At 73.0% G+C, this 55,394-nt stretch carries 55 protein-coding genes and 6 tRNA genes (1 of these 61 running past the window's edge); 39 read left to right on the top strand and 22 right to left on the bottom strand.

Annotation, left to right across the window (positions count from 1 at the left end; genetic code table 11):
- From pheT to ACFV9J_RS16210, 3 genes are all read left to right on the top strand, one after another.
- Positions 1-1,102 carry the 3' portion of a phenylalanine--tRNA ligase subunit beta gene (gene pheT / locus ACFV9J_RS16220; RefSeq protein ID WP_385354612.1) on the top strand. Its footprint begins 1,412 nt before the window's first position, so the window shows 1,102 of its 2,514 coding nt (coding positions 1,413-2,514); its start codon lies off the left edge, out of view; its stop codon occupies positions 1,100-1,102.
- Positions 1,103-1,542: 440 nt separating this feature from the next.
- A complete protein-coding gene (locus ACFV9J_RS16215) occupies positions 1,543-2,883 on the top strand; it encodes a transcriptional regulator (protein WP_356866067.1) in 1,341 nt (446 codons plus the stop codon).
- 118 nt (positions 2,884-3,001) lie between these two features.
- Positions 3,002-3,550 (top strand): NUDIX hydrolase, encoded by a 549-nt coding sequence (locus tag ACFV9J_RS16210; protein WP_385354610.1) that lies wholly within the window; start codon positions 3,002-3,004, stop codon positions 3,548-3,550.
- On the opposite strand, the gene ACFV9J_RS16205 is transcribed toward ACFV9J_RS16210, so the two are convergent.
- Positions 3,535-4,407 (bottom strand): 3-hydroxybutyryl-CoA dehydrogenase, encoded by an 873-nt coding sequence (locus tag ACFV9J_RS16205; RefSeq protein ID WP_161379628.1) that lies wholly within the window; start codon positions 4,405-4,407, stop codon positions 3,535-3,537. The two genes, ACFV9J_RS16210 and ACFV9J_RS16205, sit on opposite strands and share 16 nt — an antisense overlap.
- A gap of 176 nt (positions 4,408-4,583) precedes the next feature.
- Here ACFV9J_RS16205 and ACFV9J_RS16200 point away from each other — a divergent pair, with 176 nt between their 5' ends.
- A complete protein-coding gene (locus ACFV9J_RS16200) occupies positions 4,584-5,828 on the top strand; it encodes a glycoside hydrolase family 10 protein (RefSeq protein ID WP_385354608.1) in 1,245 nt (414 codons plus the stop codon).
- A 30-nt stretch (positions 5,829-5,858) separates the two neighbouring features.
- Here ACFV9J_RS16200 and ACFV9J_RS16195 read toward each other — a convergent pair whose 3' ends face one another.
- Together ACFV9J_RS16195 and ACFV9J_RS16190 are read right to left on the bottom strand one after the other, a co-directional pair.
- Positions 5,859-6,053 (bottom strand): DUF1918 domain-containing protein, encoded by a 195-nt coding sequence (locus tag ACFV9J_RS16195; RefSeq protein ID WP_003977235.1) that lies wholly within the window; start codon positions 6,051-6,053, stop codon positions 5,859-5,861.
- 41 nt (positions 6,054-6,094) lie between these two features.
- Positions 6,095-7,057, bottom strand: coding sequence for a DMT family transporter (locus tag ACFV9J_RS16190; protein WP_385354606.1), 963 nt, complete (start codon positions 7,055-7,057; stop codon positions 6,095-6,097).
- Between ACFV9J_RS16190 and ACFV9J_RS16185 the strand changes: the two genes are divergently transcribed.
- Entirely contained in the window at positions 7,056-8,495 is a 1,440-nt protein-coding gene (locus tag ACFV9J_RS16185) for a PLP-dependent aminotransferase family protein (RefSeq protein ID WP_385354604.1), read from the top strand. The genes ACFV9J_RS16190 and ACFV9J_RS16185 overlap by 2 nt on opposite strands.
- Before the next feature lie 120 nt (positions 8,496-8,615).
- Positions 8,616-9,236 (top strand): histidine phosphatase family protein, encoded by a 621-nt coding sequence (locus ACFV9J_RS16180; RefSeq protein ID WP_385354602.1) that lies wholly within the window; start codon positions 8,616-8,618, stop codon positions 9,234-9,236.
- On the opposite strand, the gene ACFV9J_RS16175 is transcribed toward ACFV9J_RS16180, so the two are convergent.
- Entirely contained in the window at positions 9,199-9,651 is a 453-nt protein-coding gene (locus ACFV9J_RS16175; RefSeq protein ID WP_385354600.1) for a DUF6314 family protein, read from the bottom strand. The genes ACFV9J_RS16180 and ACFV9J_RS16175 overlap by 38 nt on opposite strands.
- A 142-nt stretch (positions 9,652-9,793) precedes the next feature.
- Here ACFV9J_RS16175 and ACFV9J_RS16170 point away from each other — a divergent pair, with 142 nt between their 5' ends.
- Positions 9,794-12,268 (top strand): alpha-L-arabinofuranosidase C-terminal domain-containing protein, encoded by a 2,475-nt coding sequence (locus tag ACFV9J_RS16170; RefSeq protein WP_385354598.1) that lies wholly within the window; start codon positions 9,794-9,796, stop codon positions 12,266-12,268.
- 62 nt (positions 12,269-12,330) lie between these two features.
- Entirely contained in the window at positions 12,331-12,855 is a 525-nt protein-coding gene (locus ACFV9J_RS16165) for an AAA family ATPase (RefSeq protein ID WP_385354596.1), read from the top strand.
- Here the strand turns inward: ACFV9J_RS16165 and ACFV9J_RS16160 are convergent.
- Positions 12,845-13,309, bottom strand: coding sequence for a hypothetical protein (locus ACFV9J_RS16160; RefSeq protein WP_385354594.1), 465 nt, complete (start codon positions 13,307-13,309; stop codon positions 12,845-12,847). The genes ACFV9J_RS16165 and ACFV9J_RS16160 overlap by 11 nt on opposite strands.
- A 132-nt stretch (positions 13,310-13,441) precedes the next feature.
- On the opposite strand from ACFV9J_RS16160, the gene argC reads away from it, so the two are divergent.
- The 5 genes from argC to ACFV9J_RS16135 all read left to right on the top strand — a co-directional run bounded on the left by argC (position 13,442) and on the right by ACFV9J_RS16135 (position 18,520).
- Positions 13,442-14,470: an N-acetyl-gamma-glutamyl-phosphate reductase gene (gene argC, locus ACFV9J_RS16155; protein ID WP_385354592.1), complete on the top strand. Its 1,029-nt coding sequence runs from the start codon at positions 13,442-13,444 to the stop codon at positions 14,468-14,470.
- Positions 14,467-15,645, top strand: coding sequence for a bifunctional glutamate N-acetyltransferase/amino-acid acetyltransferase ArgJ (gene argJ / locus ACFV9J_RS16150; RefSeq protein WP_385354590.1), 1,179 nt, complete (start codon positions 14,467-14,469; stop codon positions 15,643-15,645). Before argC ends, argJ begins: the two co-directional genes overlap by 4 nt.
- Before the next feature lie 163 nt (positions 15,646-15,808).
- Positions 15,809-16,738 carry an acetylglutamate kinase gene (argB, locus tag ACFV9J_RS16145; RefSeq protein WP_385354947.1) on the top strand — a complete coding sequence of 310 codons (930 nt, stop codon included), beginning with the start codon at positions 15,809-15,811 and terminating at the stop codon, positions 16,736-16,738.
- Positions 16,735-17,973 carry an acetylornithine transaminase gene (locus ACFV9J_RS16140; RefSeq protein ID WP_385354588.1) on the top strand — a complete coding sequence of 413 codons (1,239 nt, stop codon included), beginning with the start codon at positions 16,735-16,737 and terminating at the stop codon, positions 17,971-17,973. Before argB ends, ACFV9J_RS16140 begins: the two co-directional genes overlap by 4 nt.
- 7 nt (positions 17,974-17,980) lie before the next feature.
- On the top strand, positions 17,981-18,520 hold the full coding sequence (locus ACFV9J_RS16135) for an arginine repressor (protein ID WP_059299601.1): 540 nt from the start codon (positions 17,981-17,983) through the stop codon (positions 18,518-18,520).
- A gap of 204 nt (positions 18,521-18,724) precedes the next feature.
- On the opposite strand, the gene ACFV9J_RS16130 is transcribed toward ACFV9J_RS16135, so the two are convergent.
- The 5 genes from ACFV9J_RS16130 to ACFV9J_RS16110 form a co-directional block, all read right to left on the bottom strand.
- Positions 18,725-19,465 carry an FAD:protein FMN transferase gene (locus ACFV9J_RS16130; RefSeq protein ID WP_385354945.1) on the bottom strand — a complete coding sequence of 247 codons (741 nt, stop codon included), beginning with the start codon at positions 19,463-19,465 and terminating at the stop codon, positions 18,725-18,727.
- A 55-nt stretch (positions 19,466-19,520) separates the two neighbouring features.
- Positions 19,521-19,967: an FMN-binding protein gene (locus ACFV9J_RS16125; RefSeq protein WP_385354585.1), complete on the bottom strand. Its 447-nt coding sequence runs from the start codon at positions 19,965-19,967 to the stop codon at positions 19,521-19,523.
- A gap of 27 nt (positions 19,968-19,994) precedes the next feature.
- Entirely contained in the window at positions 19,995-21,377 is a 1,383-nt protein-coding gene (locus ACFV9J_RS16120) for a ferric reductase-like transmembrane domain-containing protein (RefSeq protein WP_385354583.1), read from the bottom strand.
- Between the two features lie 88 nt (positions 21,378-21,465).
- Complete coding sequence (locus ACFV9J_RS16115) at positions 21,466-22,185, bottom strand: L,D-transpeptidase (protein WP_385354581.1); 720 nt, start codon at positions 22,183-22,185, stop codon at positions 21,466-21,468.
- A 3-nt stretch (positions 22,186-22,188) separates the two neighbouring features.
- Positions 22,189-22,776: a pyridoxamine 5'-phosphate oxidase family protein gene (locus tag ACFV9J_RS16110; protein ID WP_385354579.1), complete on the bottom strand. Its 588-nt coding sequence runs from the start codon at positions 22,774-22,776 to the stop codon at positions 22,189-22,191.
- Positions 22,777-22,895: 119 nt separating this feature from the next.
- On the opposite strand from ACFV9J_RS16110, the gene argH reads away from it, so the two are divergent.
- The 4 genes from argH (at position 22,896) to ACFV9J_RS16090 (ending at position 27,652) form a co-directional block, all read left to right on the top strand.
- Positions 22,896-24,323: an argininosuccinate lyase gene (argH, locus tag ACFV9J_RS16105; RefSeq protein ID WP_385354577.1), complete on the top strand. Its 1,428-nt coding sequence runs from the start codon at positions 22,896-22,898 to the stop codon at positions 24,321-24,323.
- A gap of 142 nt (positions 24,324-24,465) precedes the next feature.
- Complete coding sequence (locus ACFV9J_RS16100) at positions 24,466-25,437, top strand: aldo/keto reductase (protein ID WP_385354575.1); 972 nt, start codon at positions 24,466-24,468, stop codon at positions 25,435-25,437.
- Positions 25,438-25,571: 134 nt separating this feature from the next.
- Positions 25,572-26,123, top strand: coding sequence for a TetR/AcrR family transcriptional regulator (locus tag ACFV9J_RS16095; RefSeq protein ID WP_385354573.1), 552 nt, complete (start codon positions 25,572-25,574; stop codon positions 26,121-26,123).
- Positions 26,120-27,652, top strand: coding sequence for an MFS transporter (locus ACFV9J_RS16090; RefSeq protein WP_385354571.1), 1,533 nt, complete (start codon positions 26,120-26,122; stop codon positions 27,650-27,652). Before ACFV9J_RS16095 ends, ACFV9J_RS16090 begins: the two co-directional genes overlap by 4 nt.
- Before the next feature lie 76 nt (positions 27,653-27,728).
- Here the strand turns inward: ACFV9J_RS16090 and ACFV9J_RS16085 are convergent, their stop codons facing one another.
- A complete protein-coding gene (locus ACFV9J_RS16085) occupies positions 27,729-28,400 on the bottom strand; it encodes a lysophospholipid acyltransferase family protein (protein ID WP_385354569.1) in 672 nt (223 codons plus the stop codon).
- 372 nt (positions 28,401-28,772) lie between these two features.
- Here ACFV9J_RS16085 and ACFV9J_RS16080 point away from each other — a divergent pair, with 372 nt between their 5' ends.
- The 3 genes from ACFV9J_RS16080 (at position 28,773) to ACFV9J_RS16070 (ending at position 31,078) form a co-directional block, all read left to right on the top strand.
- Positions 28,773-29,948 carry a glycerophosphodiester phosphodiesterase gene (locus tag ACFV9J_RS16080; protein WP_385354567.1) on the top strand — a complete coding sequence of 392 codons (1,176 nt, stop codon included), beginning with the start codon at positions 28,773-28,775 and terminating at the stop codon, positions 29,946-29,948.
- A 74-nt stretch (positions 29,949-30,022) separates the two neighbouring features.
- Positions 30,023-30,523 carry a sigma-70 family RNA polymerase sigma factor gene (locus tag ACFV9J_RS16075; protein WP_385354565.1) on the top strand — a complete coding sequence of 167 codons (501 nt, stop codon included), beginning with the start codon at positions 30,023-30,025 and terminating at the stop codon, positions 30,521-30,523.
- A gap of 57 nt (positions 30,524-30,580) precedes the next feature.
- Positions 30,581-31,078, top strand: coding sequence for a GNAT family N-acetyltransferase (locus ACFV9J_RS16070; RefSeq protein WP_109033718.1), 498 nt, complete (start codon positions 30,581-30,583; stop codon positions 31,076-31,078).
- Between the two features lie 77 nt (positions 31,079-31,155).
- Here the strand turns inward: ACFV9J_RS16070 and ACFV9J_RS16065 are convergent, their stop codons facing one another.
- Positions 31,156-31,572: a hypothetical protein gene (locus ACFV9J_RS16065; protein ID WP_385354563.1), complete on the bottom strand. Its 417-nt coding sequence runs from the start codon at positions 31,570-31,572 to the stop codon at positions 31,156-31,158.
- Between the two features lies 1 nt (position 31,573).
- Positions 31,574-31,933, bottom strand: a complete 360-nt coding sequence (locus ACFV9J_RS16060) for a hypothetical protein (RefSeq protein WP_385354561.1) — start codon at positions 31,931-31,933, stop codon at positions 31,574-31,576.
- 60 nt (positions 31,934-31,993) lie between these two features.
- Here ACFV9J_RS16060 and ACFV9J_RS16055 point away from each other — a divergent pair, with 60 nt between their 5' ends.
- The 9 genes from ACFV9J_RS16055 (at position 31,994) to ACFV9J_RS16015 (ending at position 44,175) form a co-directional block, all read left to right on the top strand.
- Positions 31,994-32,644 (top strand): HAD family hydrolase, encoded by a 651-nt coding sequence (locus tag ACFV9J_RS16055; RefSeq protein WP_385354559.1) that lies wholly within the window; start codon positions 31,994-31,996, stop codon positions 32,642-32,644.
- A 424-nt stretch (positions 32,645-33,068) separates the two neighbouring features.
- Positions 33,069-34,169, top strand: coding sequence for a methionine ABC transporter ATP-binding protein (locus ACFV9J_RS16050; RefSeq protein ID WP_385354557.1), 1,101 nt, complete (start codon positions 33,069-33,071; stop codon positions 34,167-34,169).
- On the top strand, positions 34,166-34,903 hold the full coding sequence (locus ACFV9J_RS16045; protein WP_385354554.1) for a methionine ABC transporter permease: 738 nt from the start codon (positions 34,166-34,168) through the stop codon (positions 34,901-34,903). The genes ACFV9J_RS16050 and ACFV9J_RS16045 overlap by 4 nt, the downstream gene beginning before the upstream one ends.
- Positions 34,904-34,987: 84 nt before the next feature.
- Positions 34,988-35,815, top strand: coding sequence for a MetQ/NlpA family ABC transporter substrate-binding protein (locus ACFV9J_RS16040; RefSeq protein ID WP_385354552.1), 828 nt, complete (start codon positions 34,988-34,990; stop codon positions 35,813-35,815).
- A gap of 137 nt (positions 35,816-35,952) precedes the next feature.
- Positions 35,953-36,591 carry a GNAT family N-acetyltransferase gene (locus tag ACFV9J_RS16035; protein WP_385354550.1) on the top strand — a complete coding sequence of 213 codons (639 nt, stop codon included), beginning with the start codon at positions 35,953-35,955 and terminating at the stop codon, positions 36,589-36,591.
- A gap of 116 nt (positions 36,592-36,707) precedes the next feature.
- The gene (gene cbiE / locus ACFV9J_RS16030; RefSeq protein WP_385354548.1) at positions 36,708-37,934 is read left to right on the top strand and encodes a precorrin-6y C5,15-methyltransferase (decarboxylating) subunit CbiE; all 1,227 of its coding nucleotides are present in this window, start codon (positions 36,708-36,710) and stop codon (positions 37,932-37,934) included.
- 373 nt (positions 37,935-38,307) lie between these two features.
- A complete protein-coding gene (gene cobT / locus ACFV9J_RS16025) occupies positions 38,308-41,907 on the top strand; it encodes a nicotinate-nucleotide--dimethylbenzimidazole phosphoribosyltransferase (RefSeq protein WP_385354546.1) in 3,600 nt (1,199 codons plus the stop codon).
- A gap of 215 nt (positions 41,908-42,122) precedes the next feature.
- Positions 42,123-43,355, top strand: coding sequence for a uroporphyrinogen-III C-methyltransferase (gene cobA / locus ACFV9J_RS16020; protein ID WP_385354544.1), 1,233 nt, complete (start codon positions 42,123-42,125; stop codon positions 43,353-43,355).
- 1 nt (position 43,356) lies between these two features.
- Positions 43,357-44,175 (top strand): TrmH family RNA methyltransferase, encoded by an 819-nt coding sequence (locus tag ACFV9J_RS16015; protein ID WP_385354542.1) that lies wholly within the window; start codon positions 43,357-43,359, stop codon positions 44,173-44,175.
- Between the two features lie 20 nt (positions 44,176-44,195).
- Here the strand turns inward: ACFV9J_RS16015 and ACFV9J_RS16010 are convergent, their stop codons facing one another.
- Positions 44,196-45,650 carry a protein kinase gene (locus ACFV9J_RS16010; RefSeq protein WP_385354942.1) on the bottom strand — a complete coding sequence of 485 codons (1,455 nt, stop codon included), beginning with the start codon at positions 45,648-45,650 and terminating at the stop codon, positions 44,196-44,198.
- 602 nt (positions 45,651-46,252) lie between these two features.
- Here ACFV9J_RS16010 and ACFV9J_RS16005 point away from each other — a divergent pair.
- From ACFV9J_RS16005 to ACFV9J_RS15995, 3 genes are all read left to right on the top strand, one after another.
- Entirely contained in the window at positions 46,253-46,435 is a 183-nt protein-coding gene (locus ACFV9J_RS16005; RefSeq protein ID WP_003977275.1) for a membrane protein, read from the top strand.
- 191 nt (positions 46,436-46,626) lie between these two features.
- Entirely contained in the window at positions 46,627-47,562 is a 936-nt protein-coding gene (locus tag ACFV9J_RS16000) for a phosphotransferase (protein WP_385354539.1), read from the top strand.
- A gap of 101 nt (positions 47,563-47,663) precedes the next feature.
- Positions 47,664-47,951 carry a zf-TFIIB domain-containing protein gene (locus ACFV9J_RS15995; protein WP_109033875.1) on the top strand — a complete coding sequence of 96 codons (288 nt, stop codon included), beginning with the start codon at positions 47,664-47,666 and terminating at the stop codon, positions 47,949-47,951.
- 55 nt (positions 47,952-48,006) lie between these two features.
- Here ACFV9J_RS15995 and ACFV9J_RS15990 read toward each other — a convergent pair.
- The 5 genes from ACFV9J_RS15990 to ACFV9J_RS15970 form a co-directional block, all read right to left on the bottom strand.
- Positions 48,007-48,078: transfer RNA gene (locus ACFV9J_RS15990), tRNA-Val, on the bottom strand.
- A gap of 25 nt (positions 48,079-48,103) precedes the next feature.
- Positions 48,104-48,175, bottom strand: a tRNA-Val gene (locus ACFV9J_RS15985).
- Positions 48,176-48,211: 36 nt separating this feature from the next.
- Positions 48,212-48,283 (bottom strand) — tRNA-Val (locus ACFV9J_RS15980).
- A gap of 1 nt (position 48,284) precedes the next feature.
- A tRNA-Cys gene (locus ACFV9J_RS15975) sits at positions 48,285-48,358 on the bottom strand.
- Between the two features lie 37 nt (positions 48,359-48,395).
- Positions 48,396-48,468: transfer RNA gene (locus tag ACFV9J_RS15970), tRNA-Gly, on the bottom strand.
- 177 nt (positions 48,469-48,645) lie between these two features.
- Between ACFV9J_RS15970 and ACFV9J_RS15965 the strand changes: the two genes are divergently transcribed.
- From ACFV9J_RS15965 to ACFV9J_RS15955, 3 genes are all read left to right on the top strand, one after another.
- Positions 48,646-49,707, top strand: a complete 1,062-nt coding sequence (locus ACFV9J_RS15965; protein WP_385354537.1) for a chorismate-binding protein — start codon at positions 48,646-48,648, stop codon at positions 49,705-49,707.
- Complete coding sequence (locus ACFV9J_RS15960) at positions 49,704-50,525, top strand: aminotransferase class IV (RefSeq protein WP_385354535.1); 822 nt, start codon at positions 49,704-49,706, stop codon at positions 50,523-50,525. Before ACFV9J_RS15965 ends, ACFV9J_RS15960 begins: the two co-directional genes overlap by 4 nt.
- A gap of 144 nt (positions 50,526-50,669) precedes the next feature.
- Entirely contained in the window at positions 50,670-51,494 is an 825-nt protein-coding gene (locus ACFV9J_RS15955; RefSeq protein WP_385354533.1) for a GNAT family N-acetyltransferase, read from the top strand.
- A 112-nt stretch (positions 51,495-51,606) separates the two neighbouring features.
- Here ACFV9J_RS15955 and ACFV9J_RS15950 read toward each other — a convergent pair whose 3' ends face one another.
- Entirely contained in the window at positions 51,607-52,131 is a 525-nt protein-coding gene (locus ACFV9J_RS15950) for a DsbA family protein (protein WP_385354531.1), read from the bottom strand.
- A 191-nt stretch (positions 52,132-52,322) separates the two neighbouring features.
- Between ACFV9J_RS15950 and ACFV9J_RS15945 the strand changes: the two genes are divergently transcribed.
- Both ACFV9J_RS15945 and ACFV9J_RS15940 read left to right on the top strand, forming a co-directional pair.
- Entirely contained in the window at positions 52,323-52,778 is a 456-nt protein-coding gene (locus ACFV9J_RS15945) for a hypothetical protein (RefSeq protein ID WP_385354529.1), read from the top strand.
- Positions 52,779-52,986: 208 nt separating this feature from the next.
- Complete coding sequence (locus ACFV9J_RS15940) at positions 52,987-53,166, top strand: hypothetical protein (protein ID WP_385354527.1); 180 nt, start codon at positions 52,987-52,989, stop codon at positions 53,164-53,166.
- A gap of 86 nt (positions 53,167-53,252) precedes the next feature.
- Here ACFV9J_RS15940 and ACFV9J_RS15935 read toward each other — a convergent pair whose 3' ends face one another.
- Positions 53,253-53,813 (bottom strand): CGNR zinc finger domain-containing protein, encoded by a 561-nt coding sequence (locus ACFV9J_RS15935; RefSeq protein WP_385354526.1) that lies wholly within the window; start codon positions 53,811-53,813, stop codon positions 53,253-53,255.
- A gap of 279 nt (positions 53,814-54,092) precedes the next feature.
- On the bottom strand, positions 54,093-54,506 hold the full coding sequence (locus ACFV9J_RS15930) for an SsgA family sporulation/cell division regulator (RefSeq protein ID WP_004002642.1): 414 nt from the start codon (positions 54,504-54,506) through the stop codon (positions 54,093-54,095).
- A 191-nt stretch (positions 54,507-54,697) separates the two neighbouring features.
- On the opposite strand from ACFV9J_RS15930, the gene ACFV9J_RS15925 reads away from it, so the two are divergent.
- The gene (locus ACFV9J_RS15925) at positions 54,698-55,150 is read left to right on the top strand and encodes a TIGR02611 family protein (protein ID WP_385354524.1); all 453 of its coding nucleotides are present in this window, start codon (positions 54,698-54,700) and stop codon (positions 55,148-55,150) included.
- A 100-nt stretch (positions 55,151-55,250) separates the two neighbouring features.
- Positions 55,251-55,322, top strand: a tRNA-Val gene (locus ACFV9J_RS15920).
- The last annotated feature ends 72 nt before the right edge of the window (positions 55,323-55,394 follow it).

Here is a 55,394-nt window from a genome sequence, read left to right as displayed (position 1 = left end):
CGACCTGGCCGAAGAGGTCATCCGCCTGGAGGGCTACGAGAACCTGCCCTCCACGCTGCCCCGGCCCCCGGCGGGCCGCGGCCTCACCTCCCGGCAGCGGCTGCACCGCCGCGTCGGGCGGGCCCTGGCCGGTGCCGGCTACGTCGAGGCGCTGAACTACCCGTTCATCGGCGAGCAGGTCTTCGACCAGCTCGGTCTCGACGCCGACGACCCGGTCCGCCGCGTCGTCAGGCTGGTCAACCCGCTCAGCGACGAGGAGCCCGCGCTGCGGACCTCGCTGCTGCCGGGCCTGCTCGCTGCGCTGCGGCGCAACGACGGCCGGGGCGCGCACGACCTGGCGCTCTTCGAGACCGGCCTGGTCTTCCACCCGCGCGACGAGCAGCGGGTCGCCGGCAACCTGCCCGTGGACCGGCGTCCCAGCGGACGGGAACTCACCGCGCTGAACGCCGCGCTGCCCGACCAGCCCCGGCACGTCGCCGTGGTCCTGGCCGGCGCCCGCGAGCAGTCCGGCTGGTGGGGCAAGGGCCGTCCGGCCGACTGGGCCGACGCGGTCGAGTCCGCCCGCACCGTCGCCCGTGAGGCCGGCGCCGAACTGGGCGTCCGCAAGGGCCAGTACGGGCCGTGGCACCCGGGCCGCTGCGCCGAGCTGCTCCTCACCGTGGACGGCGAGGACCGCGTCGTCGGACACGCGGGTGAGCTGCACCCGCGGGTCCTGAAGACGCTGGGCCTGCCCGCGCGCACCAGTGCGATGGAGCTGGACCTCGACGCGGTGGAGCGGGTCGGCGACGACACCCCGCAGGCGCCGGGCATCTCCACGTTCCCGGTCGCGACGCAGGATGTGGCCCTGGTCGTCGAGGAGTTCGTCCCGGCGTCGGAGGTCGAGGCGGCGCTGCGCGAGGGCGCGGGCGAACTGCTGGAGTCCATCCGGCTGTTCGACGTCTACGACAACGCGGAGCAGCTCGGTGAGGGGCGCAAGTCCCTGGCGTACGCGTTGCGCTTCCGCGCGGGGGACCGGACGCTGACGGTCGACGAGGCCTCCGCTGCCCGCGACGCCGCGGTTGCCCTCGCGGGCGAGCGGGTGGGAGCAGTGCTCCGGAGCTGACGGTGCGCCCAAGGGGCGTGGGGTTCCTGCCGGTTCGGCGGCTGCGGGCAGTCGGTGGCTGGTCGCGCAGTTCCCCGCGCCCCTGAAGGGGCGTCAGCGCAACCTGCCCTTTTTTAGGGGCGCGGGGAACTGCGCGAGCAACCACGATGCACCCGCAGTCGACAACGCACCGCAAGCCTCTACGCACCCGGCGGAGCCGGCTTGCCGTCCGCCCCGCCACGGAGTGTCGGGCAGGCGGCCGGGCGGACGGCGTGGATACGGGCCGCCGCACTGTACGAGGGGGAGCCGGCGGCCCGGCCGGCCTCTTTCGAGGCCCTTCAGTCAACCGGCCCGGCACTCTCCGCGACAGCGCGCACACGCTGCGGATGCGCGTACTCCGTTCACACCCCGTGTGAAGACCGACGCACTACGCTGTCGGCACCGATTCACCGGGGGCACCCATGCAGCCCAACACCCTGCTCGACGCGATCCTCGACGAGGCCGGGATCTCGCACGCGGGACTGGCCGCGCACGTCAACCAGGCGGGGCGGGCGCGCGGGCTCGCACTGAGGTACGAACACACGGCCGTCGCGCGGTGGTTGAAGGGCCAGCGCCCGCGCGGCCAGGTGCCCGACCTGATCTGCGAGGTCCTCGCGTCCCGGCTGCACCGACCCGTCACCCTCGACGACATCGGCCTCGGTGTGCCCGGCGAACCGGCCGCCCCGCACACCGGATCGCTGTCCGGGTTCGTGGAGCGGGCGACCGCCCTGTGGCGCTCCGACCAGCAGCAGCGCCCGCACATCCTCGGCGCCCCCGCGCTCACCGGCACACCGGCCGTGATGCCCGTGTGGGAGTGGGAGAACCCGCCCGAGGACACGGACGTCTCCCGCGGCGGACGGCACCGGGTCACCGCGGCCGACCTGGAGACGGTGCGCTGCGCCCGCACGCACTACGAGCAGATGTACCGCAAGGCCGGCGGCATCGCGACTCGCGCCCGCATCGTCGGCTTCCTCAACTCCGAGGCCGCGCCGCTGCTGCGCGGCAGCTACACCGATGCCACCGGACGGCAGTTGCACCGGGCCACCGGGGGACTGGTGGCCGTCGCCGGGATCTGCGCGTACGACTCCGACGCGCACGGCCTCGCCCAGCGCTACTTCCACCAGGCGCTGCGGCTCGCCAAGGCCAGCGGCGACCGGGGGCTCGGCGCGTACGTCATCGCGCTGCTGGTCAACCAGGCGCTGTTCATGCGGGAGTACCGCCAGGCCGTCGCCTTCGCCGAGGCCGCGCTGCGCGCCGCCGGCCGGCACATCACCCCGGCGCTCGCCTCCGACCTGTACGCGATGCAGGCGAAGGCGTACGCGCACCTGGGCGACGGCAGCGGCGCGCTGGCCTGCATCCGCCGGGCCGAGCAGGCCGCCGAGCGCATCCGGCGGGGGTACGAGCCCGACGAGACCGGCTACGTCCAGCCCGGGCTGGTCAACGTCCAGGTGGCGGAGGCGCTGCTGAGCCTCGGTGAACTCGCGGCGGCCGGGGAGCACGCGGCGGCGGCCGTCGACACCCCCGCGCACGACCGGGGCCGCGTGCACCGGCTCGCCATGCTCAGCACGATCGAACTGCGCCAGGGCCACGCCGACAAGGCGGTGGCGACGGCCGTGCGGATGGCCGAACAGGCCCGTGGAATGGAGTCCCATCGGCTGCGCGACAGACTGCGCGCGGTGCGCGAGCACCTGGTGAGCAGCGGTTGCGCGGGGACGGCCGAGGCCGCCGAACTCATCGACGGGGCACTGCGCGTACCGCTGTAGGCGTCCCGTCCGCCCCGCCCCTGCGCCCACCCCTGCGCCGTGAGCGGCCCCCGTACGCCTGCTGCCGGAACGCTGCTGCTGCGATATTGCCACCTACTCAAAGAAAGGTGGCAGAACAGTGCAGTGGGCGAAACAGAGCGAACAAAACGTGTACTCAAATCGATGGTTCAGCGTCAATCTCGCCGATGTCGTCCTGCCGGACGGCCGGCACCTCGACCACTTCCTGATACGGATGCGCCCGGTGGCCGCCGCAACGGTCGTGAACGAGGCGGGCGAGGTCCTCCTGCTGTGGCGGCACCGCTTCATCACCGACAGCTGGGGCTGGGAACTGGCGGCCGGAGTCGTCGAGGACGGCGAGGACGTCGCGGTGGCGGCGGCCAGGGAACTGGAGGAGGAGACCGGCTGGCGACCCGGACCACTGCACCACCTGATGAGCGTGGAGCCCTCCAACGGCCTCACCGACGCCCGGCACCACGTCTACTGGGCCGAGGAGGGCACGTACGTCGGACACCCCGTGGACGACTTCGAGTCGGAGCGCCGGGAATGGGTCCCCCTCAAGCTCGTCCCCGACCTCGTCGCCCGAGGGGAGGTCCCGGCCGCCAACATGGCGGCCGCGTTACTCCTGCTGCACCACCTCAGGCTCGGGCGCGATCAGCCGTACGCGTAGAAGCCCGAGCCGCTCTTGCGGCCGAGGCGGCCCGCGTCGACCATGCGCTGGAGCAGCGGGGGAGCGGCGTACAGCGGTTCCTTGTACTCCTCGTACATCGAATAGGCCACCGAGGCGACCGTGTCCAGGCCGATCAGGTCGGCCAGCTTCAGCGGGCCCATCGGGTGGGCGCAGCCCATCTCCATGCCGTTGTCGATGTCCTCGCGACTGGCGATGCCCGACTCGAACATCCGGATCGCGGAGAGCAGGTAGGGGATCAGCAGCGCGTTGACCACGAAGCCGGAGCGGTCCTGGGCGCGGATCGCGTGCTTGCCCAGCACCTTCTCGGTGAACAGCTGGGCCCGGCTGAGCGTGCCCTCGGAGGTGGTGAGCGCCGGGATCAGCTCGACGAGCTGCTGCACCGGGGCCGGGTTGAAGAAGTGGATGCCGATGACGTGGTCGGGCCGCGAGGTGGCGACCGCCAGCTTCACCAGCGGGATGGAGGAGGTGTTGGAGGCCAGGATCGCGTCCGGCCGGGTCACGACCTGGTCGAGCACCTGGAAGATCTCGGTCTTGACCTGCTCGTTCTCGACGACCGCCTCGATCACCAGATCGCGGTCGGCGAACTCGCCGAGGTCGGTGGTGAAGCTGAGGCGCGCCTGCGTCGCGTCCCGCTCCTCCTCGGTGATCTTGCCGCGCTCGGCCGCCTTGGCCAGCGAGTTGTACAGCCGGGTACGGCCGATCTCCAGAGCCTCGCCGGTGGTCTCGGCGACCATCACCTCCAGACCCGAGCGGGCGCACACCTCGGCGATGCCCGCCCCCATCTGACCGCAGCCGACCACGCCGACGCGTGCGATATCTCCCGAGATGCCGGTCACATCGTCCCTTTCGCTGACTCCACGGCTGGCAGCAGGCAGACCGGGGTCCCCGGCGTCTGCTCCGATCGAGCACGTTACCCCCGAATGGTCACGGTTCCGTCTCCCGGGTCGGGCATGCTGAGGCCCCGTACACGATCCGTGACCGTACGGATCCCATGCGTTCAGGAGGTCTTCCCATGGGCGGTGTCTCGCGCCGTGCCTTCACGGTGGCGGCGTTGTCGGCGTTCACGCTCGTGCCCGGGGCGTCGGCGGCGGCCCCGGGTCCGGCGAAGCCGGCGCCCCCGCGCAGCGCCGCCGCCGGGATGCGGGGGATGTGGCTGGCGACCGTGGCCAACCGCGACTGGCCCACCCGGGCGGGGCTGCGCGCCGCCGAGCAGCGCGCGGAGCTGGTCGAGCACTTCGACAACGCGGTCCGGCACCGCCTCAACACGGTGATCCTCCAGGTGCGGCCGACGGCCGACGCGCTGTGGCCCTCGGCACACGAGCCGTGGTCGCAGTACCTGTCCGGCAGCCAGGGCCGCGACCCGGGCTGGGACCCGCTGGGCACCGCGGTCAAGGAGGCCCACGCCCGCGGCCTGCACCTGCACGCCTGGTTCAACCCGTACCGCGTCGCCACCCACGACGACCCGGCCCGCCTCGTCTCCTCCCACCCCGCGCGGAAGAACCCCGGGTGGGTGGTGCCGTACGGCGGGCAGCTCTACTACAACCCCGGGCTGCCCGAGGTCCGGGCGTTCGTGCAGGACGCGATCATGGACGCGGTGGCGAAGTACGAGGTGGACGGGGTCCACTTCGACGACTACTTCTACCCCTATCCGGTGGCGGGCCAGAGCTTCGACGACGGCGCGACCTTCGGCACGTTCGGCACCGGCTTCGCCACGAAGGCCGACTGGCGCCGCGACAACATCGACCGGCTGGTGCGCGAGACCGCGCAGCGCGTCAAGGACGTCCGCCCGGCCGCCCGCTTCGGCGTCAGCCCCTTCGGCGTGTGGCGCAATGCCGCCACCGACGAGCGCGGCTCCGACACCCGGGCGGGCGTGCAGACGTACGACGACCTGTACGCGGACACCCGCAAGTGGGTGCGCGAGGGCTGGATCGACTACGTGGTGCCGCAGTTGTACTGGCACATCGGGAGGGACGGTGCCGACTACGCGAAGCTGCTGCCCTGGTGGGCCGAGACCGCCCGGGGCAGCCGCACCCAGCTGTACGTGGGCGAGGCGCTGTACAAGTCCGGGGACCCGGCCCAGCCCGCCGCCTGGCAGGATCCGGCCGAACTCTCCAGCCACCTGACGCTGGCCGCGCGGTACCCGGAGGTCCGCGGGCACGTCTACTTCTCGGCCAAGGACGTCGCCGACGACCGCGGCGGCGCGATGGCGCGGGTGGCCGCCGACCACTACACGCAGCCGGCCGCCGCCCCGCGCTGAACCGCCTCCGCGTGGGGTGCGGGCACTGAGCTACAGCTGGGTCTCCCGGTGCCGGATCTCCGAGTCGGGGCCGGGCGAGCACACGGCCTCGTGCCCGTCCTCGAACCGGACCCGGTACGGGGGAGTGCCCTTGTCGCCCATCACTTCGACGATCTCCGCGACCTTGTCGTGCTCACCGACCACCCGGCCGTGCTGGACCAGCTGGTCACCCTTGGTTGCGTGCATCCGTGAGGCCTCCTCACCTGTGTGCGGCCCGAGGGCGGGCGCTAACCCCTGGCCCGCTGGGTGACCGCGATGCACAGCAGTACGGCCGCGGCCGTCAGCGGAGCGGCCACCGGCAGGTGCTCGCCCAGGAGAAGTACCGACCACACCAGTGTGAGCAGCGGCTGGGCCAGCTGCAACTGGCTGGCCTTCGGGATGCCGATCGCCGCCATGCCCCGGTACCAGACGACCAGGCCGAGGAACTGCGAACCGATCGCCACCCACAGCAGCCCGGTCACGGCGTGCGCCGTCAGATGCACCGACTCGAAGGACAGTGCGACCGCCGCCATCGGCACCGTCAGCGGCAGACACAGCACCAGCGCCCAGCCGATGACCTGCCACCCCGGCATCACCCGGGCCAGCCGGCCGCCCTCCGTGTAGCCGGCGGCGCACACCAGCAGGGCCGCGAAGAGATAGGCGTCGGCCGAGGTCAGCGCTCCGCCGCTCTGCTGCACCGTGAAGGCGATCACGGCCGCCGCACCCGCCAGGGCCGCGATCCAGAAGGTGCGCGAGGGGCGGGTGCCGACGCGCAGGGCGGACAGCAGCGCGGTGGTCAGCGGCAGCAGGCCCACCACGACGGCGGCGTGCGCCGTGGTCGACGTCTGCAGGGCGAGCGTGGTGAGCAGGGGGAAGCCGAGGACCACCCCGGCGCCCACCACCGCGAGACCCAGCCAGTGCCGCCGCTCGGGCGGTGCCACCCTCCCCCACGCTCGGCTTCGCTCGCGCGGGGGGACCCCCACCACCACCAGGCAGGCCCCGGCGACCGCGGCGGCGAGGATGCTGCGCACGGCGATCAGGGACCAGGGCCCGAAGCCCTCCAGGCCCCAGGCGGTGGCGGGGAAGGTGAGGGAGAAGGCGACGACACCGAGGGCGGCCTGGACGGTGCCCAAGGACGCACCGCCGGTGTCCGCGTCGGTGGCGCCGACTGCTATCCCGGACAGCGCGGTAGCGCTACTCTGTGCTCTCATGCAAGAGCGTAGCAGCGTCGCTGACCTGGTGACCGTGTTGCGGCGAGAGCTGGAGTGCTACTCACCGGGCGGAAAGCTCCCGTCCAGCCGTGCCCTCGTCGACCGGTTCCGGGTGAGCCCGGTGACGGTCTCCCGCGCCCTGGCCCAGCTGGCCGCCGAGGGGCTGGTCGTCACCCGGCCCGGCGCCGGCGCCTTCCGTGCCCGGCCACGCCCCTCGGCCGCACCCGCCGGGGACACCTCCTGGCAGGAGGTGGCGCTGAGCGCCGACGGCGCCGCCGACCTCGTACCGCGCTCGGTGGACGCCTCCGGGGTGCTGGTCTCGCTGGCGGCCCCGCCGTCCGGCGTCGTGGAGTTCAACGGCGGGTACCTGCACCCCTCGTTGCAGCCGGAGCGGGCGATGGCGGCGGCCCTGGCCCGGGCCGGACGGCGGCCCGGCGCCTGGGGCCGGCCGCCGATGGAGGGGCTGCCGGAGCTGCGGGAGTGGTTCGCGCGCGGCATCGGCGGCGCCATCACGGCGGCCGAGGTACTGATCACCGCGGGCGGCCAGTCCGCGCTGGCCACCGCCCTGCGCGCGCTCGCCCCGCCCGGCACCCCCGTGCTCGTGGAGTCCCCGACCTACCCCGGCATGCTGGCCATCGCACGGGCGGCCGGCCTGCGCCCGGTGCCCGTCCCCGTGGACGCCGACGGCGTACGGCCCGCCCTGCTCGCCGACGCCTTCCGCGCGACCGGCGCCCGGGTCTTCGTCTGCCAGCCCCTGTTCCAGAACCCGACCGGTGCCGTGCTCGCCCCCGAGCGGCGGGGCGAGGTGCTGCGCATCGCGCGGGCGGCCGGTGCCTTCGTCGTGGAGGACGACTTCGTGCGCCGGCTCGTGCACGAGGACGCGGGCCCGCTGCCCGCCCCGCTCGCCGCCGACGACCCGGACGGCGTCGTGGTCCACGTCTGCTCGCTGACCAAGGCGACCTCGCCCAGCTTCCGGGTGAGTGCCCTGGCCGCGCACGGGCCGGTCCTCGAACGCCTGCGCGCCATTCAGATCGTCGACACCTTCTTCGTGCCCCGGCCGCTCCAGGAGGCGGCGCTGGAACTCGTCGGCTCGCCCGCCTGGCCACGCCACCTGCGCGCGGTCTCGGCCGAGTTGAAGGCCCGCCGGGACGCGATGACCTCCGCACTGCGGCTGCAACTCCCTGAGATCTCCCTGGCCCACGTCCCCTCCGGCGGCTACCACCTGTGGCCCCGGCTGCCCGAGGGCACGGACGAGACCGTCCTCACCTCGGCCGCCCTGCGCGCGGGCGTCGCGATCACCCCGGGCCGCCCGTACTTCAGCGCCGAACCCCCGGCCGCGCACTTCCGGCTGAGCTTCGCCGCGGTCGCGAACGCCGGGGAGATCGCGGAAGGGGTACGGCGCCTGCGCACCGCCTGCCAGGAGGTGTGGGGCGGCTGACGCGGACCCGTGTCGGGACGCCGCGGAGACGGGCCAGCGGTCGGTGAGCCGGGGCACACCCAGGGTGACCCACAGGTAACACCCCTTGACCGGCCCACCTCCGCGCTCCACCATCACGGCATGGCGCTTCGGGTCACGTTCGTCGCGGCCGCACGCAGCTCACCGCTGCTCGCGGAGCGCTTCGACGACGACCGGCCGCTTGACCAGGCCGGATGGGACGAGGTGCTGCACGCCGCGGGCGACCTCCGGCCGCTCGCGGCGGCCGAGTTGCGCTACTGCTCGCCCACGCCCCGCAGCCGCGCCACCGGTGACGCCATCGGCTGTGCACCACTGCTCCAACTGGCCCTGCGCGACTGCGACATGGGCCGATGGCGCGGTCTGACGCTCGGTGAGGCCATGGCCCGCGAACCGGCGGCCGTGGACGCCTGGCTCGCCGATCCCCGGACGGCCCCGCACGGCGGGGAGTCGCTGCTGGGGTTCATCACCCGGGTGGGCGGCTGGCTCGACACCCGTCCCGGGGAGGACGGTGACCGGATCGTCGCCGTGGCCGAGCCCTCCGTGATCCGGGCCGCGCTGGTCTACGCGCTGAAGGCGCCGCCCGGAACATACTGGAACCTGGACGTGCGGCCCTTGTCGGCGACCACCGTGACGGGCCGCGCGGGCCGCTGGAGCCTCCGCTTCGAGGGGGCGCCGGACCAGGGTGCTACGCATCCGGCGTTTCGCGCAGGTAATCCGTTGTGAGCAGCAGGTCCTTGGCCGGGCCGCCCACCCGCCACACCGTCCGCCAGCGGTCCGGGCCCCGGACGGTGAACTCGCCCCGGTAGAGGTCGGCGGCGCAGGGGTGGTCGGCCACATGGTGCCCCGAGCTCAAATCCAGGCCGTGGAAGGCGCGGCCGTCCGCGAAACGCACGTCCACCCGGCCCGGCCCGCTGCCCGGCTCGTAACGCAGCGTGCGCTCGGCGGGCCGGGTCACGCCCTGCCAGGTGAAGGCGCCCGACTCCCGGCCGATCAGCCCGCCGCCGTCGAGCGCGTCGAAGGACGTGAGCCCCTCGAAGCGGCCCGCCAGGCCACCTGCCAGATCCCGCACCGACCGCTCGGTGCGCCAGCGCCCCGCGAGGTACGCCAGTACGTCGGGCACCGGCCACAACTCGCCCATTTCCACTCGCTTTCCCGCTCCGGCCCACTCGTTGCCGCGCGACCCATTGACGCGCCGCGGCCCCCTCCCTATCTTGCCGTTCGAAGTGCTGACCAATGTCCGATATCCCGAACGACTACCTGGTGAGAGCCGCGGAGTATCCATGTCACGCACCCGCTGGAGACTCGGTCTCAGCGTCACCGCCCTCCTGACGGCATCCGCCCTGCTGCCGTCCCCGGCACACGCGGAGGCCGTCGCCGACTACACGATCACCGTCGACCCGTCCGGCCGGGGCCCCGCGATCGACGACACGATGTACGGCGTCTTCTACGAGGACATCAACCGCGCCGCCGACGGCGGCCTGTACGCCGAACTCGTGCAGAACCGGTCCTTCGAGTACTCCACCGCCGACAACGCCTCGTACACACCGCTCACCGCGTGGGCGGCCGACGGCACGGCCGAGGTGGTGGACGACGGGGGCCGCCTCAACGAGCGCAACCGCAACTACCTCTCCCTGACCGCCGGCTCCACCGTGACCAACGCGGGCTACAACACCGGCATCCGGGTCGAGAAGGGCGAGCGGTACGACTTCTCGGTCTGGTCCCGGGCCGAGCACGGCACCACCCTCACCGTCACCCTCCGGGACGCCGCGGGCACCCTCGCGAAGGCGCGCCGGGTGGCGGCGAAGGGGCAGTGGCGCAAGTACACGGCCACCTTCACCGCCACCCGCACCAGCGACCGCGGCCGCCTCACCGTCACCACCACCGCCCCCGCCGCCCTCGACATGGTGTCCCTCTTCCCCCGCGACACCTACCGGCACCAGCCGGGCGGCCTGCGCAAGGACCTCGCGGAGAAGATCGAGGCCCTGCACCCCGGCTTCCTGCGCTTCCCCGGCGGCTGCCTGGTCAACACCGGCTCCATGGAGGACTACAGCGCGGACTCCGGCTGGCAGCGCAAACGCTCCTACCAGTGGAAGGACACCATCGGCCCGGTCGAGGAGCGCGCCACCAACGCCAACTTCTGGGGCTACAACCAGAGCTACGGCCTCGGCTACTACGAGTACTTCCGCTTCGCCGAGGACATCGGCGCCATGCCGCTGCCCGTCGTCCCCGCCCTGGTCACCGGCTGCGGCCAGAACGAGGCCGTCGACGACGACGCGCTGCTGAAGCGGCACATCCAGGACACCCTGGACCTCATCGAGTTCGCCAACGGCCCCCGCACCAGCGAGTGGGGCGGCAAACGGGCGGAGATGGGCCACCCCGAGCCCTTCCACCTCACCCACCTCGAAGTCGGCAACGAGGAGAACCTCCCGAAGGAGTTCTTCGCCCGCTTCGAGCAGTTCCGCACCGCCATCGAGGCGAAGTACCCGGACGTCACCGTCGTCTCCAACTCCGGCCCCGACGACTCCGGCGCCACCTTCGACACCGCCTGGCAGCTCAACCGCGAGGCCGGTGTCGCGATGGTCGACGAGCACTACTACAACAGCCCGCAGTGGTTCCTCCAGAACAACGACCGCTACGACTCCTACAACCGCAGCGGCCCCAAGGTCTTCCTCGGCGAGTACGCCTCCCAGGGCAACGCCTGGAAGAACGCCCTCGCCGAGGCCGCGTTCATGACCGGCCTGGAGCGCAACGCCGACGTCGTCAAGCTGGCCTCCTACGCCCCGCTGCTCGCCAACGAGGACTACGTGCAGTGGAGCCCGGACCTGATCTGGTTCAACAACCACGCGTCCTGGGGCTCGGCCAACTACGAGGTCCAGAAGCTGTTCATGAACAACACCGGCGACCGCGTCGTGCCCTCCACGGCCAGCGGCACCCCCGCCGTCAGCGGCCCCATCACCGGCGGCGTCGGCCTGTCGACCTGGGCGACCAGCGCGGCGTACGACGACGTGAAGGTGACCTCGGCCGACGGGGAGACCCTCCTGTCCGACGACTTCTCCGGCGACGCCTCGCGGTGGGCCCACTCGGGCGCCGGCAGCTGGACGGTCCAGGACGGCCAGTACGTCCAGACCGACGCGGCCGCCGAGAACACCATGGTCACGGCGGGCGACCCGGCCTGGCACGACTACGACCTGCACGTGAGGGCCACGAAGAAGTCCGGCAAGGAGGGCTTCCTGGTCGCCTTCGGCGTCAAGGACACCGGCAACTACTACTGGTGGAACCTGGGCGGCTGGAACAACACCCGGTCCGCCGTCGAGCAGGCCGTTGACGGCGGCAAGTCCACGCTCCTGTCCAAGGCCGGCTCGATCGAGACGGGCCGCGCCTACGACATCGACGTCAAGGTCAGGGGCCGCCAGGTCACCCTCTACCTCGACGGCGAGGAGTGGGGCGGCTTCACCGACGACAAGCCGGCCGAACCCTTCCGCCAGATCGTCACGCGCGACGACCGCACCGGCGAGCTGATCGTCAAGGTCGTCAACGCCCAGGACACGGCGGCCCGCACCGCCGTCGACCTCGGCGGCGCGAAGGTGGCGTCCAGGGCCGCGGTCACCACGCTGGCCGCCGACCAGGACGCGGTCAACACCGGGACGGACGCCCCGGTGACCCCGGTGACCTCGACCTTCCCGGGTGCGGCGAGCGAGTTCACATACACCTTCCCGGCGAACTCGGTGACGTTCCTGCGGATCAGGCAGCGCTGACCGACGCCGGGCCCGGCGACCACCGCACCAAGTCGTCGCCGGGCCCGGCTAGCGTTGGGCCCATGATCGTATGGCTGAACGGCACCCACGGCGCCGGCAAGACGACCACCGGCGCACTCGTGCGGGAGCTGATTCCCGACTCCCGGGTGTTCGACGCCGAGAAGGTCGGCGAGACGCTCATGGACATCACGCCGGGGCTGCCCGCCACGGACAACTTCCAGCACTGGGCGCCGTGGCGGCCGCTCGTCGTCGAGACCGCCCGGCGGGTGCTCGACTACACCGGCGGCACCCTGGTGATGCCGATGACGGTCCTGGTCGAGGAGTACTGGCGGGAGATCGCGGGCGGCCTCGCCGCGCACGGGATCCCCGTACGGCACTTCGTCCTCCACGCCGACCGGGAGACCCTGCGGGGGCGCATCGCGGGGGACACCGTGCTGGGGCCGGACTCGCCGTTCCGTCTCCGGTACCTGGAGCCGTACGCCGAGGCCGCCCGCACCTGGCTGCACGCCGAGGCCGAGGTCGTCGACACCACGCACCTCACGCCCGCCGAGGCGGCGCTGCGGATCGCGGAGGCCGTCAAGGCGTAGGGGTGCGGTAGCGCCGAATCAACGTGCGCGTCTCCTGGTTGTACTTCGAGCGCCGCCGGGCGATCCAGAGGACGAGCGCCGCCCCGGCCGGAGCGACCGTGTACTGGGCCACCGCGTGGCGCAGCAGGGTCCCGCGGTCGGCGACCGCCCAGTCGCGGCCACCGAAGAGCGGGATGTCCTCGACGAGCTCCTCCTCGGCGTAGAAGTCCAGGCCCTCGATGCTGCCCCGGCCCCGGCTTCCGTCCGCCAGCGTCCACGCGCCCCGGCACGGCCCGTCCCACTCGCAGTCGACGAATCCTTCCGTCACGGCCGTCTGCCCATGCCGATACCGGTCCGTGTTCCCCGCGGCGAACCACAGGGGAAGCGCGAGGGCGCACAGGGACACGACGAGCGCCGCGCGCTGCCACGGCCTCAGCCCGACGACCAGTTCGACGATCCACGCACGCACAGCCACCCCCACGGTGCTCGGAGTCCGGAAGCGGCAGGCTAGCCGATGCCCGCGGCAGCGCCCCGAGGCCATGCCGTATCGCGTTGCATAAACGTGCAGCTACACGTATAGTCATGCTCTCCAGGAGGAGGATTTTCCATGGCGGTACGTGCGGCGGTGGCCGGAGCGAGTGGGTATGCGGGCGGTGAGCTGCTGCGGCTGCTCCTGACCCATCCCGAGGTCGAGATCGGCGCCCTGACCGGCAACTCCAACGCGGGGCAGCGGCTCGGCGCGCTGCAACCGCACCTGCTGCCGCTGGCCGACCGGGTGCTGGAGGCGACCACCCCCGAGGCACTCGGCGGTCACGACGTCGTCTTCCTCGCGCTGCCGCACGGGCAGTCCGCCGCCGTCGCCGAGCAGCTCGGGCCGGACGTCCTCGTCGTCGACATGGGCGCCGACTTCCGGCTCAAGGACCCCGCCGACTGGGAGCGGTTCTACGGCTCGCCGCACGCCGGTACCTGGCCCTACGGCCTTCCCGAACTTCCGGGTGCCCGCGCCGCGCTGGAGGGGTCCAAGCGCATCGCGGTGCCCGGTTGCTACCCCACGGCCGTGTCCCTGGCCCTCTTCCCGGCGTACGCCGCGTCGCTGGCCGAGCCCGAAGCGGTGATCGTCGCCGCCTCCGGCACGTCCGGCGCGGGCAAGGCGGCCAAGCCGCACCTGCTGGGCAGCGAGGTCATGGGCTCCATGTCGCCGTACGGCGTCGGCGGCGGCCACCGGCACACCCCCGAGATGATCCAGAACCTCGGCGCGGTGGCGGGCGAGCCGGTCACCGTCTCCTTCACGCCCACCCTCGCCCCGATGCCCCGCGGCATCCTCGCGACCTGCACCGCGAAGGCCAAGCCCGGAGTCAGCGCCGAGACGGTGCGGGCCGCCTACGAGAAGGCCCTCGCCGACGAACCGTTCGTGCACCTGCTGCCCGAGGGCCGGTGGCCCGCGACCGCCTCCGTGTACGGCTCCAACGCCGTCCAGGTGCAGGTCGCGTACGACGCCGCCGCCGGCCGGATCATCGCCATCAGCGCCATCGACAACCTGGCCAAGGGCACCGCGGGCGGTGCCGTCCAGAGCATGAACCTCGCCCTCGGTCTCGACGAGACCACCGGACTGACGACGATCGGAGTTGCGCCGTGAGTGTGACGGCAGCGAAGGGATTCACGGCGGCGGGCATCACCGCCGGGATCAAGGAGAGCGGCAACCCCGACCTGGCCCTCGTGGTCAACACCGGCCCCCGCCGCTCCGCCGCGGGCGTCTTCACCTCCAACCGCGTCAAGGCCGCGCCCGTCCTGTGGTCCGAGCAGGTGCTGAAGAGCGGTGAGGTGACCGCCGTCGTGCTCAACTCCGGCGGCGCCAACGCCTGCACCGGGCCCAAGGGCTTCCAGGACACGCACGCCACCGCCGAGAAGGTCGCCGCCTCGCTCAACACGGCCGGCCACGACGAGACCGGCGGGCACGCCCCCGGCCAGGTCGCCGTCTGCTCCACCGGCCTGATCGGCGTACTGCTGCCCATGGACAAGCTGCTCCCCGGCGTGGACAAGGCGGTCGCCCAGCTCAGCCCGCACGGCGGCGAGAAGGCCGCCATCGCCATCAAGACCACCGACACCGTGCACAAGACGTCCGTCGTCAGCGGGGACGGCTGGACCGTCGGCGGCATGGCCAAGGGTGCGGGCATGCTCGCCCCCGGCCTCGCCACCATGCTCGTCGTGATCACCACCGACGCCGACCTGGAGACCGGGGCCCTGGACCGCGCCCTGCGCGCCGCCACCCGGGTCACCTTCGACCGGGTCGACTCCGACGGCTGCATGTCCACCAACGACACCGTGCTGCTGCTCGCCTCCGGTGCCTCCGGCGTCACTCCGGAGTACGACGCCTTCGCCGAGGCCGTCCGCACCGTCTGCGACGACCTCGGACAGCAGCTGATCCGGGACGCCGAGGGCGCCAGCAAGGACATCAAGGTCGAGGTCGTGAACGCCGCGACCGAGGACGAGGCCGTCCAGGTGGGCCGCACCATCGCCCGCAACAACCTGCTCAAGTGCGCCATCCACGGCGAGGACCCCAACTGGGGCCGCGTGCTCTCCGCCATCGGCACCACCGACGCGGCCTTCGAGCCCGACCGGCTGAACGTCGCCATCAACGGCGTCTGGGTCTGCAAGAACGGCGGCGTCGGCGAGGACCGCGAGCTGGTCGACATGCGCTACCGCGAGGTCCACATCGTGGCGGACCTCGCGGCAGGCAATGAGTCTGCGACGATCTGGACAAACGACCTCACGGCCGACTACGTCCACGAGAACAGCGCGTACTCGTCTTGACGTGCCCGCTTGGTTGTCGCGGGTCCTCGTCGTCGCCAACGAGGATTCCTGGTTCATCGGCGACCGCTCGCCCCCGGACGAGTCCGAGGTGAGTCTTACGTCGCCTCCACAGGCCAACACCGCCCGCCCGGCGGCTGATTCGAGATTCTTCCGAAAGTCGGCTATGACGGTCAATCACCCAGAAGAGCGAAAGTTCCCGACTCGTAAGCATACCGCGCTCCCCAAGGCCCAGATCCTCATCGAGGCGCTGCCCTGGCTGACCCGGCACCACGGCAAGACCGTCGTCATCAAGTTCGGCGGCAACGCCATGATCGACGAGGACCTCAAGGCCGCCTTCGCCCAGGACGTCGTCTTCCTGCGCCACGCCGGCCTCAAGCCCGTCGTCGTGCACGGCGGCGGACCGCAGATCAGTGCCGCCCTCGACAAGCACGGCATCGTCAGCGAGTTCAAGGCCGGCCTGCGCGTCACCACCGAGGACGCCATGGACGTCGTACGGATGGTGCTCGCCGGGCAGGTGCAGCGGGAGCTGGTCGGGCTGCTCAACCAGCACGGACCGCTCGCCGTCGGCCTCACCGGCGAGGACGCGCACACCCTCACCGCCACCAAGCACCAGCCCGAGATCGACGGCGAACTCGTCGACATCGGACGGGTCGGCGAGATCACCGAGATCGACACCGGCGCCATCGAGGCACTGCTGGCCGACGGCCGCATCCCGGTCGTCTCGTCGATCGCCCGCTCCCAGGACGACCACCATGTCTACAACGTCAATGCTGATACGGCGGCTGCGGCACTCGCTGCTGCGCTCGGCGCCGAGACTCTCATGGTCCTCACCGACGTGGAGGGCCTCTACGAGGACTGGCCGGACTCCGACGAGGTGATCAGCCGCCTCACCGCGTCCGAGCTGGAGAAGCTGCTGCCCGACCTCTCCAGCGGCATGGTGCCGAAGATGGAGGGCTGCCTGCACGCCGTACGCGGCGGCGTCACCACCGCCCGCGTCATCGACGGCCGGGTCCAGCACTCGATCCTGCTGGAGATCTTCACCGACGAGGGGATCGGCACGATGGTCGTGCCCGACGAACAGGGGGAGTCGTGAGCAACACCGAGGTCGCCGCGGGAGCGGCGGGCAACGCTGAGCTGACCGAGCGGTGGCAGGGCACCCTCATGAACAACTACGGCACCCCGCGCCTGCCCCTGGTGCGCGGCGAGGGCGCCCGGCTCTGGGACGCCGACGGCAAGGAGTACCTCGACTTCGTCGGCGGCATCGCGGTCAACGCGCTCGGCCACGCCCACCCGGCGGTGGTGGACGCCGTGAGCCGGCAGATCGCCTCCCTCGGCCACGTCTCCAACCTCTTCATCGCCGAACCGCCCGTCGCCCTCGCCGAACGGCTGCTCCAGCACTTCGGCCGCGACGGCAGGGTCTACTTCTGCAACTCCGGCGCCGAGGCCAACGAAGGCGCCTTCAAGATCGGCCGGCTCACCGGCCGGCCGCACATGGTCGCCACCCGCGGCGGCTTCCACGGCCGCACCATGGGCGCCCTGGCGCTGACCGGCCAGCCCGGCAAGCAGGAACCGTTCCTGCCGCTGCCCGGCGACGTCACGCACGTACCGTACGGCGACCCGCAGGCGCTGGCCGCGGCGGTCACCGAGGAGACGGCGCTGGTGATCATCGAGCCGATCCAGGGCGAGAACGGCGTCGTCGTCCCGCCCCCCGGCTATCTGAAGGCCGCCCGCGCCATCACCGCCGCCACCGGTGCGCTGCTCGTCCTGGACGAGGTGCAGACCGGCGTCGGCCGGACCGGGCACTGGTTCGAGTACCAGGCCCACGAGGGCGTCCTGCCGGACGTCGTCACCCTCGCCAAGGGCCTCGGCGGCGGACTGCCGCTCGGCGCGACGGTCGCCTTCGGCCGCGCCGCCGAACTGCTCCGGCCCGGCCACCACGGCACCACCTTCGGCGGCAACCCGGTCGCCTGCGCCGCCGGACTCGCGGTGCTCGACACCATCGCCGACGAGGGACTGCTCGACAACGTCAAGCGGCAGAGCGAGACGCTGCGCGGCGGGATCGAGGCGCTCGGCCACCCGCTCGTCGCCCACGTCCGGGGCGCCGGACTGCTCCTGGGTATCGTGCTCACCGAGCCGCTCGCCGCCCAGGTGCAGCAGGCGGCTCAGGACGCCGGAATCCTGGTGAACGCGCCCGCACCCGATGTCGTACGGCTGATGCCCGCGCTGAACCTGGGCGACGACGTGGTGGAGGCGTTCCTCGGGGCGCTGCCCGGCATCCTTGACCGGGCCGCCGAGACGGCCCACGGGGACGGACGATCCGGAGAATGAGACGACGATGAGCCACGCGCAGGAGCACGAGCAGACGGCAGGGCCCGCCCTGCCGCAGACCCGCACCGCACGCCACCGCCGGATCGTGGACATCCTCAACCGGCAGGCGGTGCGCTCGCAGAGCCAGCTGGCGAAGCTGCTCGCCGACGACGGGCTCACGGTCACCCAGGCGACGCTCTCCCGGGACCTGGACGAGCTGAACGCGGTCAAGATCCGCAACACCGACGGCGACCTCATCTACGCGGTGCCCAGCGAGGGCGGCTTCCGCACCCCGCGGGCGCCGCTCGGGGAGTCGGCGAAGGAGGAGCGGATGCGGCGGCTCTCCGCGGAGCTGCTGATCTCCGCGGAGGCGTCGGCGAACCTCGTGGTCCTGCGGACCCCTCCGGGGGCGGCGCAGTTCCTCGCCTCGGCGATCGACCAGGCGGAGCTGCACGACATCCTGGGGACCATCGCGGGGGACGACACGCTGATGCTGATCAGCAGGGAGCCGACGGGCGGGCAGGCCCTGGCGGACCACTTGCTGCGGTTGGCCCAGAACGGGGGCTGAGCGCCGCAGCGGCTTCCCGTGTCCGTCGACCGCGAGTTGTCGGTGGCTGGTCGCGCAGTTCCCCGCGCCCCTAGGGGGTTGCAGCTAGGCCGGCCACAAGGGCTCCCGCCCCCCCCGCAGCTGCGGGCAGTCGTGCCGCTGGGGCGGCTCCCGTCCCACAGAGAGCGGCACCCCGCGAACGCGGGCGGGTGCAATGCCGGTACCTCAGCCCAAGCGGGCCGCCAGCCCTCCCGTGCAGCGCACCTCGTCCCCGGCCGTGATCAGCAGCCCCTCGACGCCGGGCAGCGACTCCAGCCACCGCAACCCCTCTCGCGACCCCATCGCGAACGCCGCCGTCGCCCAGCAGTCCGCCCACGTCAGCCGGGCCGCCACCACTGTCACGGACAGCAGGTCGGTCACCGCCGAGCGCCCGGTGCGCGGGTCGACGACATGCGCACCCCGCTCGGCGGAGCCGGACGTCGCCACGGCCAGCTCCGCCACCCCCGCCGCCGAGACGACCGCCGCGAGCCCGCCCGGCCGCAGCGGGTCGGACACACCGACCCGCCAGGGCCGCTGCGTCCCCGGCGTCCCGAGCAACTGCACGTCCCCGCCCCCGTTGACGCTGACCCCGCTCGCACCGCACGCCGCCGCGATCCCCCGTGCGGCGCGCTCCACGGCCCAGCCCTTGACGATCCCGGTCGGGTCGAGCCGGCCCCGGTAGCGCGTGCTGAACCAGCCGTCGCTCACCCGCTCCGCCTCGGCCGCCAGCTCCAGCACCTCGGCGACCTCCGGCGCGCACGCGGCGACGGTCAGTTCCCCGCGCGCCAGCCGGGAGATCTGGCTGCCGTCCCGGTACGTACTGAACACCTCGTCGGCCCGGTGCAGCCCGGCGACCGCTTCGTCCAGTGCCGCCCGTACGGCCGCGGGTTCCCCGCCGCGGACGTCGAAGGAGAAGACGGTCCCCATCGCCTCCTCCGCGTGACGCACCGCGGCGGGAGCCTCGGCGGACTCGGTCACGGTGTCAGCCACCGGCCCGGTCCAGCGCCGACTGGAGGGACTGTTTGTACCCCGCGCTGGTGTAGGTGGCGCCGGACACGGCGTCGATGTCGGCGGTGCCCGCGGTGACGGCGGCCTGGTTGAGCTTGGGCACGGCGTCGGCGGTGACCCGGTCGCTCTGCCCGCCCTTGGGCGCCTGCACGGCCCGGGCCTCGGTGATCCTGCCCTCGCTCACCGTGACCCGTACCTGCACGGGGCCGTACTGGGTCTGCGCGGCGTCACCCGTGAGCGTGCCGGCTCCGGCGCCCCGGCCGCCCTGGGGCGACTGCGCGGCCACGGGCGGTGCCGCGCCGCCCGCCGCCGAGTCGGCGCCAGGGCCGGACGCCGGTTTCAGCGACAGCAGCAGCACGATCCCGGACACGGTGGCGGCCCCGGCGATCACGGCGCGCCGAACGGGGTGGCTTTTCCTCATCTGTCCTGGACTCCCGATGTCCGTCGCTCACATCTCGAACGACTCGTGGTGGATACGGCGAGCGGGGACCCCCGCGCCGCGCAGTGCCTCGTACACCGACTGGGCGAAGCCGGGCGGCCCGCACAGGAAGACGTCGTGGCGCTCGACGTCCGGGATCTTCCGGGCCAGGGTCTCGGCCGAGATGTCCGGGCGCTCCCCGTCCGGGCTGTTGACCGCGTACATCAGCCGGGCGCCGCGCTCGTCGGCGATCCCGGCCAGCTCGTCCCAGAGCGCCAGGTCCTGGGTGCTGTTGGCCCGGTAGAGCAGCGTGATGTCGCCGGACGCGCCGGGCAGCGTCTCGAACAGCGCCCGCATCGGCGTGATCCCCACCCCGCCCGCCACCAGCAGCACCTTGCCGCGGCTGCGGCGCTGCGCGGTCAGGGCGCCGTACGGGCCCTCCGCCCACACCCGGGTGCCCGGGGCCAGCTCACGGAGCCGCGCGCTGTGGTCGCCGATCGCCTTCACGGTGATCCGCAGCAGGTCCGGGCGCGGCGCCGCCGACAGCGAGTACGGGTGCGAGCTGAACCGCATGCCGGGCGCCAGGAACCGCCAGCGGAAGAACTGCCCGGCCTCCGCGCCCATCCGGTGCAGCCGGCGCCCGCCGATGAGCACCGACACGATCCCGGGCGTCTCCTCGATCACCGCCTCCACCCGCATCCGGTGCCGCAGGTTGAGCCGGAGGGGCGTCAGCACCCGGTACCAGAGCACCAGCGCGGTCACCGAGCCGTACAGCACGTACCAGACGGTCCGGGCGACCGGCTCGACGGCGAAGTCGTTGCCGGTGGTCAGCTGGTGCCAGAAGGTCAGGAACACCGCCGCGTAGGTGAGCAGGTGCACGTGGTACCAGGCCTCGTACGGGATCCGGCGGCGCACGGGGCCGACGGACAGGAGCCCGATGACGACCAGCAGGCCGGTGCCGATGGCGGCCTTGCCCATGTCGGGCAGCCGGTTCACGGAGTCGGCCGTCTGCGCGACGACGTCGCCGAGGCCCTTGCCGGCCTGCGCCGCGTAGCCCCACATGATCAGGAAGACGTGGGCCAGGACCAGGCAGAGGGTGTAGCGGCCGGTCATGGCGTGCCAGCGGGCGACCCGGTCGGACCCGACGCGCCGCTCCAGCGCCGGTACCCGGGCCATCTGGAGGACCACGAGCGCCATCAGGTATCCGGCGAGCAGACCGGTGATCCGGCCGGCGCCGAGGATCTTGCCGGTGTCGTCGGAAATGGCGGGCGTGTTGCGCCACCACAGCCACAACACGCCCGCCGCGCCCGCCCACACGGCGAGCAGCAGGGGGACGGCGGGGGAGCGGCGCGGACGGATGCGCCGCATCGTCTGACGGCGGGCGGCACGGCCGCCGGCGAGCGTGGTGGTCACGGTTCCTCCGTGGGGACTTGACCCTTGGCCCACAGATACGCGCCGTGCCGGGCGAGCGTTCAGCCCGCAGTGGCCATGCCGGCCGCGTTCAGTACCGGGTGACCGCCGTCGCCCCGCCCGAGGTGCCGATGGCGATGTGCGGCCGCTCCGCCGGCTCGGCCCAGCGCAGGATCCGGCGCATCGCCTCCTTCGGCACCGACACGCATCCGGCCGTCGCCCCGCGCCCGTCGACGTGCAGGAAGATGCCCGCGCCGCGGCCGCGCACCGGGCGGTCGTAGTTGAAGCCGACGACCAGGGCGTGCGCGTACTGCGCCGAGTAGGTGATCAGGTGCTCGGCCTCGGTGGCGCGGCAGTCGGCGGGGCGCGGCTCGGTCCAGCGGTTGTAGGAGCGGGAGGCGTTGTCCTGGCACCACCAGGAGTCCTCGTGGACCGGGCGGTACCGGTACGCCGTGCCGCGCGGTGCCGCCTCGATGCCGAAGGCGTACGGCAGGTCGTACAGCCCGGTCGGGGTGGTGTTCGTGCCCTGGACGCGCCTCGCCCCGTCGGTGAGTCCGCCGGACCCGAAGCGGGCGGGCGCGGAACCGGCCGCGACCCAGTGTCCGTCGCCCCCGCCCCTGCGGTCCCACCAGGTGACGGTGCCCGTGGTCGAGCCGGTGCCCGGTGCGACGGCGGTGATCAGCTGACTGCCGCCGCCGGTGTCCGCCATCCGGGCCGGCAGCGGCGCGGGAGCGGGCCCGTCGGCGGGGGCGGCGCCGAGCAGGAGGAGGGAGGCGGCGGACACGAGGACGGCGACGACACCGGGGCGCATGGTTCAGACGGTAGAAGGAGGCAGCGGCAACGGCAGCCCGGGGAGGCCGTCGATGCTGGAGGCGATGTGCTCCTTCTTGGTGAAGTACGCGTCGAGCGAGGCGTCGTCCTCCCGCGCGAACCGCTTGCCGTGCAGGTCCCGGTCGCTCTCGTACGCCATGAAGGGGACGGCGTACCCGCAGGTGTCCCGGATGAGCTGGGCGCTCACGACGATCACGGCGCGCAGTCCGTGCACGGTGGGGTCGATGTCCGGGAAGTGCGTGAGCAGCTCCGGGAAGCGGGGGTCGTCGCGGAAGACCGGCTCGCCCCGGCCGTGCACCCGCACGATGTTCGGCGGGCCCTGGAAGGCGCACCACATCAGGGTGATCCGCCCGTTCTCCCGCAGGTGGGCGATGGTCTCCGCGTTGGAACCCGCGAAGTCGAGGTAGGCCACGGTCAGTTCGTCGAGCACCGCGAAGCAGCCCGTGAGGCCCTTGGGGGACAGGTTGACCGTGCCGTCGCCGGCCAGGGGAGCGGTGGCGGTGAAGAAGAGCGGCTGCGCCTCGATGAAGGTCCTGAGTCTGCCGTCTATGCGCTCATAAGTCTTTCCCATGTCTAACGATTATGGGGGCACGGGACGCGACGGGCGGCACCAACCTGCAAGATTGACGAAACATGCAGAGTTCTGCATACTCATGCATGACAGTGATCGTACGGTTGAGGAGCGACCCAGTGAGCAGCAACAGCGGTGACGTCCGGCTCTGGGGCGGCCGTTTCGCCGACGGACCCGCCGAGGCCCTGGCGAAGCTGTCCGCGTCCGTCCACTTCGACTGGCGGCTCGCGCCGTACGACATCGCCGGTTCGCGCGCCCACGCGCGCGTGCTGCACGCGGCGGGGCTGCTCACCGAGGACGAGCTGGCCCGGATGATCGCCGGACTGGACCGGCTGGAGGCGGACGTCGCCGACGGCTCCTTCACCGGCACCATCGCCGACGAGGACGTCCACACGGCCCTGGAGCGCGGGCTGCTGGAGCGGCTCGGTCCCGACCTCGGCGGCAAGCTGCGCGCCGGCCGGTCCCGCAACGACCAGGTGGCGACCCTCTTCCGGATGTACCTGCGGGACCACGCCCGGACCGTGGGCTCGCTGATCGCCGACCTCCAGGACGCGCTGATCGGCCTCGCCGAGGCCCACCCGGCCGTGGCCATGCCCGGCCGCACCCACCTCCAGCACGCCCAGCCGGTGCTCTTCGCCCATCACGTGCTCGCCCACGCCCAGGCGCTGGGCCGGGACGCGGAGCGGCTGCGCCAGTGGGACGAGCGCACGGCCGTCTCCCCGTACGGCTCGGGCGCGCTCGCGGGCAGCAGCCTCGGCCTCGACCCGGAGGCCGTCGCCCGCGACCTGGGCTTCGAGCACGGCAGCGCCGGGAACTCCATCGACGGGACGGCCTCGCGCGACTTCGTCGCCGAGTTCGCCTTCATCACCGCGATGATCGGCGTCAACGTCTCCCGGATCGCCGAGGAGATCATCATCTGGAACACGAAGGAGTTCTCCTTCGTCACCCTCCACGACGCCTTCTCCACCGGCTCCTCGATCATGCCGCAGAAGAAGAACCCCGACATCGCCGAGCTGGCCCGCGGCAAGTCCGGCCGCCTCATCGGCAACCTGACCGGCCTGATGGCCACCCTCAAGGCCCTCCCGCTCGCGTACAACCGCGACCTCCAGGAGGACAAGGAGCCGGTCTTCGACTCCATCGACCAGCTGGAGGTCCTGCTGCCCGCCTTCACCGGCATGATGGCCACCCTCACCGTGCACCGCGAGCGGATGGAGGAGCTGGCCCCGGCCGGGTTCTCGCTCGCCACCGACATCGCCGAGTGGCTGGTCAAGCAGGGTGTGCCGTTCCGCGTCGCGCACGAGGTGGCCGGCGAGTGCGTCAAGGTCGCCGAGGCCGACGGCAAGGAGCTGGACGAGCTGACCGACGAGCAGTTCGCCAAGATCTCCGAGCACCTCACCCCCGAGGTGCGCACCGTCCTCAACGTCCCCGGCGCCCTCGCCTCCCGCGACGGCCGCGGCGGTACGGCGCCCAGCGCGGTCGCCGTCCAGCTCGCCGAGGTCAAGGCGGACGTGGCGGCCCAGCACGCCTGGGCGGACGCCAAGAAGTAGCGGCAGGCCGCAGCGGCAAGCGGCGGCAGGCGGCAAGCGGCGGCAGGCGGCAGCAGCCGGTGTGTCCGAGGGGCATCGCGGTTACGTTGGTCAACAGCTCAGCAGCTCAACAGCTTCAGCAGTCGACCGAACGGAGTCCGCGATGCCCTTCGCCCGCCTGGCCGCGGCGACCACCCCCACCTGCCACCTCGGGCTGGGACTCGCCGCCGTCGGCCGCCCCGGCTACATCAATCTCGGCCGCGACCGGGACCTGCCGGCCGACCGGACCGTCGAGGCGTTGCGCGAACGCACCCACGACCTTCTGGACGCCGCCTACGCGCAGGGCGTCCGCTACTTCGACGCGGCCCGCTCCTACGGCCGTTCGGAGGAGTTCCTGGCCGGCTGGCTCCGGGACCGTCCCGACGCCGACGACGTGGTGGTCGGCAGCAAGTGGGGCTACACCTACACGGCCGACTGGTCCACCGAGGCCGAGCGGCACGAGGTCAAGGACCACGGCGTCGCCACCTACGACCGCCAGCGCGCCGAGACCGACGCCCTGCTCGGCGACCGGCTCGACCTGTACCAGATCCACTCGCTCACCCCGGACAGCCCGGCCCTCACCGACAAGGAACTGCACTCCAGGCTGGCCGAGGCCGCCGCGCAGGGCAGCACCGTCGGCTTCTCCACCAGCGGCCCCGCCCAGGCCGACGCCATCCGCGCCGCGCTCGCCGTGACCGTCGACGGCGAGCCCCTCTTCCGTACCGTCCAGTCGACGTACAACGCGCTGGAGACCTCCGCCGGACCCGCGCTGGCCGAGGCGCACGAGGCCGGGCTCACCGTGCTCGTCAAGGAGGGCATGGCCAACGGCCGCCTCGCGGAGCCGCACGCCCCCGGCGTCCTGAAGGCCGTCGCGGAGGAGACGGCGCTGGGCTGCGACGCGGTCGCCCTCGCCCTGGTCCTGCGGCAGCCCTGGGCCGGGGTCGTCCTGTCCGGCGCGGCGACGGTCAACCAGCTCGGCTCGAACCTGCACGCCGCCGTGGTCGACCTCGACGACGACCAGGTGGCGCGCCTCGGCGCACTCGCCGAGGACCCGCACGCCTACTGGGAGCGCCGCGGGCAGCTGCCCTGGCACTGAGACTGAGACCACTAACAGGCCACTGACAGACCGCAGACAGACCACCGACCCGCAGGAACCGTGACCGCCCCGTGAGGTGAGTCACGCACGCCCAGAGTGAGACACGAATGTCTCATGTGGGTTATCGTTGTCTCATGGCCGTCGATCGTGAACAGGTACTGCGCAGCGCCGCGGCCCTGCTGACCCGGAAGTCCACCGCGACCATGGACGAGGTCGCCAGGGCCGCCGGCCTCAGCCGGGCCACGCTGCACCGGCACTTCGCCGGGCGCGACGCCCTCGTCCGCGCGCTGGAGTCGCTGGGCATCGCCGAGTGCGAGGCCGCCCTGGCGGCGGCCCGCACCGACGCGGGCCCGGCGGCCGACGCGGTGCGCCGGCTGGTCCGCGAGATCGAACCCGCCGCCGGTCTGCTCGCCTTCCTCTACACCGAGAACCAGCTGTTCGAGGGCGAGGAGCAGAACGAGGGCTGGGCCCGCATCGACGCCCGGCTCACCGACCTGTTCCGCCGTGGCCAGGAGAGCGGCGAGTTCCGGATCGACCTCACGCCCGCCTGGCTCACCGAGGCCCTGTACGGGCTGCTGGGCTCCGGCGCCTGGGCGGTGGCCGAGGGCCGCGTGGCCCGCAACGACTTCACCCACATGATCGTCGAGCTGCTGCTCGGCGGCGCACTCCGGAGAGAGGAACCATGAACCGCACCCTGCAGCCGGCCCACCCGAGCGAGGCGGTGAAGCGCCCCGGCCGCTGGCTGGCGCTGTCCGTCCTGGTGCTGGCCGTGCTGCTGGTGGCCGTCGACGCGACCGTACTCGGTCTCGCGACCCCCTACATCAGCGAGGACCTCGCCCCCTCCGGCACCCAGCTGCTCTGGATCGGCGACGTCTACTCCTTCGTCATCGCCGGCCTGCTCGTCTCCATGGGCAGCCTCGGCGACCGCATCGGGCGCAAGCGCATCCTGCTCATCGGCGCCACCGCGTTCGGCGCGATATCCGTCCTCAACGCCTACGCGCACACGCCCGAGGTCATGATCTTCGCCCGGGCCCTGCTCGGCGTCGCGGGCGCCACCCTGATGCCCGCCACCCTCGCCCTGATCCGCAACCTCTTCCACGACCCGCGCGAACGCAGCCTCGCCGTCGGCATCTGGGGCGCGGCCGCCTCCGCCGGTGCGGCGGTCGGTCCGGTCGTCGGCGGGTTCCTGCTGGAGCACTTCTGGTGGGGCTCCGTCTTCCTGATCAACCTGCCCGTGATGGCCGTCCTGGTCGTCGTCGGCGTGAAACTGCTGCCCGAGTCCCGCAACCCGAACCCGGGCCCCTGGGACCTGGCCAGCGTCGCCCTGTCCCTGGTCGGGATGGTCGGTGTCGTGTACGCCGTCAAGGAGACCGCCGCCCACGGGTTCGCCTGGGCCACCCTCGCCGCGGGCCTGCTGGGCGCCGCCGCGCTCTACGGCTTCGTCCGCCGCCAGCTGACCATGCCGGTCCCGCTGCTCGACATGCGGCTGTTCCGCAACCGCGGCTTCAGCGGCGCGGTCCTGGCCGACCTGCTGACCATCCTGGGACTGTCGGGACTGGTGTTCTTCCTCTCCCAGTACCTGCAACTCGTCCAGGGCAGGCGGCCCTTCGAGGCGGGCCTGGCCGAACTGCCCGCCGCGGTCGGCGCGGTGGCGGCCGGTCTGATCGCCGGGCGCGCGGCCCGGCGCTTCTCGGTCCGTGCCGTGGTCTCCGGCGGGCTCGCCGCCGTCGGAATCGCCCTCGCCGCGCTGACCGTCATCGGCCAGCACACCGGCTACCCGCTGCTCGGCGCGGCCCTGCTGGTCGTCGGCCTCGGCGCGGGCTTCGCGTTCACCGTCACCGCCGACGTGATCCTCTCCAGCGTCCCCGGGGAACAGGCGGGCGCCGCCTCCGCGGTCTCCGAGACGGCGTACGAACTCGGCGCCGCGCTCGGTATCGCGGTGCTCGGCTCCATCGTGACCGGCGTCTACCGCGACTTCACCGGGCCCGCGGGCACCCCGGACGCCGCCCACGAGTCACTGGGCGGCGCGGTGGAGGCGGCCGCCCACCTCCCCGGCCCGGCCGGGCAGGCGCTCCTCGACTCCGCCCGGCAGGCCTTCGTCGACGGCCTGACCCTCGCGGCGGGCGTCGGCGCCGCCGTACTCCTGGCCGCCGCCGCGGCGTCCTGGTACCTGCTGCGGGGCCAGCGCCTGGAGGACGGGGTGGAACACCCGTAGCTCCGGGGCGCGCAAACGCGATACGGCGGACCGCTCACCGAGCGGTCCGCCGTATCGCGTACGCGGGGCGGCGGCGCTACGCCGCCTTCGCCTTGCTCGCGTACATGTCCACGTACTCCTGGCCGGACAGCCGCATGACCTCCGTCATCACGGAGTCGGTCACCGCCCGCAGCACATAGCGGTCGCGGTCCATGCCCTCGTAGCGGGAGAACTCCATCGGCTCGCCGAAGCGGACCGTGACCCGGCCCGGCCGCGGCAGACCGGCGCCGCCCGGCTGGAGCTTGTCGGTGCCGATGACGGCGAACGGGACGACCGGGGCGCCCGTCATCAGGGTGAGCCGGGCGATACCGGTGCGGCCGCGGTAGAGGCGGCCGTCGGGGGAGCGGGTGCCCTCCGGGTAGATGCCGAAGACGTGGCCCTCCTCCAGGATGCGGCGGCCGGTCATCAGGGCCGCCACCCCGCCCCGGCCGCCGTCCCGGTCGACGGGGACCATGCCGACCCCGGTGAAGAACCACGCCATCAGCCGGCCCTTGAGGCCCTTGCCGGTGACGTACTCGTCCTTGCCGATGAAGAAGACCTGCCGGTCGCAGGTCAGGGGCATGATCACCGAATCGATGAAGGTGAGGTGGTTGCCGGCCAGGATCACCGGACCGTCGCCCGGGATGTTCTCCACACCCTCCACCCGTGTGCGGAACATCAGGCGCATGATCGGACCGAGCACTGCCTTGATGAACACGAAGCGGGACAACGTGGCCCTCCGGTGTCGGGGATGCGGTATGAGTCTGTGCAGGTGAGGACATTACTCGCGGGCCGGGGGATCACGCACCCCGGGTCACCCGGGCCGACGCGGTATTGACGCGTACTGACGCGTGTTCACCGGACACGGCCCGGATCGAAGCACACACGGCACCCGGTCCGCGTGAGGCGCGCCGCCCGGGCGGCGCCACCGGGCCCACGACCTTCGCCTACCCCGACGTGCCGCCGCCAAGCCGACGCCCCGTCAGCCGCCGCCCCACACGACATCCCCCCGCACCCGCGTGTTCCGGCCGCGGTCTCCCGCTCGTCATGTACGCGCACCTACGATCGGCCCGCACGGGACGGTCGACGGCAGGAGGGCCCCATGGGAACGCAGGAGTCGGACGAGCGGGCGGGCGGCACCGGACGGCGGGCGCTCCTCGGCGCGGCGGTGCTCGGCGCGGGCGGCGCCGTACTGGGCGGGCCCGGCACGGCGAGCGCCGCGGGCACCCGGCACGGCGGCGGACACGGCGGCGGGGTCCGGAGCCTGCCCGTCCCGACCGTCATCGGCCACCGCGGCGCCAGCGGCTACCGCCCCGAGCACACCTTCGGCTCCTACGAACTGGCCCTCGACCTCGGCGCCGACATCGTCGAGGCCGGCGACCTGGTGCCCACGAAGGACGGCCACCTCGTCTGCCGGCACGAACCGGAGATCGGCGGCACCACGGACGTCGCCGACCACCCGGAGTTCGCCGACCGCAAGCGCACCAAACTGCTCGACGGGGTCTCCACCACCGGCTGGTTCACCGAGGACTTCACGCTCGCCGAACTCAAGACCCTCCGCGCCACCGAACGCATCCCGGCCAACCGCCCGCACAACACCCTCTACGACGGCCGCTGGGAGATCCCCACCTTCGAGGAGGTGCTGCGCTGGCAGAACGAGCAGACCCGCAGGCGCGGCAAGCAGGTCTGGATCTACCCCGAACTCAAGCACCCCACCTACTTCCGCAAGCTGGGCCTCGGCACGGAGGAGCGCCTGGCACGGCTGCTGCGCAAGTACGGCAAGGACCGCAGGAACTCGCCCGTCATCATCCAGTCCTTCGAGCCCACCAGCATCCAGCGGATGAACAGGCTCGTCCGCAATCCCCTCGCCGTCCTGCTGTCCGGCGCGAACAGCCGCCCCTGGGACTTCGTCGAGACCGGCGACCCGCGCACCACCGCCGACCTCGTCACCCCCAGGGGCCTGAAGGAGATCGCCTCCTACGCACAGGGCATCGGCCCGACGCTGGACCTGATCATCCCGAAGGACTCCGCCGGCCGCCTCACCGAACCGACGACGCTCGTCCGCGACGCGCACCGCGCGGGCCTGATCCTGCACCCCTACACCATGCGCAACGAGAACCCCTTCCTGCCCGCGGAGTTCCGCAAGGGCGGCGACCCCGACGCCTACGGCGACGTCTTCGGCGCCTTCCGGACGTATTTCGCCACCGGTATCGACGGCGTCTTCACCGACAACCCGGACACGGGTGTGCTGGCCCGCGAGGACTTCGTCAACGGCTGAGCGACCGCCCCCGGTTGGGGTGACCTTCGGCCGTCCGGGCAACCCGTCGCCCGGACGGCCGCGTCGACGTGCATATGACGCACGACCTGGTCACCTCCCTGCGCCCCCTGCTCACCGCCGAGGCATCGGCCGAGGCATATGCGTCCGGAGCCGAGCCCGGCGACCTGGAACAGGCCGTCTGGCTGCGCCTGCTGGAACGCCTGGCGGCCGACGGCCCGCCCCCCGACCCGCACCGCTGGCTGCGCAGCGCCGTGCGCACCGAGGCCCGCCGTACCCGCCGCAGGGCCCGTCACGAGCGGCCGTACGGGACCGAACCCGCCGGTGTCGCCGCGTACGCGTACGAGCCGGAGCGGCTCGCGCTCGCCGCGGCCCGGCACCGCGCCCTGCGCGAGGCCGTGCGCCGGCTGCCGGGGCGCTGCCCCCGGTTGCTGGAGGCCCTGTTGTCACCCAGGGACCTCACATACCGGGAAATCGCGGGGGAGTTGGGTATCTCACAGGGCAGTCTTGGTCCGGAACGCTCCCGATGTCTGGGATGTCTGCGCCGATTGCTGACGCCGGAGGTTGCGGCCGGGTGAGGACGGGGATAGGAGTGGGGGACCACAGGTGATCAGGTGAGCGGGAGGCATGCGCACATGGGCATGAGCGTGACCATCTCGGCGGCGACCGAACAGGATGCCGAGCAGATCTTCCGGCTGCAGTACCTCTGCTTCCAGAGCGAGGCGGCGCTGTACGCCAACTACCGCATCGACCCGCTCGTCCAGACCCTGGACTCCGTGCGCCAGGAGGTCGCCGCCGACTGCGTCTTCGTGGCGCGGCTCGGCGACGAGGTCGTCGGCTCGGTGCGGGGGCGGGTGACCGAGGACGGGGCGGCGTCCATCGGCAAGCTCTGCGTCCATCCCCGCCTCCAGGGGCACGGCATCGGGGCCCGGCTGCTGCGGGCCGCCGAGTCCAGCCTGGGCGGGGAGCGCGGCGCCAAGCGGTTCCGGCTGCACACCGGGCACCGCAGCGAGAGCAACCTGCGGCTGTACCGCCGGGTCGGCTACGAGACGGTCGGGACCGCCGAGGGCGCCGACGGCGTACCCATGATCGTCCTGGAGAAGCCGGCCGGCACGTACGCGACCACGGCCTGAGGGCCATGGCCCGAGGCGGGCGTCCCGAGGCGGGCGTCCCGAGGGCGACCGCCCCGCAACCGCCGGGCCGGCGACCGCTACGCGGCGCGGGCCCGGCGCAGCCAGTACAGGGCCGACAGCGGCAGCAGCACGGGAATGAAGAGGTACCCCATCCCGTAGTCCGACCACACGGTCGCGTCGGTGAAGGCGGACGGCTCCACCAGTGTCCAGGTGCCGACGGTCAGCACGCCCACCAACTCGGCGGCGCAGCACACCTGCGCGGCCTTGCGGGCCGTCTCGCCGCCGCGCACCAGGGTGTACGTGATGAAGCCGTAGACGACGCCCGCGAGGGCCGACAGCGCGTAGGCGAGCGGGGCCCGGTCGAACTCGGTCGCGATCTGGTACGCGGACCGCGACACCGCGCCGACGACCATCACGCCGTACAGCCACACCAGCAGGATGCCGGGCCCGCCGATCAGCCGCTGCCCGGCCCGCTTCTCCTCCGTGGCCACCACGTCAGCCTCCCCAGATGTCGAACAGCCGCACCTCGAGGACGGCGAGGACGACACCGCCGGCCGCGACCGTCACCGAGCCCCAGCGGGTGCGCTCGGCCAGCGACATGAACCCCGCCGCCGGCACACACGCGAAGGCACCCAGCAGATACGCCACGAAGATCGTCGTGCCCTGCTCCGGGTCCTCGCCCCGCGCCAGCTGCACGACGCCGACCACCAGCTGAATCAGCGCCAGCGCCGAGACCGCGGCCATGCCGATGAAGTGCCAGTCCTTCGTCGGCTGGTCACGGTAGGCGGCCCAGCCGCACCAGGCGGCCAGCAGCAGTGCGGCGACGCCGGTCACCAGCGTCAGGACGTCAAGCATGGCAGCGAGCCTATTACGGCCGAAAAGGGCCGCGGTCCCCGGCCCCGTAGGGTCGGGGGCATGAAGCTCCACGCACAAGCCCTCCTGTTCGACAACGACGGCACCCTCGTCTCCTCCCTGGAATCCGTGCGCCGCTGCTGGACGCGCTGGGCCGTCGAGTACGGGATCACCGCCGAGCAGTTCGGGCAGGTGGAACTGCACGGGCGGCCGGCCGCCGAGATAGCCGCCGACCTCCTGCCCACCGCGAGGGTCGCCGAGGCCGTCGCGCGGATCGAACAGCTGGAGGTCGAGGACGTGCCGGGCGGGGGCGTGCACCTGCTGCCCGGCACCCGGGACTTCCTCGACGCGCTCCCGGCCGACCGCTGGGCCGTCGTCACCTCCGCCACCCGCCGCCTCGCCGAGGCCCGCCTCGACGCCGTCGGCATCCTGCCCAAGACTCTGATCGCCGCCGACGACATCACCCGCGGCAAGCCCGACCCCGAGCCCTACCTGCTCGGCGCCCGCGCCCTGGGCGTCGATCCCGCCGACTGCGTCGTCTTCGAGGACGCCCCCGCCGGGCTCCAGGCCGGCCGGGCCGCCGGGATGCGGACCGTGGCGTTGGCCACAACCCACCGGGCCGACGAACTCGACGCCGACCTCGTCGTCACCGACCTCTCGGCGTTGTCGGCACTGGTCACCGAGGGCGGAATCGAGATCGACGTGCGGGGCTGATCCGGGCCGGCGCGACCGCCTGCCGTCCACCGCTGTCCAGTATCCGGACAGCGGTCTCCGGCCAGGGGCATACGTCTGCTTTACTGATCCGCATGAGCACCACGAGCGACCGCACCCCTGCGACCGAGGCGACCACGACGCCCGGTGCTCGTTGTATGTGCCGCCGAATGTGCGCCTTCTAGAGGGCCCCCGCACCACCTGAGTCTCGCGCCCCGAAGCGAGCGCCCCCTCGTGCCCGCCCGCGCCCGACGCGCACGCGGCCGAGCCACGCCCGCGCACACGTTTCTCCCCGGTCCCACCACCGTGGCGCACCGCCACCGCGAGAACCGTGCCGCGTTCCGAAGGGCCCCGAGAACCCGAAGAACAACGCCCCGTGCCCGGCGCACACCACCGCGCCGCGCACTCGACAGTGACGGAAACCCACGTGATCACCACCTCGGGCCTCACCAAGGTCTATCGTTCACGCGGCCGTGAGGTCACCGCCCTGGACGGCGTCGACCTGCACGTCCGCGAGGGCGAGGTGTACGGCGTCATCGGCCAGTCCGGCGCCGGCAAGTCCTCGCTCATCCGCTGCGTCAACCTCCTGGAGCGCCCCACCGCCGGCACGGTCACCGTCGCGGGAGCGGACCTCACCGCGCTGGCCGGCCGCGGCCCCCGCGCGGGCCGGGAACTGCGGCAGGCGCGCAGCCGCATCGGCATGGTGTTCCAGCACTTCAACCTGCTCTCCTCGCGGACCGTCCAGGACAACGTCGAACTGCCGCTGGAAATCCTCGGCAAGTCCGGGAAGGAACGTTCCCGCAAGGCGCTGGAGCTGCTCGACCTCGTCGGTCTCGCCGACAAGGCCAAGGCCTACCCCGCCCAGCTCTCCGGCGGCCAGAAGCAGCGCGTCGGCATCGCCCGCGCCCTGGCCGGCGACCCCAAGGTCCTGCTCTCCGACGAGGCCACCAGCGCCCTCGACCCGGAGACCACCCGCTCCATCCTCCAGCTGCTGCGCGACCTGAACCGGCAGCTCGGACTGACCGTCCTGCTCATCACCCACGAGATGGACGTCGTCAAGAGCATCTGCGACTCGGCCGCCCTCATGGACCGGGGCCGCGTCGTCGAGTCCGGCACGGTCGGCGAACTGCTCGCCACCCCGGGCTCCGAGCTGGCCGCCGCGCTCTTCCCGGTCGGCGGCGAAGCCTCCGGCGACGACCGCACCGTCCTCGACGTGACCTTCCACGGCGAGGCCGCCACCCAGCCCGTCATCTCCCAGCTCTCGCGCACCTACAACATCGACATATCGATCCTGGGCGCCGCCATCGACACCGTCGGCGGCCTCCAGATCGGCCGGATGCGCATCGAACTGCCCGGCCGCTACGAGGACAACGTCGTGCCGGTCGGCTTCCTGCGCGAACAGGGTCTGCAGATCGACGTGGTGAACGAGACGCCGGAGACACCGGAGACACCGGAGACACCGGCGACACCGGAGACGCCGGCGGCTCCGGCGCAGTCGGCTTCGCTGGTGAAGGAAGGTGCCAAGTGACCTGGTCGCAGATGCAGCCGCTGCTGGAGCAGGCCTCCTGGGAGACCCTGATCATGGTCGGCTGGTCCACCCTGATCGCCGTCGTCGTCGGCCTGCCGCTCGGCGTGCTCCTCGTCCTCACCGACCGCGGCGGCCTGCTGCAGAACGTCGTGGTCAACAAGGTCATCGGGCAGATCGTGAACATCGGCCGCTCGATGCCGTTCATCATCCTCATGGTCGCGCTGATGAGCTTCACCCGCTGGATCACCGGCACCACCATCGGCAGCGAGGCCGCCATCGTGCCGCTCGCCATCGGCGGCATCCCGTTCTTCGCGCGGCTCGTCGAGACCGCCGTGCGCGAGGTCGACGGAGGGCTCGTCGAGGCCGTCCAGTCCATGGGCGGCAACACCTGGACCATCGTCCGCAAGGTGCTGGTCCCCGAGGCGCTCCCGTCGCTGATCGCCAGCACCACCACCACCGTCATCGCCCTCATCGGCTACTCCGCCATGGCCGGCACCGTCGGCGGCGGCGGCCTCGGCGACCTCGCCGTCCGCTACGGCTACCAGCGCTTCGAACCCGACTTCATGTGGATCACCGTCGCGCTCCTCGCCGTCGCGATCTCGCTCATCCAGTTCGCCGGCGACTACGCGGCCCGCACCCTGCACCGCCGCGGCGGACGCGGCGGAGCCGCCCCCAGGCTACGGCTGCTCAGGGCCAAGGAGCCCGCCGCGGCCGACGTCGGCAAGGTCGCCTGACCGCGTCCCCGGCGCCCCCCCAGCGCCCCCCAGACTCCCCGCCGTACCGGGCGGGGCCGCACCACCTCAGGAAAGGCACTTTTCGTGCGTAACACCGCCAAGTTCACCACCGCCGTCCTCGCCACCGGAGCCCTCACCCTCGGGCTGACCGCCTGCGGCTCCGACAAGGACTCCGCCTCCGACACCTCGGGACCGCTGGTCGTCGCCGCGAGTCCCACCCCGCACGCCGAGATCCTCGACTACGTCAAGGACAACCTGGCCAAGGACGCGGGCCTCGACCTCGAGGTCAAGGAGTTCACCGACTACGTCACGCCGAACACGGCGACGGAGGACGGCTCCGTGGGGGCCAACTACTTCCAGACCCAGCCCTACCTCGACGAGTTCAACAAGAAGAACGGCACCCACATCGTGTCCGTCGTCGACGTGCACCTGGAGCCCCTGGGCCTCTACTCCCACAAGGTGAAGAAGGCCGACGACCTGAAGAGCGGTGCGACCGTCGCCGTCCCCAACGACACCGTCAACGAGGGCCGCGCGCTGCAGCTGCTCGCATCCAACGGGATCATCACCCTCAAGGACGGCGTCGGCACCGCGGCGACCCCCTCGGACATCACCGAGAACCCGAAGAAGCTGGAGTTCAAGGAGCTGGAGGCGGCCCAGACCCCGCGCTCCCTCGACGACGTGGACGCGGCGGTCGTCAACGGCAACTACGCCATCGAGGCCGACCTGAAGCCCGCCCAGGACGCCCTCGTCCTGGAGAGCGCCAAGGGCAACCCGAACAGCAACCTCCTCGCCGTTAAGGAGGGCCACGAGGACGACCCGCGCGTCAAGAAGCTCGCGAAGCTCCTCAACTCGCCCGAGGTGAAGAAGTTCATCGAGGACAAGTACGCCGGCGCGGTCCTGCCCTCCTTCTGAGCCTGCGAACCTCGCACCACCCACCGGGTCCGCTCCGTGCACACGGGGCGGACCCGGTGGTGTGGTTGAGTGCTTTCATGCTGCATGCTGGGCAGTTCGAGCAGGCCCTGACGGTTACACAGGTTACGGAGCGGCGCATGACGAGCACCTTCCCCAACATCTCCATCAGCACGGAGCGGTTGGTGCTGCGCCCCCTCGACGAGGACGACGTCCCGGCACTGGCCGCGATGATGAACGACGAGCAGGTCGCCGCCTGGACCCACGTCCCCCAGCCCTTCACCGAGGACAACGCCGCCACCTGGATCGGCGACCACGCCCCCGCCGAGCGCACCGCGGGCCGGGGGCTCGACCTCGCCGTCACCGAGTTCCTCACCCAGCGACTGGTCGGCGTCGTCCAGCTGACCAAGACCAACTGGCACGTACGCGCCACCGAACTCTCCTACATAGTCGCCCCCTGGGCCCGGGGTGAGGGGTACGCGTCCGAGGCGGCGCTCGCCACCGCCCAGTGGCTCTTCGGCGACCAGAAGTTCGAACGCGTCGAGCTGCGCACCGCGGCCGACAACACCGCCTCCCAGCAGGTCGCCCAGAAGATCGGCTGCATCAGCGAGGGGGTGCTGCGCGGCGCCTGCATAGCGCGGGCACGCACCGACGACGGCGTCTGGACGGACGTACGCACCGACTTCATCGTGTGGAGCCTGCTGCCGGAGGACCTCGAGGGCACCACCGGACAGCTGACCGACTCCGACGGTTTCACCACCTTCACCGACTGGAACTGATACACGAGGGGCGACCCGCGCCACCACCCCGGACCAGGCCGCACCGGATACCCCCACGGGGCGCGCCCGCGACGGTTCCACGACCACGACCTGCGAAACCCTGGAGACTGACGACGATGGCCGACCGGGTCACGGTGATCGGCTGGGACGGTTCGCCGCTGACCGCCGCGGCACGCTCCGCACTGGGCGCCGCCACCCTGGTGGCCGGTGCCGCCCACCACCTGGCACTGCCCGAGGTACCGCCCGCCGCCGAACGCATCCGCCTCGGCAGCGTCGCCCTCGCCGCCCGCCGCCTCGCCGCGCACCGCGGCACGACGGTCGTGCTGGCCGACGGCGACCCCGGCTTCTTCGGCGTCGTACGCACCCTGCGGGCCCCCGAGTTCGGCCTCGAGGTGGAGGTCGTCCCCGCCGTCTCCTCCGTGGCCGCCGCCTTCGCCCGCGCCGGGATGCCCTGGGACGACGCCCAGGTGGTCGTCGCCCACCCCCGCACCCTGCGACGCGCGGTGAACGTCTGCCGCGCCCACACCAAGGTCGCGGTCCTCACCTCACCGGGCGCCGGACCGGCCGAACTCGGTCTGCTGATGGAGGGCGTCCACCGCACCTTCGTCATCTGCGAGGAACTCGGCACCACCCGCGAACGCGTCACCGTCGTCACCTCCGACAAGGCGGCAGACCACACCTGGCGCGACCCGAACGTCGTCATCGTGGCCGGCGGCAGCGCCGGCCCGGCCACCGCGGGCGACGGCACCGGCTGGATCACCGGCCGCGACCCCGCCACCGGACCGCGCGGCTGGTCCCTGCCCGCCGCGGCGTACGGCGGTGAACTGGGCGAGGGCGAGGCCGACCTGCTCCGCACCGCCCAACTCGCCCGGCTCGGGCCCCGCCTCGGCGACCTCGTCTGGGACATCGGCTGCGGCAGCGGCGCCTTCGCCACCGAGGCCGCCCGCGCCGGCGCCGCCGTCATCGCGGTCGACCGCAACCGGGACGCCTGCGCCCGCACCGAGGCCACCGCACGGCACTTCGGCGTCCAGCTCCAGACCGTGCACGGCAACGCTCCCCATGTCCTGGAGGACCTCCCCGAACCGGACGTCGTCCGGGTCGGCGGCGGGGGAGCGGCCGTGGTCTCCGCGGTCGCCGACCGCCGCCCGCAGCGCATCGTCGCGCACGCCGCGACCCGCGACGCGGCCGAACTCGTGGGCAGGGACCTGACGGAGCACGGGTACCGCGTCGAGTGCGCCCTGCTGCAGTCCGTGGGACTCGACACCCGGGCCTGGACGGAGACGGAGCGGAGCGTCGCGTTCCTGCTCAGCGGAGAGATCGTGCGGCGCGAAGCACCCCGCTGAGGACCCACGAGGACCGCGCCCCGTGATCGGTTGTTCATACCGCGCGGGGTAGGCTGGCGGATTGTTGTACCGCATGCGGACACCCGGCAGTTCGTCAGCCGATGTCCGTAAAAACCCCGCTCCTTCGGGGACGGGTGTGGTACGGCAGAACCGGAGGACGCGCAACGTGGCGCAGTCCACAGCGGGCCGTCGCGGATCAAGCTGTCGTGGCGGGGGGACGACCGCGACAATGGCACTCAATGGCTTTGTCGTCTTTTCCCGCGGGTCGTTCGTGCCGCTGGGCACGCCCGCTCGTTCTTCACTACGGGCGGTGGGTGCGCCGTCCCGGGTGAGCTGGTCGTAGAAGCACTAACCGATGGGCGAGGGGTTACGCATGACCGACACCGGCCAGATCCCGGGCGAGGGGCTGCCGGAGAACGCAGGCATGGTGGAGCAGCCGGGCGCCCCCGCACCCGGTGCGTACACCTACCTCTCCGAGGCCACCGCCGAGGACGAGGACCTGTTGTTGCTGCCGGGAGCCCAGAGTGCCTGGGGCAACGAGGTCGCGCCGCCGGCGCCGGAGCCGGTCGTCGAGACCGTGCACCAGCCCGGACCGCACGAGATGTCCGGCCGGGACAGCGGCTCGGTCGACCTCGGCGGCGTCCGCCTGCCCGACCCGGCGCAGGACCCCGCGGCCGCCCCGGTCCCGGCGCGCAGGCCCCTTCACCTCGGTCCGCCGATCCCCGACACCTCCGCCAGCCCGGTCCGCTCCCTCGCCGACCGCGGCCCCGCCGACGCGCCGGTACGGCATCCCGGCCCGCCCGCCGCGGGCCCCGAGTACCTCGACGTCCCGCAGGCCGCCGTGCCGACCCCGCAGGCGGCGGCACCCTGGGGGGCACAGACGGCGCCGCAGGCCCAGGAGGTCCCGGTGAACGCCGGGGCGGGGCATGCGGAAACGGTTGTTCCGGTACCGGCGCAGCAGGTGGCCGAGCCGGTGGGCGCGGCCCAGGCGCTCGTGACCCGCGTGGCCACGGAGGCCGTGGCGGCGACCGGCGGGACGCCCGCGGGCGCCGGAGAGCCCGGCGACCCGCAGGAGGCGCCCGCACCGGAGGCGGCGCACACCGACGCGGGGCAGCCGGCCGACCCCGCGGAGGAAGCCGTACCGGTTCCCGGGGCGGTCCCCGCAGAGCCCGTGACCGAGCCCGTCCAGGGGCCGGCCGAGGACAACACAGGGCCCGAGGAGGCGCTCGCCGTCCCCGAGGCCCAGGAGGCCCCCGCGCAGTCGGCTCCGGAAGAAGCACCGGCGGAAGTACCCGCAGAGGCCCCCGCAGAGGCCCCCGCGGAAGCACCGCAGGGACTCGGCGAACCCAGGGTGGCCGACGACGCCCCCGAGGCGCCCGCGCCCGCACCGCAGGAAGCACCGTCCTCCGTGGCACCCGAGCCCGAACACGGCGACGCCCAGGCCCCCGACGCGCCGGTGGCCGCCGCGGAGCCCGAGGTGACGGCACCCGAGGCGTCGGCACCCGAAGCGGCCGTGCCCGTGGCCGCCGCCGACCCCGAACCCGAGCCGTCCCCGGCGCCGGAGCAGCCCGCTCCGGTCTCGGTGGAGGCCGCGCAGCCGACGCCGCCGGAGGCACAGCCCGCCCCGGAGGAAGCGCCGCACCCGCAGCCGGACGTCCAGCCCGCGCCGCAGCCCGCCCAGGGACCCCAGTCCCTCATGGACGCCAACATGCAGCAGGAGCAGGAGCAGGAGCAGGAGCAGGGAGAGGAAGAGGGAGAGGGAGAGGCGGCCGTGGTCGTGCCCGACGGCACCGCCGAGCCCGTAGCGGCGACCGCCCCCGCCACCGGCGCGCAGGAACCCGCGCCCGTACCGGCCGCCCCTGTTGCCCAGGAACCGCACCCCGCCCAGCCCGTGGGGCAGTTCCTGCCCGTCGACGGCGGACAGGTGCCCACGGCCCCGCACCTCGCGCCCACCCCACCCGAGGCAGTCCTGGTCCCGCCGGAGACGGCCCCCGCCCCGGTACCGGCGCCGCGCGAGGCCGACCCCGAACTCGTCCAGAGCGTCGACGACCTGGACACCCGGGGCGCCGACGAGGACGACCAGGCCGCCGAAGCCGCCGAGGAGACCGCGGAGGCGGCAGAGGCGGCAGAGGCGGCGGAGGCGCCCGCCGCGGAGCCCGCGTCCCAGGAGGCCCTCGCCCCCCAGGAAGCCCCGCACGACGGGAGCGCGGCCGAAGCCGCGGAAGCACCGCAGCCCGTCGGCCCGGCGGCCCCCGCCTACGACGACGCCGAGCGCGCGGCCGTACTCAAGGTCATGCGCGAGCGCCGCGACATCCGCAACGGCTTCCGCAGCGACCCCATCCCGCACGAGGTACTGCTCCGGGTCCTGGAGGCCGCGCACACGGCGCCCTCCGTGGGTCACTCGCAGCCCTGGGACTTCGTCGTCATCCGCTCCGCCGACACCCGTCGCGCCATGCACGAACTGGCGACGCGGCAGCGGGAGGCGTACGCCAAGTCGCTGCCCAAGGGCCGGGCCAAGCAGTTCAAGGAACTGAAGATCGAGGCGATCCTCGACACCCCGGTCAACATCGTCGTCACCGCCGACCCGACCCGCGGCGGCCGCCACACCCTCGGCCGGCACACACAGCCGCAGATGGCGCCGTACTCCTCCGCGCTCGCCGTCGAGAACCTCTGGCTCGCCGCCCGCGCCGAGGGCCTCGGCGTCGGCTGGGTCAGCTTCTTCGACGAGCGCGAGATGGTCCGCGCCCTCGGCCTGCCCGAGCACCTGGACGTCGTCGCCTACCTGTGCGTCGGCTACGTCGACGAGTTCCCGGACGAGCCCGAGCTGATGCAGGCCGGCTGGTCCAAGCGCCGCCCGCTGTCCTGGGTGGTGCACGAGGAGACGTACGGCCGCAGGGCCCTGCCCGGCGAGGCGCCGCACGACCTGCTCGCCGAGACCGTCGCGCAGATCCGCCCGCTGGACGCCAAGGCGCTGGGCGAGGCGTGGGAGCGGCAGAAGCGCATGACCAAGCCGGCCGGAGCGCTGGGCATGCTGGAGATCATCTCCGCCCAGCTGTCCGGCCTGTCCCGGCAGTGCCCGCCGCCCATCCCGGAGCCCGCGGCCGTCGCGGTCTTCGCCGGTGACCACGGCGTGCACGCCCAGGGCGTCACCCCCTGGCCGCAGGAGGTCACCGCCCAGATGGTGGCCAACTTCCTGGGCGGGGGTGCGGTCTGCAACGCCTTCGCCACCCAGGTCGGCGCCGAGGTGTGCGTCGTGGACGTCGGGGTCGCCACCGACCTGCCCGCCACACCCGGCCTGCTGCCCCGCAAGATCCGCGCGGGCACCTCCGACATGACCACCGGCGCGGCGATGACCCGCGAGGAGGCCAAGCAGGCCATCGAGGTCGGCATCGAGACCGCCCGCGACCTGGTGGCGGCCGGCAACAAGGCGCTGCTCACCGGCGAGATGGGCATCGCGAACACCACCGCGTCCGCCGCGCTCATCTCCGTGTTCACGGGCGCCGACCCGGCCGAGGTCACCGGCCGCGGCACCGGCATCAACGACGAGACGCTGGCCCGCAAGACCGAGGTCGTCCGCCGCGCCCTCGAACTGCACCAGCCGGACCCGGCCGACCCGATCGGCGTGCTCGCGGCGATCGGCGGCTTCGAGCACGCGGCCATGGTCGGTCTGCTACTCGGCGGCGCCTCACTGCGCACCCCGGTGATCCTGGACGGCGTCAGCGCCGGTGCCGCCGCCCTGGTGGCCCGCGCGATCGCCCCCGAGGTCCTCGCGGCCTGCATCGCCGGTCACCGCAGCGCCGAGCCCGGCCACGTGGCCGCGCTCAACAAGCTGGGCCTGCGTCCGCTGGTCGACCTCGACCTCCGCCTCGGCGAGGGCACCGGCGCCCTGCTCGCGCTCCCGATGGTGCAGAGCACCGCGCGGGCCATGCACGAGGTGGCGACGTTCGACTCGGCGGGCGTCACCGAGAAGTAGAGGTCAGCGAGAAGACTGGGTGGGGCACTTCCGGGTGCCGAGCTGCGGACCGGTGGTTGTGGGCAATCGTTCCGCAGGGCGGAACGGGTGGGCACAACCACCGACAAGCCGCACCCGGCAACGAGGTCCAGCCACCGGACCACCGGTGCCCCACCAGCCGTCCCGCCGTAAAATCCGCACGTCAGCGCCACCGCCGCAAGAGGAGCCGTCCCCTCATGGCCGAACACCCCGCCTACCCCGTAGGCCTCCGCCTCGCCGGCCGTCGCGTGGTCGTCCTCGGCGGCGGACAGGTCGCCCAGCGCCGCCTGCCCGCCCTCGTCGCGGCCGGTGCCGACATCCGCCTCGTCTCCCCGGAGGCGACTCCGTCCGTCGAGGCGATGGCGGACGCGGGCGAGATCACCTGGGAGCAGCGCCCCTACGCGGAGGGGGACCTCGCCGACGCCTGGTACGCCCTGATCGCCACCAGCGACACCGCGGCCAACGACGCCGCCTCCGCCGAGGGCGAGCGGCACCGCGTGTGGTGCGTCCGCTCCGACGACGCCGACCGGGCCACGGCCTGGACCCCGGCGACCGGCCACAGCGAGGGCGTCACCGTCGCCGTGCTCACCACCGACGCCCGGCACCGCGACCCCCGGCACACGGCCGCCATCCGCGACGCGGTGGTGGAGGGCCTGCGCGACGGCACCCTCGTCGCCCCGCACCGGCGCACCCGCACACCCGGCGTCGCCCTGGTCGGCGGCGGTCCCGGCGACCCGGACCTGATCACCGTCCGCGGCCGCCGCCTGCTCGCCGAGGCCGACGTCGTCATCGCCGACCGGCTCGGCCCCCGCGACCTGCTCGCCGAGCTGCCGCCGCACGTCGAGGTCATCGACGCGGCCAAGATCCCGTACGGGCGCTTCATGGCCCAGGAGGCCATCAACAACGCGCTGATCGAGCACGCCAAGCAGGGCAAGGCGGTCGTACGGCTGAAGGGCGGCGACCCGTTCGTCTTCGGCCGGGGCATGGAGGAGGCGCAGGCGCTGGCCGAGGCGGGCATCGCGTGCACCGTCGTCCCCGGCATCTCCAGCACGATCTCGGTCCCCGGCGCGGCCGGTATCCCGGTCACCCACCGGGGCGTCGCCCACGAGTTCACCGTGGTCAGCGGGCACGTCGCCCCCGACGACGAGCGTTCCCTGGTCGACTGGCCCTCCCTCGCGAAGCTGACCGGCACGCTCGTGATCCTCATGGGCGTCGACAAGATCGGCAAGATCGCCGGGGCCCTGATCGCGCACGGCAAGTCCCCCGACACCCCGGTCGCCCTCGTCCAGGAGGGCACCACGGCCGCCCAGCGCCGGGTGGACGCGACCCTCGCCACCGTCGCCGAGGTGGCCGTCGCCGAGGAGGTCAGGCCGCCCGCCGTCATCGTCGTCGGCGCTGTCGTCGCCGTCGGTCCGCACGGGACGGCCTGACGTGGCCGACCTCATCACGATCGACGACCCCGACGACCCGCGCCTGCACGACTACACCGGGCTCACGGACGTCGAGCTGCGCCGCAGGCGCGAACCCGCCGAGGGCCTGTTCATCGCCGAGGGCGAGAAGGTCATCCGGCGGGCCGGCGAGGCGGGCTACGCGATGCGCTCGATGCTGCTGTCCGCCAAGTGGGTCGACACCATGCGCGACATCATCGACGCGGCGCCCGCCCCGGTGTACGTCGTCGACCCGGCGCTCGCCGAACGGGTCACCGGCTACCACGTGCACCGCGGCGCGCTGGCCTCGATGCAGCGCAAGCCGCTGGACACGGCCGCCGGCCTCCTGACGACCGCCCGGCGTGTCGTCGTCATGGAGTCCGTGAACGACCACACCAACATCGGGGCGATCTTCCGCTCCGCCGCCGCGCTCGGCATGGACGCGGTCCTGCTCTCCCCGGACTGCGCGGACCCCCTGTACCGGCGCAGCGTCAAGGTCTCGATGGGCGCGGTCTTCTCCGTGCCGTACGCCCGCCTCGACACCTGGCCGACCGGTCTGGCGACGGTCGGCGAGGCGGGCTTCACGCTCCTCGCCCTCACCCCCGACGAGCGGGCCGAGCCCCTCGACGCGGTCGCCCCGCACCGCATGGACCGGGTGGCCCTCATGCTGGGCGCCGAGGGCAGCGGCCTCACCCGGCGGGCCCTGGCAGCCTCCGACACGTGGGTGCGCATCCCGATGTCCCACGGCGTCGACTCCCTGAACGTCGGTGCGGCGGCCGCGGTCGCCTTCTACGCGGTGACGGCGGGCCGCCCCTCGGCCTAAGGCCTGTCCGGCCCCGGCCCTCAGCGCTCGAGGGTCCGTGACTCCGGGAGGCCGCCCGGCGGGTCCACCTGGTCCTGCTGCGTAGCCCGCACGCCGCCGCCCCGTTCGTCGCCGAGCCCGCGGGCGGGCCCCTGGCAGCCCTGTGCGGCGGCGATACCCAGCGCGACCAGCAGTGTCACGACGACGAACACGAACAAACGCTGGCGCAGCAGCCGCGGATTGGCGGGCCGCCGCCAGCCGGTCCTCGTCGTCCTGGGCGCCGTACGGCCGGATCCGCCGTGCGGTGCGGGCCGGCCACCGTCGTTGCGGGAGGAGTTCCGGCCGGTCGTGTCGCGGGAGGACGGCGTGGACCGGGACCCGGACCGCGCCCCCGTACCACCACCGCGCGACGGCGTGCCACCGCGGGACGGAGTGCCACCGCGCGCGGGCGTTCCACCACGAGAGGGCGCGCCGCCCCGCGACGGGAGGGAACCCCGGGGTGCGGATCCCCGCGACCCCGACGTGCCGCGCGGCGCGGGAGTGCCCTGCGGTCCCGGCCGGCCCTGCGGACGCCGCTGGGCACGCTCCGGGTAGGTGTCGGCGAGCCGCCCCGTGGGCACGTCCGCCTCACCACTGCGCGGCGCGGGCGGCCGGACGTCGGCCATGCCCTGGGCCTCACGGGCGGCGATCTCCTTGAGCCGCAGCGACAGTTGCAGGGTGCTGGGGCGTTCCCCGGGATCCTTGGCCAGGCACGCCCGCACCAGCGGGGCGAGCGCGTCCGGCACCCCGTGCAGTTGGGCCTCCTCGTGCACCACGCGGTACAGCATCACCTCGGAACTGCCGTGCCCGAAGGGCGAGTCGCCCATCGACGCGTACGCCAGCGTGGCACCGAGCGAGAACACGTCCGTGGCCGGGGTGACCGCGGCCCCGCGCACCTGCTCCGGCGCGAGGAACCCGGGGGAGCCGACCGCCGTCCCGACGTGCGTGAGGGTGGAGGCACCGGTGGCCCAGGCGATGCCGAAGTCGATGATCCGCGGCCCCTTCGGGGACAGCAGGATGTTGGACGGCTTCAGGTCCCGGTGCACCACCCCGGCCTCGTGCACGGCGACCAGGCCCTCGGACAGCGCGGCGCCCACGGCCGCGACGTCGGCCGCGACGAGCGGGCCCCCGTCGACGACCTTGTCGTGCAGGGAGGGGCCGGGCACGTACTGCGTGGCGAACCAGGGACGGTCCGCCTCCAGATCCGCGGCGACCAGCCGGGCGGTGCAGCCGCCCCGGATGCGCCGGGCCGCCGACACCTCACGGGCGAACCGCGACCGGAACTCCTGGTCCTCCGCCAGGTCCGGCCGGATGACCTTCAGCGCGACCCGCTGCCCCTTCTTGTCGGAGCCCAGGTAGACCACGCCCATTCCACCCGCGCCGAGCCGCCTGTGAAGCCTGAACGAGCCGACGACGCGCGGGTCCTCGCGCCTCAGGCGCATCATCGCCATGTTCATCCCCGCTGCCCGGTCCCTGTGACGTGCCACAGCTTACGTTTCCACGGCCGCCCGCGCGCAGAGGCCGCGCCCTCTCGCGACAACGGATTGTCAGTGCCCGGCGCGAGAGTTGAGCGGCGGTCAGCACCCGCCCGGACCGGCCGGCCGCGCTCCGCCCCGGATCCCAACCGGCCGCGGGAGCCGGGAGATTGGTGCGGGCGAGGGGGACCGGCCGGGGAGGGGCGGGGGCGGTGGGGAGCGGCCGTGCACCTGCGGCGCGACGGCGGGCGGGAAGCCGCCCGGGGCGGGGGCGGGGGTGTGCGGGGAGGCGGCCGGAGTGAGGGAAGTCACCGGACAGCCCGGAGATACCGGGACACGGTGGGCACCCCGTCCGGGAAGACCCCGAGACCGGTGAGGCGGTCTCCACCCAGGGGAGTAGTCGGCCGGTCACGGCTCATCCTCCGGGAGGCCCGGCAATCGGTACGAGGGCATGACGTCCGGCGATCGCCCGACGCATAGATTTGAGGTCAAGCGGCGGGTGCAGCACTCGTCCCCCGAGGTCAGACACCCGCCGCTGCAACGAGACAACGCGAACGACTCGACGAACGGTCAGGAGAGGGACCATGGCCCAGACGGTTCCGCGGACGCTGGTCCGCACACGGGAGAACCGCCGTCAGGGCCGTCGCCACCCCGCGGTGGCGACGCTCATGGCCCTGCCCCTGGCGGTCCTGCTCCTCCTCGTCTTCGACGGGTGGGAGACAGTGGCCACACAGGCGTCGTCCGTGGGTGTGGTGCTGGGGCGCTGAGCGGCGACCCCAGGCCCGGAAGAGCGGTCCGGGCGGGGACATCCATCCATGAAACCCCGTGGGGACGGGGGTGCGGCGGACGGCAAAATGCCGGCGCAGCTGGGGAGCTGCGCCGGCATTGCTTTTCCCTCCCCGGGCAGCCCCGGGACGGGGAGCGCGGCGGCACATCCCGCCTGCGTACCCTCACCCTCGTGACCACGGACGCCCATGCCCTCCTCCCCGCCCTCGAGGCCCGCGTCAGGGAAACGGCCCACGCCCGCACCCCGGCCTGCCCCTGCGGCGCGGCCACGCTCGCCGACCGCCCCGACGCCACCGTCGTCCGGCACGCGGGCACCGTCGCCAAGGCCCACGCCGCGGACGCCGACCCCGCCGAGCTGTCCCTCCGTGTCGCCGCGGCCGCCCGGCTCCCCGGCGTGCTGCTGCCCCCGCTCGCCCCGGCCCCCGTCGACCTGCACGGGCGGCTCGTCACCTACTGGCCCTACGGCACGCCCGTGGATCCCGACGATCCGGACGCCGCCCCGTGGGAAGCGGCGGCGACCCTCCTCGCCCGCCTCCACCGCACGCCGGCCCCTGCCGCCCTGCCTCCCATGCGCGGCCCCGCGAAGGCGGGCCTGGCCGCGGCACGCCTGCGCGACACCGCCCCCGGCCACCCCGCCACCGCGCCCGTGCTGGCGGCCTGGGCGGCACTCCCCGCCTGGGCGCGCGGCGAGGCCGCCATGCCGGGCCCGGCCGCCCTCTGCCACGGCGACCTCCACCTCGGCCAGCTCATACGCCACCCCGCCCCCGACGGACCCTGGCTGCTGATCGACGTCGACGACCTCGGCACCGGCGTCCCGGCCTGGGACCTGGCCCGCCCCGCGGCCTGGTACGCCTGCGGGCTGCTCCCGCCCGAGGAGTGGCACCGCTTCCTGACCGCCTACCGCGCCGCCGGCGGCCCGGCCGTCCCCGCCGAGGGCGACCCGTGGCCCGCCCTGGACGTCCCGGCCCGCGCCCTCACCGCGCAGAGCGCAGCCCGGTTCGTCTCCAAGGCGGTCCTGGCGGACCGGGCGCTGGACGAGGTGGAGTGTTCCCTCGTCGACGCGTGCGCGCGCATGGCGTCCGTACGGCCCGCCGACCCGCGGGGCTGAGCCGAAGTTCCGCGAAGTAGGGTGCAACCGACCCGGGGCGGGACGGAGTCTGTCCTGGCGATACGCGAAGCAGGACCGACCGGCGAGGAGTTGAGCCGAGCATGCAGTGCCCCAAGTGCCACGCACCGATGCACACCTACAACCGCAACGGCGTTCAGATCGAGCAGTGCAGCGGCTGCCGCGGCATCTTCCTCGACTACGGCGAGCTGGAGTCGCTGACCCGCCTGGAGGCCCAGTGGTCCCAGCCCGCTCCGCCGGCCCCGCCCGCCGCGCCGCAGGCGTACCCGGCGGCCCAGGCGCCGGCCTGGGGCGCCCCGCACGGCGGCGGTCACGGCCACTACGGCCACCACCGTCAGAAGAGCTTCGGCCGCATGCTCTTCTCGAGCTGAGCCGCCCACGACGAAGCCCCCGGCCGCTCGAGGCGGCCGGGGGCTTCGTTCGGTGTGGACGATACTGGGATTGAACCAGTGACCTCTTCCGTGTCAGGGAAGCGCTCTCCCGCTGAGCTAATCGTCCGGGAAACACCAGGTGCGGTACTGCGTGCGCGATACTGGGATTGAACCAGTGACCTCTTCCGTGTCAGGGAAGCGCTCTCCCGCTGAGCTAATCGCGCGGGGATCCGTACGGATCGGTGATCCTTGCGGATCAGTGGACGATACTGGGATTGAACCAGTGACCTCTTCCGTGTCAGGGAAGCGCTCTCCCGCTGAGCTAATCGTCCTTGGAGGTGGAGACGGGATTTGAACCCGTGTAGACGGCTTTGCAGGCCGTTGCCTCGCCTCTCGGCCACTCCACCAGGAGTGTAGGAGACCCGGGGGTCTCCTGTTCCTGCGAGCGGACGACGAGGCTCGAACTCGCGACCTCAACCTTGGCAAGGTTGCGCTCTACCAACTGAGCTACGTCCGCCTGTCGGTTCGGTCCGCTTGCGCGGCCCGGCGACGTGATGAACTCTAGCGGATTCCGGGGCCAGCACAAAAACGCGTTTGTGCAGCGTGCTGCGGTGCGTCCGGTCGCGGACCTGGTCAGGGCACCCGGAAGGGCACGTTCGGGTCACCCGGGAGCCACCCGCCTAGACTCGACAGTGTGCCCGACCTCCCTCCCCTCGCCCGCTTCGGTGACCGTCTCGCCACCGGTCTCCTCGACGTCACGAGTGATCCCGCCGCCCTCGAATCCGAGGGGTTCTGGGCCGTCTGCGCGGACTTCGAAGGCCGCCTGACCTGCGCACGCTTCGCGGAGGTACGGACCGAGCCGGTGCCCGCGCCCACGCCGGGAAAGTGGCGGGGCCCCGCCGTCGGCGACTGGACGTCGTCGCTCGACCGCGCCGCGTACACGAGGGGCGTACGGCGCATCCGCGCCCGCATAGCCGCGGGCGAGGTCTACCAGGCCAACCTCTGCCGGGTGCTCTCGGCGCCGGTCGCCCCCGGCGCCGACGTGGACGCCCTCACCGCCCTGCTGGCCCGCGGCAACCCGGCGCCGTACGCCGGGACGATCCGGCTGCCGGAGCACGGCGTCGAGATCGCCACCGCCTCGCCCGAGCTGTTCCTGCGCCGGGACGGCCGCACCGTCGAGTCCGGGCCGATCAAGGGGACCGGGCGGACCGAGTCCGACCTGCTGGAGAAGGACTACGCCGAGAACGTCATGATCGTGGACCTGGTCCGCAACGACCTGGGGCGCGTCTGCGCCACCGGCACGGTCACGGTGCCCGACCTGTGCGCCGTCGAGAAGCACCCGGGCCTCGTCCACCTGGTCTCCACGGTGCGCGGCGAGCTGTCCGCGGGCGCCGGCTGGCCGGAGCTGCTCGACGCCGCGTTCCCGCCCGGATCCGTCACCGGCGCGCCCAAGTCCAGCGCCCTGCGGATCATCGGCGCGCTGGAGACCGCGCCCCGCGGCCCGTACTGCGGGGGCGTCGGCTGGGTGGACGCCGACCGGGGCACGGGCGAGCTGGCCGTCGGCATCCGCACCTTCTGGATCGAGCGGGCCGCCGACGGCGACGCCCGGCTGCGCTTCGGCACCGGGGCCGGCATCACCTGGGGTTCCGACCCGGAGGGCGAGTGGCGGGAGACCGAACTGAAGGCATTCCGGCTGCTCGCGGTAGCGTCGGGGGCGTACGAGGTGAACGCGACGGGAGAGGCGCTGGCGACGTGAAGATCTGGCTCGACGGCGGGTTGCAGGACATCGGTTCCGCCCGTGTCTCCGTCCTCGACCACGGGCTGACCGTGGGCGACGGCATCTTCGAGACCGTGAAAGCGGTGGACGGCAGGCCGTTCGCGCTGACCCGGCACCTGGACCGGCTGACCCGCTCGGCCCGCGGCCTCGGCCTGCCCGCCCCCGACCACGACGAGGTCCGCCGCGCCTGCGCCGCCGTGCTGGAGGCCAACCCGATGCCGCTGGGCCGGCTGCGCATCACCTACACCGGCGGCCACGGCCCGCTCGGCTCCGACCGCGGCGAGCACGGCCCGACCCTCGTCGTCGCCCTCGGCGAGACCGGCCGCCGCCCCGACTCCACCGCCGTGATCACGGTGCCCTGGACCCGCAACGAACGCGGCGCGCTCACCGGCCTGAAGACCACCTCCTACGCCGAGAACGTCGTCGCCCTGGGCCGCGCCCGCGAACGGGGCGCCTCCGAGGCGCTGTTCGGCAACACGGTGGGCCGGCTCTGCGAGGGCACCGGGTCGAACGTCTTCGTCGTCCTCGACGGCGAGATCCACACCCCGCCGGTCGCCTCCGGCTGCCTCGCCGGGATCACCCGCGCCCTGGCCGCCGAGTGGACCGGCGCCCGCGAGACCGACCTCCCGCTGGACGTCCTGGAACGCGCCGACGAGGTCTTCCTGACCTCGACGCTGCGGGACGTCCAGGCCGTACACCGGATCGACGACCGCGAACTGCCGGGTGCCCCGGGGCCGGTGACGGCCAAGGCCATGCGGATCTTCGAGGAGCGGTCCGGGGGCGACCTGGATCCGTGATCCGGACCGGGGCGACCCGCATCCGCGACCGGGATCGGAGACCGGCATCCGCGACCGGGATCGGGGCCGGGATCCGGGACCCGCATCCGCGAAGCCGCCGATATTCGGCTGCCGTTCTGGCCCACGGTGGGTAGAACTGCCGTGATGACCACGACCCTGCGGCCGACCGAGCCGCTCCAGCACGCCGCCGACGGGACCCGTTCGCGCCACTACCAGGTGTGTGTGAACAGCCGCCCCGTCGGTGTGCTGCACCTCGGCACCTCGCCCAGCCTCGGCGACTCGGTGGCCGTGATCCGCAAGCTGCGTGTCGACGAACCGGACCGCCGACGCGGCCGGGGCACGGTGGCCGCGCTCGCCGCGGAGGAGGTGGCGCGCTCCTGGGGCTGCCGGCAGATCGAGGCGGGCGTCGCCGGCGACGCCGAGGCGGGCACGCGGCTCGCGCAGGTGCTCGGCTACGCGGTGCGCAACCGCACCATGGCCAAGCCGCTCGGCGACACCCCGCCCGCCCTGCCCGCGGGCAGCCGGGCGCGGCCCATGACACCGGAGGACTTCGCCGCCTGGCACGCGTACGAGTCGGAGCGCTACGCCCGCACCTGGATGGAGCGGGGCGTGCCCGAGGCCGACGCGCACGCGAAGGCCCGCCGCGATCACGAAGTGCTGCTGCCCCAGGGGGCGGCCACCGAGAACATGCTGTTCAGCGTGTTGGAGCACGAGGGCGAGCGGGTCGGGACCCTGTGGCTGGCGCTGCGCGAGGACCGGGCCTTCGTCTTCGACGTCGAGGCCGACGCCCCGCACCGGGGCCGGGGACACGGCCGCACCCTGATGCTGCTGGCGGAGACCCAGGCGGTCACCGCCGGCCGCCCCCTGATCGGCCTCAACGTCTTCGCGGGGAACACCGCCGCCGAGCGGCTCTACGAATCGCTCGGCTACGAGACCACGCGGTACAGCTACTGCAAGCCGCTGCTGTGACGGCGGCGGGCGATCCGGTCCCGGTCCTGCTCCCGGTCCTTTCTCCCGGTCCGGCTCCCGGTCCTGCTCCCGCTCCCGGTCTCCGTCCCGGCCCCCGCCACGGTCACCGCACTCAGCCCCGCGGCTGGGCCAGCAGCCGGTCCGCGATCTCCTCGATGCGCTCGCGCAGCCCTTCCTGGCTCTTGCCGCCGTCGAGGCGCTCGCCGCCGATCACGTAGGTGGGGGTGCCGGTCACGCCGATCGCCTTGCCCTCGGCCTGGTCGGCGTCGACGATCAGGATGTGCCGGCCGTCGACGAGCGCCGTGTCGAACTCCTCGGCGTCCAGTCCCAGTTCCCGGGCGACCTCGACCAGGAAGGGTTCTCCCCCGCGGTCCAGCTCCGCGACCCGGTCCAGGACCGCTTCGGCGTACGGCCAGCCCCGGCCCTGGGCGACGGCCTCCTCGGCGGCCTGCGCGGCGGCGAAGGCGTGCTTGTGCTTCTCCAGCGGGAAGTGCCGCAGCCGCACCTCCAGGCGGTCGCCGTAGCGGGCCCGCAGGGCACGGACGTCGTCCAGGGCGGTGTGGCAGTCCGGGCACTGGAGCTCGCACCAGACGTCGAGGACGGGCGCGGCGGGACGGGCGGGGGAGGAGTCGCTCATGCCCCCATCCTCCCAGCCCCCGGCACGCCGCCCCAACCGGCGTCGTACCACGCCCGCCGGCACCTGCGGAGGAGCCGACCCCGAGATCTCCCTGATCTCGGTCCCCCGGCATGGCCTCGCGGCGGGCGGACGGTGCAGGATGGAAGGGACGAAGTACTCATGCCCGACCGGGCCCAGCCCTGGAGGACCGGATGATTGCCGAGACCGTCTGCTCCGCGGTGTCCGCGGCAGGCCTGGGCATCGCGGCGGTCACCGCGTACCGCAGGCGATTCCTCACCGCTGCCCGTATCGCCGCCTACTCGCTGGTCCCGATCGGCCTGGTGATGACCGGCGTCGTCGAGTGGCTGGCCGACACGGCCTTCAGCCCGGTGGCCTGGGCCGGCTTCGGGGTGCTGGGCGTGGCCTGGGTGCTCTTCATGACCACACGTGCGGTGGAGCGACGCCGCGGCGGCACCCGCAAGGAGCGCAAGGAGGCCCGGGCCGCGGCACAGCGCGACGCGGTGGCTCCGGGAGCCTCCGCCCCCTCCCTCGGCTCCGGCACCGCCCGGCCGGCCGCCCAGCCGGCGTCCCGCCCGGCGAAGGCGTCCCGGGGCGGTGACGACGACTTCAGCGACATCGAGGCCATCCTCAAGAAGCACGGAATATGAAGGCACGGAATATGAAGGCACGGGACATGAAGGCACGGGACATGACGGCCGGCCGCCGGGGCTGAAACGACACAGCGGTCCGAGCCCGACAGCCCGCGCTCCGGAATGATCACGATCCGACCGGACATTGCGACATTCAACCAACACGCGGTCGTAACGGGCGTGGTGATCGCGTGGACCCCGCCCGCTGCGTCATCATCGCGGCGAGATGCCGGACACCACTCGGCTGGATTCCCAGCTGGACACGAGACAGAGCGAAACCGCGCGGGTGCAGGACGAACCACGCGGCTGCCTCTTCGCCCTTTCCCAGCCACCGCTCATGATCTTCCTGGCGGTGATCGGGTGTCTGCTGCTCATGGCTTCGTTGCACGATCTGCTGTTGCTGTGAGCCGTACCCGCGCTCCCCGGCGCCACCCGCCGGGGGCCGCGTCGCCGTCCCCGCGTCCGCGGCCGCACCGGCCCCGAAGGGCGGCGTCAGCCCGCCGCCTCCTTGCGCCTGGCCCGGTAGGCGGCCACGTGCAAGCGGTTTCCACAGGTGCGGCTGTCGCAGTACCGCCGCGAGCGGTTGCGGGAGAGGTCGACGAAGGCGCGCCGGCAGTCGGGGGCCTCGCACCGCCGCAGCCGCTCCTGCTCCCCGGCCACCACGAAGAACGCCAGGGCCATCCCGCAGTCCGCGGTCAGGTGGTCCGCGACGGAGGCGCCGGGCGCGAAATAGTGGATGTGCCAGTCGTAGCCGTCGTGGTCGGTCAGCCGGGGCGTGGTGCCCGCGGCGGCGACGAGGTCGTTGATCAGTCCCGCGGCGGTCCGGGCGTCCGGCGCGGCGAAGACCGCCGCGAACCGCGCGCGGATCCGCCGCACCGCCGAGAGATCGAGTTCGGTGAGCACACCGACGTCGCTGATCTCGTGCGTTCCCACGAATTCCTGGAGGGCCGCGACGTCCGGCAGCCCGTCCGGAGCCGATTCTTCCTCCGGCACGGTGTTCACCAGATCCACCACGGTGTCGAGCGCACACCGGGTGTCGTGGGTGATCAGCACGTTTCGCTCCCTGGCCTGGTGGTCGGGCGGGCGCCCGCCGATGCTGGCCGATGGTAGTGGCTCGCGCGGCGGGCGAACCGGCCGCGAGCCGGTCCCGGTCGTCGGTTGCCCCTACAACGGCGGCCGGCCCGCCTTCGTTCCCCGGCGCCGCGCACGCAGCGGCGCCGCCCCCGCGGGAGATCCGCGGCGACGACGCCGGTGTGTGCCGTATGCGGTTGTCCGGGCCCGTGCCGTCACCCCGAGTCGACGGCGACGGGCGGCTTCACGCGGGGCCCCGCCCTAGCTTTCCGCCAGGATGTGCGAGAGCTCCTGATCGAGATCGAAGTGCCGGTGTTCCGTGCCGGGGGGCACGGCGGCGTCTGTGCGCTTCAGGAAGGACTCCAGGGCCCGCGCCGGGGCCTCGAGCAGTGCCTCGCCCTCCGGGGAGCTGAGAGCGATGCACACGACGCCCTGGCCGTGACTGCGGGACGGCCAGACACGGACGTCGCCGGTGCCGGTGGGGCGGTGGAGACCTTCGGCGAGGAGGTCGCGGGCGAACACCCACTCGACGGTCTCCTCGGCTCCGGTGTGGAAGGTGGCGTGCACGGCGTAGGGGTCGGCCGTGTCGTACCGCAGGCCTGCGGGGACAGGCAGGGAGGACTCGCTCGACACAACGAGGCGCAGGTGCAGCTCGCAGCTGACCGTGGTGTTCATAAGCGCCAGGGCCTTTCGCTCAGTGTGCGCTCGGGGATTCGCACGTCGGCGAAATCGACATGCCACCTACGGTGCCGTTGTAAACCCCTCTGAGTGTTTTGCGTGTGTTTACGTAACTCTTCCGGCCGATGGATCGTTCGAGTCGTACGCCCATTCCGGTGACAGGTTTCGCTCCGGTAGTGTTTGGCCGTATGAACACGGGGAGTAACAAGCCCGGCGAGGCAGCCGTGGCGGAAGACCGTACGGGGACGGACGAGGCCACGGCCGAGCGGGCGCTCGGTTCGCGGGCACCGGAATTCGTCAAGGCACGCCGTGCGCTGCACCTGAGCTGGCAGGTCGGCGTCTTCATCGTCGGTCTGGCGGTCGTGGTGGCCGGTGTCGCCATGCTGGTGCTGCCCGGGCCGGGCTGGGTCGTGATCTTCGGCGGCATGGCGATCTGGGCGACCGAGTTCGTCTGGGCCCAGCTGGTGCTGCGCTGGACCAAGCGCAAGGTCACCGAGGCGGCGCAGCGTGCCCTCGACCCGAAGGTGCGGCGCCGGAACATCATCCTGACCTCGATCGGCGTGGTGATCATCGCCGTGCTGGCCGGGATCTACCTGTGGAAGTTCGGCCTCGAGATGCCCTGGAACATCAAGGACCAGTGATCACCCGCGGGGGTGCGCCCGACCGCCCGAGGGGGTGCGCCGGTGCGGCCCCCGTTGGTCACCGGCGGCTCTGACATGGGGTAATGTTCTTCCTGTGTCCGGGCGATTAGCTCAGTGGGAGAGCGCTTCGTTCACACCGAAGAGGTCACTGGTTCGAACCCAGTATCGCCCACCGGATCATCAGGCGGCCCCGCGCACCCAAGAGATCCCGGCCCCCCAAGTGTTGGCCGCCGCCCAGGGGCCC

Source organism: Streptomyces sp. NPDC059906, from assembly GCF_042730645.1.
GTDB classification, from domain to species: Bacteria; Actinomycetota; Actinomycetes; order Streptomycetales; family Streptomycetaceae; genus Streptomyces; species Streptomyces rubrogriseus.
The sequence above is the reverse complement of the archived record's forward strand: the minus strand, read 5'-3'. Positions and strand labels throughout refer to the sequence as shown.

Bases quoted from the DNA above. Each gene is read 5' to 3' on its own strand.
- ACFV9J_RS15940 (WP_385354527.1), top strand. From the start codon at position 52,987: ATGCCGGACACCACTCGGCTGGATTCCCAGCTGGACACGAGACAGAGC.
- ACFV9J_RS16195 (WP_003977235.1), bottom strand. From the start codon at position 6,053: ATGCACGCAACCAAGGGTGACCAGCTGGTCCAGCACGGCCGGGTGGTC.
- ACFV9J_RS16180 (WP_385354602.1), top strand. From the start codon at position 8,616: ATGGCGCTTCGGGTCACGTTCGTCGCGGCCGCACGCAGCTCACCGCTG.
- argC (WP_385354592.1), top strand. From the start codon at position 13,442: ATGGCGGTACGTGCGGCGGTGGCCGGAGCGAGTGGGTATGCGGGCGGT.
- ACFV9J_RS16055 (WP_385354559.1), top strand. From the start codon at position 31,994: ATGAAGCTCCACGCACAAGCCCTCCTGTTCGACAACGACGGCACCCTC.
- ACFV9J_RS16070 (WP_109033718.1), top strand. From the start codon at position 30,581: ATGGGCATGAGCGTGACCATCTCGGCGGCGACCGAACAGGATGCCGAG.
- ACFV9J_RS16200 (WP_385354608.1), top strand. From the start codon at position 4,584: ATGGGCGGTGTCTCGCGCCGTGCCTTCACGGTGGCGGCGTTGTCGGCG.
- ACFV9J_RS15955 (WP_385354533.1), top strand. From the start codon at position 50,670: ATGACCACGACCCTGCGGCCGACCGAGCCGCTCCAGCACGCCGCCGAC.
- ACFV9J_RS16095 (WP_385354573.1), top strand. From the start codon at position 25,572: ATGGCCGTCGATCGTGAACAGGTACTGCGCAGCGCCGCGGCCCTGCTG.
- ACFV9J_RS16005 (WP_003977275.1), top strand. From the start codon at position 46,253: ATGGCCCAGACGGTTCCGCGGACGCTGGTCCGCACACGGGAGAACCGC.
- ACFV9J_RS16215 (WP_356866067.1), top strand. From the start codon at position 1,543: ATGCAGCCCAACACCCTGCTCGACGCGATCCTCGACGAGGCCGGGATC.
- ACFV9J_RS16175 (WP_385354600.1), bottom strand. From the start codon at position 9,651: ATGGGCGAGTTGTGGCCGGTGCCCGACGTACTGGCGTACCTCGCGGGG.
- cobA (WP_385354544.1), top strand. From the start codon at position 42,123: ATGGCCGAACACCCCGCCTACCCCGTAGGCCTCCGCCTCGCCGGCCGT.
- ACFV9J_RS15930 (WP_004002642.1), bottom strand. From the start codon at position 54,506: ATGAACACCACGGTCAGCTGCGAGCTGCACCTGCGCCTCGTTGTGTCG.
- ACFV9J_RS16135 (WP_059299601.1), top strand. From the start codon at position 17,981: ATGAGCCACGCGCAGGAGCACGAGCAGACGGCAGGGCCCGCCCTGCCG.
- ACFV9J_RS16190 (WP_385354606.1), bottom strand. From the start codon at position 7,057: ATGAGAGCACAGAGTAGCGCTACCGCGCTGTCCGGGATAGCAGTCGGC.
- ACFV9J_RS16115 (WP_385354581.1), bottom strand. From the start codon at position 22,185: ATGCGCCCCGGTGTCGTCGCCGTCCTCGTGTCCGCCGCCTCCCTCCTC.
- ACFV9J_RS16100 (WP_385354575.1), top strand. From the start codon at position 24,466: ATGCCCTTCGCCCGCCTGGCCGCGGCGACCACCCCCACCTGCCACCTC.
- ACFV9J_RS16170 (WP_385354598.1), top strand. From the start codon at position 9,794: ATGTCACGCACCCGCTGGAGACTCGGTCTCAGCGTCACCGCCCTCCTG.
- ACFV9J_RS15945 (WP_385354529.1), top strand. From the start codon at position 52,323: ATGATTGCCGAGACCGTCTGCTCCGCGGTGTCCGCGGCAGGCCTGGGC.
- ACFV9J_RS15995 (WP_109033875.1), top strand. From the start codon at position 47,664: ATGCAGTGCCCCAAGTGCCACGCACCGATGCACACCTACAACCGCAAC.
- ACFV9J_RS15925 (WP_385354524.1), top strand. From the start codon at position 54,698: ATGAACACGGGGAGTAACAAGCCCGGCGAGGCAGCCGTGGCGGAAGAC.
- ACFV9J_RS16090 (WP_385354571.1), top strand. From the start codon at position 26,120: ATGAACCGCACCCTGCAGCCGGCCCACCCGAGCGAGGCGGTGAAGCGC.
- ACFV9J_RS16185 (WP_385354604.1), top strand. From the start codon at position 7,056: ATGCAAGAGCGTAGCAGCGTCGCTGACCTGGTGACCGTGTTGCGGCGA.
- ACFV9J_RS16110 (WP_385354579.1), bottom strand. From the start codon at position 22,776: ATGGGAAAGACTTATGAGCGCATAGACGGCAGACTCAGGACCTTCATC.
- ACFV9J_RS16035 (WP_385354550.1), top strand. From the start codon at position 35,953: ATGACGAGCACCTTCCCCAACATCTCCATCAGCACGGAGCGGTTGGTG.
- cobT (WP_385354546.1), top strand. From the start codon at position 38,308: ATGACCGACACCGGCCAGATCCCGGGCGAGGGGCTGCCGGAGAACGCA.
- cbiE (WP_385354548.1), top strand. From the start codon at position 36,708: ATGGCCGACCGGGTCACGGTGATCGGCTGGGACGGTTCGCCGCTGACC.
- ACFV9J_RS16165 (WP_385354596.1), top strand. From the start codon at position 12,331: ATGATCGTATGGCTGAACGGCACCCACGGCGCCGGCAAGACGACCACC.
- ACFV9J_RS16125 (WP_385354585.1), bottom strand. From the start codon at position 19,967: ATGAGGAAAAGCCACCCCGTTCGGCGCGCCGTGATCGCCGGGGCCGCC.
- argB (WP_385354947.1), top strand. From the start codon at position 15,809: ATGACGGTCAATCACCCAGAAGAGCGAAAGTTCCCGACTCGTAAGCAT.
- ACFV9J_RS16010 (WP_385354942.1), bottom strand. From the start codon at position 45,650: ATGAACATGGCGATGATGCGCCTGAGGCGCGAGGACCCGCGCGTCGTC.
- ACFV9J_RS16080 (WP_385354567.1), top strand. From the start codon at position 28,773: ATGGGAACGCAGGAGTCGGACGAGCGGGCGGGCGGCACCGGACGGCGG.
- ACFV9J_RS16075 (WP_385354565.1), top strand. From the start codon at position 30,023: ATGACGCACGACCTGGTCACCTCCCTGCGCCCCCTGCTCACCGCCGAG.
- ACFV9J_RS16130 (WP_385354945.1), bottom strand. From the start codon at position 19,465: ATGGGGACCGTCTTCTCCTTCGACGTCCGCGGCGGGGAACCCGCGGCC.
- ACFV9J_RS15950 (WP_385354531.1), bottom strand. From the start codon at position 52,131: ATGAGCGACTCCTCCCCCGCCCGTCCCGCCGCGCCCGTCCTCGACGTC.
- ACFV9J_RS16060 (WP_385354561.1), bottom strand. From the start codon at position 31,933: ATGCTTGACGTCCTGACGCTGGTGACCGGCGTCGCCGCACTGCTGCTG.